Below are 56440 nucleotides of genomic sequence, written 5' to 3' on the forward strand. Positions count from 1 at the left end.
CATCAATGCCGAAGCGCATTCTGATACCGATGTGACGCGTGGCAGCCGCCTGATTGCGCCAGCGATTGCCGCGAAGCCGTCCGACCGCAAGATCATGGAGGTCTCGACCGTCGTCCACGAGGGCGACAAGGAAGTCGTCCGCCGCCAGCCCTTCGCGCGCGTAAAGATGACGCTGGCTGCCAACCACGTGGCGACCGAAGACTATCCGAGCTTCAATCCGCTGACGATCTTCTCGGCAGACGAACCCGACGCACAGCCGACCGTTCGCACCGGGCAGATCTACGGTTCGGACGTGGAGTCTGAGGTCAGTCTGAAAACGGTGGCCTACCCCGCGGCAAAATCCGATCTCCAGGTCGCACCCGGTATGACCCTCGACGAGATCGAGGAGAACGTGCGCTCCAACGGCTCAGTCCTCACCGACGGCGCGGCCCAGGTCGCAGCACTCTACTACGTGGACCCGCGCCGCTTCTCCAACGATGACAACGACGTTGACCTGACGGCCGGCCTGACGGCCCGTGTCCTCGAGCAGAACATGACGGTCTCCGCACCGGAATCGATCACGCCGCAGACGGAAGAGTTTGCCGACGACATCATCCCGGTGCGCCAGGACACGTCGATCATCAAGGCGATGACCGACTCGGGCTATCCGGAGCCTCAGGCCAAGGGCCTGTCTGCCTATCTGTCGCCTATGATCGGATCGGACGACCTCTCAAAGGGCGATGTGCTGCGGATCGGCATCCTGCAAAGAGGTGAACAAGCCAAGATCATCCGTGCCAGCGTCTATCGCGGCACCCGCCATCTTATCACCGTGGCGCTCGACGACCATGACCGGTTCGTCGCCGGACGCGAGCCGCCGCAGATCGACGCGGTCACGACCGCCTTCGACGACAACTCAACATCGGTCCCGTCCAACCAGAACCTGCCACGTGTCTATGACGGCATCTACCGTGCTGCGCTCTCTTACGGCATGACCAAGGATATGACCGCGCTGGTCATCAAGCTGCTGGCGAGCAGCGTCGACTTCCAGGCGGAACTGCGCCCGAGCGATACTCTGGAGGCTTTCTTTTCCGTCGCCGACTCCAGCGGACAGGCAACGGCCGATTCCGAGCTTCTCTATGTGAACGCGCGCTTCGGCGACACGCAGACCCGGTTCTACCGCTTCCAGGATCCGGAAGACGGTTCGATCGACTACTTCGATCAGGACGGCAAGAGCATTCGGCAATTCCTGCTGCGCAATCCCGTTCCGAACGGAATCTTCAAGTCAGGCTTCGGCATGCGCCGGCACCCGATCCTGGGCTTTGCCCGCATGCACACGGGCGTCGACTGGGCGGCTCCGCGCGGCACAGCGATCATCGCGGTCGGCAACGGCACCGTCGAGAAAGCCGGCTGGGATTCCGGCGGCTACGGCAATCAGACCATCGTCCGCCATGCCAATGGCTACGAATCCTCCTACAATCACCAGAGCGCCATCGCCAAGGGTATCGCTCCCGGCGCCAAGGTGCGCCAGGGCCAGGTGATCGGCTGGGTCGGCACGACGGGCGAATCCACCGGCCCGCATCTGCACTACGAGATGATCGTCAACGGCACCAAGGTCGATCCACTCCGAGTGCGCTTGCCAGGCGGCAAGTCGTTGAAGGGCGGGGCACTGGCAAAGTTCGAGGACGAGCGGCAGCGCATCGATGCCCTCCTCGGCAACCAGCCGCCGCCGCAGGTCGCGAGCAAATAGCATCCGACAAAAATGGCGACCGAGGCCGCCATTTCTTTCTGACTATCGAACCACTTTAAGCTGCTTCGTCGACCGCGGTATTCCGCGTGCGGAACAACAGCCGGTCAGTACCGCTGGTGATCTTCACCGTCGATCCGTCCGGCACCTGGCCGGAGAGGATCTGTTCGGCCAGCGGATCCTGCACATACTTCTGGATCACGCGCTTCAGCGGCCGCGCACCATAGACCGGATCATAGCCCCTGTTGGCGAGCCAATTCCGGGCATCGTCGTCTAGCTCAAGCGTGATCTTGCGTTCGGCAAGCAACGCCACCAGACGCTTCAACTGGATATCGACGATCGCCCCCATTTCCTCCCGCTTCAGGCGATGGAACAGAATGATCTCATCGATACGGTTCAGGAACTCCGGCCGGAAGTGACCGCGCACGACCTCCATCACCTGCTCGCGAACCGCCTCGCTGTCGTCCCCTTCCTTGAGTTGGGTCAGGTACTCGGCGCCGAGGTTCGACGTCATGATGATCATCGTGTTGCGGAAGTCGACCGTCCGACCCTGGCCATCCGTCAGGCGGCCATCGTCCAGAACCTGTAGCAGGATGTTGAAGACATCAGGGTGCGCCTTCTCGATCTCGTCGAACAGAACGACCTGGTACGGCCGGCGGCGCACCGCCTCTGTCAGCGCTCCACCTTCGTCATAGCCGACATAGCCGGGAGGGGCACCGATCAGCCGGGCCACGGAGTGCTTCTCCATGTACTCAGACATGTCCATGCGCACCATTGCCGTCTCGTCGTCGAACAGGAAGCGGGCAAGCGCCTTGGTGAGCTCCGTCTTGCCGACACCGGTCGGGCCGAGGAAGATGAACGAGCCGATCGGCCGGCTCGGATCCTGCAGGCCGGCACGCGCACGGCGGACGGCGCGCGACACCGCCTGAACCGCATCACCCTGGCCGATCACCGATTTCGCCAGCTCGTCTTCCATCCGAAGCAGCTTGTCGCGTTCGCCTTCCAGCATCTTATCGACCGGAATGCCGGTCCAGCGAGAGACGACATGCGCGATGTTGTCGGGAGTAACGACCTCCTGCACCATGGCGCTGCGATCGCTATCCTGCTGTTCGGCCTCCGTCAGCTTCTTTTCGAGTTCCGGAATGACGCCGTAGGTCAGCTCGCCGGCGCGCTGGAACTCGCCCTTGCGCTGCGCGATTGCGAGTTCGTTGCGTGCTTCGTCCAACTGCTTCTTCAGGTCCGCGGCAAGGCCAAGCTTCTGCTTTTCCGCCTGCCAGCGGGCCGTCAGGGCATCGGCCTCTTCCTCGAGACCCGTCAGCTCGGTTTCGAGCCGCACCAGTCGGTCGGCGGACGCCGTGTCGGTTTCCTTTTTCAGCGCCTCGCGCTCGATCTTCAGCTGCATGATGCGGCGATCGAGTTCGTCCAGCTCCTCCGGCTTGGAATCGACCTGCATGCGCAGCCGCGCAGCGGCTTCGTCCATCAGGTCGATCGCCTTGTCGGGCAGGAATCGGTCTGTGATGTAGCGGTTGGAAAGCGTCGCAGCCGCAACCAGAGCCGAATCCGAGATACGGACCTTGTGATGCTGCTCGTATTTTTCCTTGAGGCCACGCAGGATCGAGATCGTGTCCTCGACCGTCGGCTCCTCGACCATGACGGGCTGGAAGCGGCGGGCAAGGGCCGGATCCTTTTCGACATGCTTGCGGTACTCGTCGAGCGTCGTCGCGCCGACGCAGTGCAGCTCACCGCGCGCAAGCGCGGGCTTCAGGAGATTGGAGGCGTCCATCGCCCCATCCGCCTTGCCGGCGCCGACCAGCGTGTGCATTTCATCGATGAACAGGATGATCTCGCCGTTCTCGGCCTGCACCTCGTTGAGCACCGCCTTCAGCCGCTCTTCGAACTCGCCGCGATATTTCGCACCTGCAATCAGCGCGCCCATGTCGAGCGCCATCAGCTTCTTGTCCTTGAGCGATTCCGGCACGTCGCCGTTGACGATGCGCAGCGCCAGGCCTTCGACGATGGCGGTCTTGCCAACGCCCGGCTCGCCGATCAGCACCGGGTTGTTCTTGGTGCGGCGCGACAGGACCTGGATCGTGCGGCGGATTTCGTCGTCGCGGCCAATGACCGGATCGAGCTTGCCTTCTCGGGCTTCGCTGGTCAGATCGCGGGCGTACTTCTTCAGCGAGTCGAAGCCTTGTTCGGCATTCGAGCTGTCGGCTGTGCGGCCCTTGCGGATTTCGTTGATGACCTGATTGAGCGCAAGCGCGGTCACCCCGGCATTCTTCAGCGTCGTGGACGTCGAAGCCGAAGACTCGATCGCCAACGCCTGCAGCAGCCGCTCGACGGTGACGAAGCTGTCGCCAGCCTTCTTGGCTGCCTCTTCAGCCGTCGAAAGAACCTTGGCAAGCGGCTGAGCAAGATAGATCTGCCCGTTGCCGCCTGATACTTTCGGCAGCTTGGCAAGCGCGGCATCGTTGGCAAGACGTGCGGCCTTGGCGTCGCCGCCGGCGCGTTCGATCAGCGAAGCGGCCATGCCCTGGTCGTCGTCGAGCAGCACCTTCAGAACATGTTCGGGCGTGAACTGCTGGTGACCCTGCGCGAGCGCATAAGTCTGGGCGGATTGAATGAAACCGCGCACCCGCTCGGAGTATTTTTCAATATTCATACTATACCTCCATGAATCGCCCTGCCCTCACGAGGCACAGGCCGATGACTGAGATCGAGCTCCCTCAATGGCAAGCTCATTGTCCGCCGCGGTTTGGGATTTGCGGCTGAACTTGGGCTGGATATGGTGGACAATTTCAAAAGTTTAAAGGGGCGATCAGGCGAAAAAGACGCCGGTCCGGCACGGGGAGACCCACCGAGAAAGGCGTCACATCGCAACGCTTGTACCGTCAGGCATTTGCGGCGAAATTTCGCGATAGTTGATCAAAGGAAAATGACCCGCGCCGTTTCTAACCGGCGCGGGTCTGTGGCACGCGGTCACCGGGGGCAAGCGTTCCATTTCATTCAATCGGTTCAGGGCCGCCTGTTGCCGTAGCATGCTGTCGTTGATGCCACTGGCATTCAGCGAACTGCCTTCCCGATGAGGGAACTGATCAGAGTCTTTGAAGAAGTCCTTGATCCTTCCCTGCATCGGAACGAGGAGCCATATGTTTTTGGCGAGAAAATCGCGATCCGGTCGATATTGGGCGTGCGATAACGCATCAGCCCCATCGTGTAGACACTGATCTGCGGGATGCCGATGTCGTCCCCGAAGATGACGAGGATGTTCGGCTTGTTGCCGGATGGCGCTGCCGTCTGCGCCTGGGCTGCCGCCGACCTCACCATGCTGGCGGCCGCAACGGCCCCGGCAGCGAGCGCTGTCGATCCTGAAGCAGATTGAGGCGCGTGAGGTTGCTGGCGTCACAGGAGGGTACGCGAATGTTGTCGTCGCAGGTCTCCCGTCAAACGTCGACTATTTGCAATGTTGTCTGGTGATGAGATGTATTGGCGCGATCCACTCAGACATAGCCATGGCTTTGACGTAGGTGCGCGTTACGGCAAATTGCGCCGCCCTTTAACGCTCGGGCGGAGCCCGGTCAGGCGGCGAAAGGGGATGCAGGAACAGAAAAGGCCGCTCCGAAGAGCGACCTTTTTATCCGTTGGCTCGGATCGCTGAGACGATCCGGCTATTCCGAAGCGGCATCCGCCAGAACAGGGGCGTCGCCGGAATCTGCGCCTTCGCCCTCGGCCGGAGCCTCGCCTTCCGCAGCGCGGCGCGGACGACGTGGACGGCTGCCAGCAGTGCGCCGACGCGGCTGACGCTCGCGCGGCTGGCCTGCGGCGCTTTCCTCGTCCATCGAAACCTCTGCCGGGATACCTTCGATCTCAGGCTGCGGACCGCTGCCGTCGATGGCTTCGGGCTGCGGCGCTGCCGATGCAGCTGCAGCCGGCTGCTGTTCCTGACGCCGCGGCTGGCGGGGCTGGTCTTCGTTGCGGCGCGACTGCTCGTCGTTTCGGCGCTGCGGCTGCTCCTCCGAGCGGCGCTGCTGATGCTCATACTGCTGGCGCGGCGGCTGGACGATGACGACATCGTCGTTGTCCCCGCCTTCGACGTCGTCGCTTTCGCGCTCGGCGCCTTCACTGAACTCGTTGCGGTCGTCACGCTGGAAGCGCTCCTGCATCTGCGCCTGTGCGGCGGCAATGATGCGGTTGTAATGTTCGGCGTGCTGCAGATAGTTTTCGGCGATGACACGATCGCCGGAGCTCTGTGCGTCGCGACCGAGCTGCGCATACTTTTCAGCGATATGTTGCGCGGTACCGCGGATCTTAACGTCGGGGCCGGAGCTGTCGTAGGTGCGCGTCAGCGGATTGCCGCCTTTGCGGTTGAAGTTGTTGTTGTTTCCACCACCGCCGCCGCTGCCGCCGTTGTTATTGCCACGCCCGCGACCGCGCTTGTTCTGCTGTCCTGGCCTCATAGATCGTTCACCTGAATTCATTGTTTGTTGTGGTTTGTTTTGTGGTTTGTTGTGGAGTGGTGGCACCAACCGCCGTGGCCGGTTCACCGGCTCAGAGCCCTCGTGCCGCAAGCATACTGCGCCTTCGCGCCAACCTGCCGCTTGTTCTCAAGTCAGTTTGACTGATTCACGCATTGGGTCGTGTTCAACCTTTGAAACTCTCGTTTAAAAGAGCCGACCCCCGAGGCCGAGCTAGTATCGAACGACTCACCGTTCTGTCCTATCTCTCCAACGCGTGCGGTCAACCTATATTGCTTCCCGTGGAAATCCAAGCCTTTTCTTCGCAATGACACCAATGTCCTGTTTAGTGCTTTACGTTGCCGCGCATCACTTGAGCGCGAACACAAGCGCCCGGTCATTCTGGCCGTAATCTTTCACGGATTCCAGAAGCTTGAAGCCCTCAGCCTCGAAAACGTCTGTCACGTCGTTTCGCTGATCATAGCCAATCTCAAGTCCCACAACGCCGTCGGGCTGTATGAACCTAGCCGCATCTTTGGCGATGGTTCTGTAGGCGTCAAGCCCATCCGCGCCGCCATCCAGTGCGGCAGGTGGATCAAATTTCGTCACTTCGGGAGCGAGAGTGTGAACGACCTTAGAAGCGATATAGGGCGGATTTGAGACAATCACGTGAAACGCGCCGTGGATGTTTTCAAACCAACTAGACTGAATGGTTTCGAAGCGATCCTGCAATCCGTTTCTTTCCGCGTTTGATTGTGCCGTCCTCAACGCATCGGCTGATATGTCACTGCCGACGCCTGACGCCTCCGGACATTCGCTCAACAGCGCAAGGCATATCGCCCCGGTTCCGGTCCCTAGATCCAGGATATGGATACGGCCCTCGGCATTTGCAAGATCGCGCAGATAAGGAAGCATCGTATCCACGAGAATTTCCGTGTCAGGCCTGGGCTCGAGGGTTTCCGCAGACAACGACAGCGGCAGGCCGTAGAATTCGCGTTCGCCAAGAATGCGGTGAACCGGCTCGTGCGCCAGCCGACGTTCGATTGCTTGCTCGATCGCTGCCACCTGCTCCGTGCCGATGGTCTCGGCGCCCCGCGTGACGATGGCAGTCGTCGAAAGACCAAGTAGCCCTGCCACCAGCACGCGGGCATCCGCGGCAGCGCTCTCTATGCCGGCTTCGGTGAACCGACGGCGGGCCCCGGCCAGCATTTGGGAAACCGTAGGCTCAGCCTGTTTCCCGCTCTTGCTCATTGCTGCTCGCCGAGTTGCGCCAGCTGGCTCGCCTGATAATCGGCCATCAGCGCGTCTACCACTTCGTCGATCTCGCCGACCATCATCCGGTCGAGCTTGTAGAGCGTCAGGTTGATGCGATGGTCTGTCACGCGCCCTTGCGGGAAGTTGTAGGTGCGGATGCGTTCGGAGCGGTCGCCGGAGCCGACCTGGTTCTTGCGGTCGGCGGAACGCTCGCTGTCGGCGCGTTGACGCTCGGCGTCATAGAGCCGCGAGCGCAGAACCTGCATCGCTTTGGCGCGGTTCTGGTGCTGCGACTTCTCGGAACTGGTGACGACAATGCCTGTCGGCAGGTGCGTGATGCGCACCGCGGAGTCGGTCGTATTGACGTGCTGGCCACCGGCGCCGGAGGAGCGCATCGTATCGATGCGGATGTCTTCCGGCCGGACCTCGATGTCGATCTCTTCCGCCTCCGGCAAAACCGCGACCGTCGCGGCCGAGGTGTGGATACGCCCGCCCGCTTCCGTTTCCGGCACGCGCTGGACGCGGTGGACGCCGGATTCGAATTTCAGCTTGGCGAACACCCCCTTGCCGGTAATCGTCGCGATGATTTCCTTGAAGCCGCCCGCTTCGCCTTCACTCGACGACAGCACTTCCACCTTCCAGCCGTGGGCGGCGGCATAGCGCTCATACATCCGGAACAGGTCGCCTGCAAAGAGTGCAGCTTCCGACCCACCGGTGCCGGCACGGATTTCCAAAATGGCGCTCTTCTCGTCGGCTGCGTCCTTAGGCAACAACAGGATCTGGATTTCCTGCTCCAGCGCCTCCAGCTGCTCCTTCACGTCAGGCAGCTCCAGCTCGGCCAGATCGCGCATTTCGCGGTCCACCGACTTGTCGTTCAGCATGGTTTCGAGGTCTGCAAGCTCGGCAATCGCCTTCTCGTAGGCGCGGATCTTCGTGACGACGGGCTGCAGCTCGGAATATTCGGAGGCAAGCTTGACATAGACATCGGCCGCCGGGCCGGCCGACATGCGCGCTTCGATCTCACCAAAACGGCGTTCCAGCTCGCGCATCTTTTCAACGGGAAGCTTCGCCACCCTTCACTCCGATTCTGCTTGTCTTGAACTAAAGAGGAATATTGTGAGCATCGGCGAAGTGGGCAAGTACGTCGCGCATCGACGTCGGCGACTTGGTATCGTCAAGCGCCTCATTCATCACCTTTGCCAGCGCCTCGGCATCAAGTCCGAGCAACATCGCCTTGACCGGACCGATCGACGCCGGCGACATCGATACCGAACGGAAGCCGATGCCGAGCAGCGCCATCGCCGAGATCGGCTTGCCGGCGAGCTCGCCGCATAGCGTCACCGGCGTGTTGTTGCGTTCGCCCGCCCGTACGATGTCGCGCAGGATCCTGAGGAACGGCTTGCCAAGCGGATCGAAGCGGTCGGAAACCCGCGCATTGCCGCGATCGACCGCCATCGAAAACTGGAAGAGGTCGTTCGACCCGACCGAGACGAAATCGACGGCCGACATCAGCTCGTCGAGCTGCCAGAGCAGGGCCGGCACTTCCAGCATCGCGCCGAACTGCAGCTTGCGAGGCAGGCCGTGGCCGAAGCGGGAGAGGTGTTGCACTTCCTTCTGCAGGAGGTCGCGCACGGCGGCGATCTCGGAAACCTCGGTCACCATCGGCACCATCAGCTTCAGCTCAATGCCTGCCGCGGCCTTCAGCATGGCACGCAACTGCGTGCGCAACAGACCCGGACGATCGAGCGACAGGCGGATCGCCCGCCAGCCGAGAGCTGGATTTTCTTCCTCATGGCCGCGGAAATAGGGAACGACCTTGTCGCCGCCGATATCAAGCGTGCGGAAGGTCACGACCCGCCCGGCCGCCTGCTTCAGCACGTTGCGATAGAACAGTTCCTGCTCTTCCGCCTTCGGCATAGTGGAGGCGATCATGAACTGCAGCTCGGTGCGGAACAGGCCGATGCCTTCGGCGCCCGAGTCCGAAAGCTGCGGCAAATCGACAAGCAGCCCGGCATTCATCATCAACGACACACGCTGCCCGTCCTTGGTACGCGGCTCGACGGAGCGCAGCGCCCGGAACTGCTCCTGCCGACGGGCGCGGAACCGTACCTTTTCTTCGTAGGAACGCTGATGTTCAGGCATGGGGCGAAGATGCACATGCCCGCCATCACCATCGATGATCACGGCATCACCGTTTTCGGCAAGCGCCACGACGCCCGCGGCCTGGCCGATCACGGGAATGCCCATGGCACGCGCGACGATCACCACATGGCTCGTCACCGCACCTTCTTCCAGCACGAGGCCGCGCACATTGGCACGCGGATAGTCGAGCAATTCGGCCGCCCCCATCGCACGCGCCAGGATGATGGCGTCGCTCGGGAAGCCATCCCCCGCAGTGCGGCCGGTATAGCCGGTCAGCTGCCGGAGCAGCCGGTTCGCCAGATCTTCGAAATCGTGCATCCGCTCCCGCAGATAGGGATCGGTCATGCGAATCATGCGCGCCTTGGTGTCGCTTTGCACCTTCTCTACCGCGGCTTCCGCCGTCAGTCCGTTACGGATCGCTTCCTCAAGCTTGCGCACCCAGCCCTGGTCATAGGCGAACATGCGGTAGGTTTCCAAAACCTCGCGGTGCTCGCCCTCCATCGAAACGTCGCGCTGCGACAGAAGGTCGTCAATCGAGATACGGAGCGACCCGAGCGCCTCGCTGAGACGACGGATTTCCTTCTCGGAATCCTCGTTCAGCAGGTTGGTGACGACGATACGCGGCTCGTGCAGCACGACGTAACCCAAGCCGATACCTTCATTATAGGTGTCGCCGTCGATGGTCACCGAACGCGTCAGGTCGAGTTCGAGGCCAGGCTTGGTGATCTTCTTGAGCTCGCCGGTAGCAATCATCTCGGCAAGCACCATCGCGGTCGTCTCGAGCGCTTCGAGCTCTTCTTCGCGATAGGTGCGGCTTGCCTTGTTCTGCACGACCAAAACGCCGAGCGAACGGCCGGTGCGCAGGATCGGCACGCCGAGGAAGGAATGATAGATCTCTTCGCCGGTTTCCGGCAGGTAGCGGAAGGCCGGATGCGATTGCGCGTCGGAGAGATTGAGCGGCTGCGCCGAGGCGGCGATCGTGCCGACCAGACCCTGCCCCATCTTGAGCTGGGAGAGGTGGACCGCTTCCTTGTTCAGACCTTCGGTTGCATAGAGCTCGAGGACGCCGTCGGCACGCAACACGTAGACGGAGCAGACCTCCGCCACCATGTTGCCTGCAATCTGGCGAACGATCCGATCGAGACGTTCCTGCGGCTCCAGCGGCTCCGCCATCAACTCGCGTAGCCGCTTGAGCAGCACGCGCGGACCGCCGGAAAGGTCTCTCATTGCGTCTCAAGCTCCAAAACAAACATCAAAGTCTCACAGCCAACAGCCGCGTGACTTCTCAACTTGAACGCGCGGCAAGCCTGTTCAGAATCAGTTCTTATCCAGACCGTAGCAGGAATGCAAAGTCCTGACAGCGAGTTCCGCATACGGACCGTCGATAAGGATCGAAATTTTGATCTCCGATGTCGTGATCGCCTTGATATTGATGCCCTTGTCGGCCAGCGCCTTGAACGCGGTGGCGGCAACGCCCGCATGGCTGCGCATACCGATGCCGATAACGGACACTTTCACCAGACCCGATTCGTTCTGAACGACATCGTAGCCGATCTTTTCCTTGTTCTCGCCGAGAACCTTGATTGCCTTGTCGACATCGCCGGAAGGAACCGTGAAGGTCATGTCGGTCTTCGAGCCGTCTTCGGAGATGTTCTGGACGATCATGTCGACGTTGATGTGGCTTTCGGCCAGTGGCCCGAAGATCGCCGCGGAAACGCCCGGCCGGTCGGCAAGACGGCGAAGCGAGATCTGAGCCTCATCCTTGGCATAGGCGATGCCGGTGACTACTTCCTGTTCCACGATTTCATCCTCGTCACAAATCAGCGTTCCGGGCGGATTCAAGAAATCACCCATGCCCGGAGCATCGGGATCTTCGAAAGAGGAGCGCACGAAGGTACGGACCTTGTGCACCATAGCGAGTTCGACAGAGCGAACCTGCAGAACCTTGGCGCCGAGCGAGGCCATTTCGAGCATTTCCTCGAAGGCGATCTTCTTCAGGCGGCGCGCCTGCGGCACGATGCGCGGATCGGTCGTGTAGACGCCGTCGACATCGGTGTAGATGTCGCAGCGATCGGCTTTGACCGCAGCGGCGATCGCGACCGCGGACGTATCCGAGCCACCGCGGCCGAGCGTCGCGATGCGATTGTCGGGTCCGAGCCCCTGAAAGCCGGAAATGACGGCAACCTGACCTTCGCCCATGCGCTTGATGATGTCGGAGCCATCGATCTCGAGAATACGGGCGGCGCCATGGGCGTTGTCGGTGCGGATCGGAATCTGCCAGCCCTGCCAGGAGCGGGCGTTGATATCCATCGCCTGCAGAGTGATCGCAAGCAACCCGGATGTCACCTGCTCGCCGGATGCGACGACCGCATCATATTCGCGCGCATCGTAAAACGGCGAATTGGCGCCAACGACCTTCGGCGCGCCCTGCACCCAGCCGACCAGCTCGTTCGTCTTGCCGGACATGGCCGATACGACGACCGCCACTTCATGGCCGGCATCGACTTCACGTTTTACATGGCGGGCAACGTTCTTGATGCGGTCCAGATCAGCGACGGACGTTCCGCCGAATTTCAATACGATGCGTGCCATATGCCTCTACCACGACCTAGCGCCGAGAGAGACCAAAGCCAGACCCGGCATCACGAGCCCTGTATGGAACCGCATGGCTGAAGAGCCAGGAATTGGGAGTTCTGGAGCCCTTCTAAAGCCTTGCGCCCCAAGGGCCCAAGTTGCCGCGTCTCTTAGCGAGTTTGTGGGGGGGTGGCAAGGTGCGGAAAGGAGAATGAGAGCGTGACGGAGCGGAAGCAGATAGACGTCCTTGAAGTGAATGGGCTCGACGCTAATTGCAGCCCATCGGCCTGGACTCAAGTAAGGGGGAGCCTATGGAGCGATATGTCTTGCACGAAATGAACAACGCTGACCGCCGACGCTGTTTGGTGCACCTCCGTTCTGGGACCGTTCATGAGCATGTAGGGGCAGCAGTAGAAGCCGTTGCCGGCCTACTGCGTCCGTAATTTAGAGGGGATCAAGCTTGTCGCAGCCCGTTCTGTTCACGCCGTTTCGCGTCCGCAATCTTGAGCTTGCAAATCGGATCGTGATTGCACCGATGTGCCAGTACTCTGCCGAAAATGGTTGCATGACCGATTGGCACATGATCCATCTCGGCCAACTGGCTTTGTCGGGCGCAGCCCTTCTGACCATGGAGGCCACGGCTGTCGTTCCCGAGGGGCGGATCACGTTTGCGGATGTCGGCCTGTACGACGATGCCACCGAAGCGGCAATGGCCCGCACTCTCGAAGCCATCCGCCGCTGGTCCGATATCCCGATTGCCGTGCAGCTTGCTCATGCAGGCCGCAAGGCATCCACGGAGGTTCCGTGGCGCGGCGGCACCCAGTTTCCCCCCGATCACTTGCATGGCTGGCAGACCGAAGCACCCTCCGAGATTGCTTTCAGCTCAAACTATGTGCCGCCAACGGCGCTGGATCGGGAGGGGTTAAAACGCGTGCGGGACGGATTCGCTACCGCTGCGGTTCGCGCTGCGAGGATCGGTATAGATGCCGTTCAACTTCATGGCGCGCACGGCTACCTGCTGCATCAGTTCCTATCGCCGCTTTCCAATCAGCGTTCGGACGAATATGGTGGCTCGATCGAAAACCGAATGCGGTTTCCACTTGAGGTCTTCGATGCTGTCCGAGCGGCCTTGCCGTCCGACAGAACCGTCACGATGCGGGTCTCCGCAACAGACTGGATCGAGGGCGGTCTGGACGTCGACCAGGTCATCACCTTTGTCCAGATGCTTGAAGCGAGGGGATGTGACGCAATCCACGTATCGAGCGGCGGGCTGCATCCGGCCCAACAGATCCCGGTCGGCCCCAGCTACCAGGTGCCGCTTGCCCGCGCGATCAAGTCCGCAGTGAACATGCCCGTTGTTGCCGTTGGCCTGATCACGGAGCCGACACAAGCCGAGGCAATTGTCGCTACCGGAGATGCCGACCTGATCGCCATCGCTCGCGCGGCGCTCTACGATCCCCGTTGGCCCTGGCATGCTGCAGCCGCGCTCGGCGGCCAGGTAAAGGCCGCCAGTCAGTATCTCCGCTGCCAGCCGTCGCAGTTCAAATCGCTATTCGTAACCTAACGGCGCGTTGCAGCATTTGGCAACCTGAACAAGATGCCCCCAAAATATTGAGGCACGGCTCTATGCGGGCGAGCTCCATGCCGGAGCTCCAACGGCCCGAAAGGTGCAGTTGCATCGCGCCACAGAAACAGGCAGCCTAACTGCGCCGAGAAGACGCCGGGCATGATCCACCGACCTGCGTCCATCGTTTCCGACGCAAGGGCTCCGATTGCATATGACGCGTGCGCAGCAAATCGGCGTTATCATTGGCCTCGCCATTGTCGCGGCCTTCACGGTGCTGCGGGCAAGCGATCCGCCGCTCCTGCGGCAGATCCGCGACATCACCTTCGACGAATACCAGCGCATTGCCCCGCGCGCCTTCGAGCCGACGCCGGTCCGCATCGTCGACATCGACGAGGCCTCACTCAAGGAATTCGGCCAGTGGCCGTGGCCGCGCGACCGGCTTGCGCTTCTCGTACAGCGGTTATCGGATCTGGGAGCAGCAGCGATCGCTTTCGATGTGCTGTTTGCGGAACCCGACCGTCTCTCGCCGCGCACCGTCATGCGTGATGTCGCCGGCGTCGACGCGACGTTGCTGAGCCGGTTGCCTGACAATGACGAGCTTTTCGCCGAAGCGATCGCCGGACGACCCGTGGTGCTCGGCTTCGGCCTGACGACCGAAGGCAACTACCGACCGCCGGTCAAGGCGGGCTTTGCCTTTACCGGTGAAAACCCAGTCAACGCCCCTCCCCGCATCGACGCGGCGACACCGGTACGCCCGCAATTGCAGATCAATGCCACAGGTCTCGGCCATATCAGCCTCAATCCCGGCAATCCCTCCGCTGTCGTTCGCAAGGTCCCGCTCTTTCTGACGGATGGCGAGCAGCTCTATCCGAATCTGGCGATCGAGGCTCTGCGCGTTGCCCAAGGTGCCTCAACCTATGTGCTGGCAGCCGCCCCCGAAGCACCCGACACGCTGACATCGGTCAAGATCGGCGAGTTCGTCGTCCCGGTGACGGCAAGCGGCGAGCTGTGGCTGTATACTAGTCCTGATGTTGCAGAGCGCTATATCTCCGCCGGCAAGATCCTAGCCCCGCAAGGCGTCGATCCGCAGGTCGCTGCTGCCATCGAAGGCAGCATCGTCTTTGTCGGGACATCCTCGGCCGGTCTGCAGGATATTCGGACGACGGCTCTCGGCCAGAACGTCCCTGGTGTTTCCATGCATGCCCAGACCGTCGAACAGATCCTGACCGGTCATTATCTCTCCCGGCCCGACTGGGCCGATGGAATGGAAATCCTTGCGATTGCCGTGCTGGGCACGATCCTGGTTGTGCTGACCACCTTCGTCAGCCCGGCCGTAGCGCTCGCCTGTGGCCTCTGCATTACGGCGCTTGCTCTTGCGGCCTCATGGTTGGCCTTTTCGGCCTGGGGCCTGCTTTTGGATCCGCTGGCACCGATCATTGCCGGCTCGATCATCCATTTCGCCGCCACGTCGTTTCGCATCCTCGTCATCGACCGCGAGCGGCGCGAAGTGCGCCGGGCCTTCGGGCAGTATCTTTCACCCTCGCTGCTCTACCGGATCGAGCACACGCGCAATGCGCTGCGCCTCGGGGGCGACGATCGAGAGTTGACGGTGATGTTCGTCGACGTGCGCGGTTTCACCGAACTCAGCGAACGGCTGCAGCCAGCCGAGGTCGTCCGCTTCTTAAACACGCTGCTCGATGCGCTGAGCCGCCACGTGACTGCCAATGAAGGCACGCTCGACAAGTTTATCGGCGACTCGATCATGGCGTTCTGGAACGCCCCGGTGGATGTGATAAATCACCCTGCCAAGGCGGCCCGCGCCGCCCTTGCCATGCGTGAGACGCTCGCTTCACTCAACACATCAGATGCCTTCGGCTTTGGTCAGGACTATCAGGTCGGCATCGGCGTCGGCATTCACACAGGCCTTGCCTGTGTCGGCAATATGGGGGCGGAGACGCGCTTCAACTATTCTGCCGTTGGCGATGCCGTCAACGTCGCGGCGAGGATCGAATCCGCCTGCAAGGAGGTTGGCTTCGATATTCTCGTCTCGGAGAGCACGGCCGCCGAACTGCCGCATTTCGCGCTCCTCGACGCCGGCCTGCTCGGACTGAAGGGCAAGAGTAGTAGGGCGCGGCTCTACGCAGTCGTCGGCGGTGAACAGGTTCGCGGTTCCAGCGCCTTTGCCGAAATGCAGCGGATCCACACGGAGCTTGTCGCCGCGCTCCGCACTCATTCGGCCGAAAGCCGCAAGATGCTCAACATCGCCAAGCTCAAGGCTGCGGAACTAACGGCGATCCTGCCCCAATTCTACAGCCGCCTCGGGCGCCGAGCCGATCATTTCCGCGACAATCCCGGCAATGACGATGACGCTATGCGAACGGGTTTGCCGCGCGAAACCAAGCTTCACCTTGAGCCTTAGTTATCGCTCCGGTGACCATGACGCCCGTTGCGATCGCGGTCGTCATCGTCTCCGTCATGCCCGCGGTGATCGCGGTCATGGTGGTCTCTACCATGGTGATCCCAGTCGTGATGGTGATGATCAGGCTTGTCCGGTTTATCGGGCCTGTCGGGCGGATCCGGCGTGTCCGGCGCTTGTTGCGGCGCCTGCTGGGAAGCCTGGGGCGCTTGCTGGGGCGCCTGAGGCGCTTGCTGGGGCGCCTGAGGTGCCGGCCGCTCCTGCCGTTGTTGTGGCTGCGGTCGTTCCTGGCGGTCCTGGCGCAGTGATGCCAGCCCGCAACTGGTGCGAATGCCGCCGAGCGCGCCTGAGAGCTGCTGATCCCCGGAAAGGAACGGCAATGCTCGTGGATTGCTAAGTGTCTGCAACGTACGGCGGTCGACCTGGCTGGGATCGGTCATTCTGCCGCCACGGGTTGCGATCACGCAGTCGCACTGCTGCCGCAACTGCCTGCAGCCACCGGGCCCGCAGAAGCTCGCCGCACCGTTGAGCAACACGATGGCCGTCGTGCCATTGGGGCCGACGTAGAAATCGAAGGCCGTGCCGCGTACGCCGATTGTCCCGGCCGGGGTTACGATCGAATAGGCCGACGACGCCGAATTGCCGCTGATCCACCGGAACGTGCCTTTCGCCGCCTTGATCGAGAGCCGCTTTACGGAAGCGGAATCGTCATAGACGAACTTGTCGATCACAACCGTCGATCCGGCGCCGACAGCAAGCTTCGTTCCGTCTTTGAATATGAACTGTCCGAGACCCGACGATGACGTGCGGATACGCTCGTCTTTGTGGACGGGCGATCGCACGACCAGCGGGCCGGTCCGACCGGATACCTCCGTTCGGATCAAAGTCGCTTGTCCGACCGGCTCTGCAGAAAAGGCCTGCATCGGACTAAACAAAGCAAAGATGACGCCTGCAGCGACGGCACCACAGAAGCGAGACATGATCGACCCTCAACAATCCATCGAGTATATTAGCATATTGTTAACTTTAGCGTCTGCTATCCTCTTGGTGTAGGCAGGACCACTTTTAACGTCGTCTGGGAGTTGCTTGCGCGGTCACGTCGGCGGCCAGCTCTTGACTTCCTCACAGCTTCGTCCGACTTCACTCAGAACGGACGCGAGGAACGGAAATATGAGCGAAGCGGCAAAAAGCACGATCGACCAGCAAGAGGTGGACCGCTTCTCGGCGATGGCGGCGGAATGGTGGAGCCCCACCGGCAAGTTCAAACCGCTGCACAAATTCAATCCCGTGCGGCTCGCCTATATCCGCGACAAGGCAGCCGAAAACTTCGGCCTGGACGTGCGCAGCGCAAGGCCGCTGGAAGGTCTTCGCGTGCTTGATATCGGCTGTGGCGGCGGTCTGCTGTCAGAGCCGGTTGCACGCATGGGTGCCAGTGTCGTTGGTGCGGATCCATCGGAGAAGAATATCGGAATCGCCTCGACGCATGCGAAAGCCTCCGGCGTTCCCGTCGATTACCGTGCGATGACGGCCGAGCAGCTCGCCGAGGCCGGCGAGAGCTTCGACATCGTTCTAAACATGGAGGTCGTCGAGCACGTCGCCGACGTCGATTTTTTCCTGGGCACCTGCGCCAGGATGGTGCGTCCTGGCGGGTTGATGTTCGTCGCAACGATCAATCGGACCATGAAAGCCGCCGCACTCGCCATCTTTGCCGCGGAGAATATCCTGCGGTGGCTGCCGCGCGGCACTCATCAGTATGAGAAGCTCGTCCGCCCCGAAGAGATCGAAAAGCCCGTTACGGAAAACGGCCTCTCGATTGTCGATCGCACAGGCGTGGTCTTCAATCCGCTGTCAAACCAGTGGAATCTGTCGAAGGACATGGACGTGAACTACATGATGCTGGCAAAACGCACTGGCTAATCGCATTCGCGGGGGGTCAGGCGACCCCTCGACGCGTCTGCCGCGAGCCGCAGCACTCCTTGAAAGGCTTGCCCGAGCCGCAAGGACACAGGTCGCGACTGCGCCGTTGCAAGCGACCGATCAAAGGCACCTTCACCGCCGATGGCAGCGCCGATGCCACGAAGGCCACCAGCTTCGCCGAAAAGCCCGGCACGACCAGGCGACGGCCGGATTTGAAACCGCGCCAAGAACGCTCGGCCACATAGTCCGAGCTGAGCTTTGGCAGGATCTTGAACAGTGCAGCCCGGCCCGCACCTGACCGCTCGAGAAATTCTGTCGACACCGGCCCGGGCGCAACGCAGGTAACCGTCACGCCGGTCGATCTGACTTCCTGATGAAGGGCCTCCGAGAAGGAGCGGACGAACGCCTTGCTGGCATAGTACAGCGCCATGTTCGGACCGGGCGTGAAACCGGCGATGGAGCCGAGATTGAGAACCCCGCCCCGTCCGCGTGCCACCATTCCCGGCAGGAAATGCAACGTCATATCCGTCAGGGCGCGGATGTTGAGGTCGACCATGCCGAGCTGGTCGGCGATCGGAAGCGTTGTCGCCGGACCGCGCAAACCATAGCCGGCGCTGTTGACCAGAACGTCGCAGGCCAAGCCGTTGGCCGTAAGGAAGTCCTGCAGTCGCGTCGAGGCGTCGCTTGCAAGAAGGTCGAGCGACAGGGTGAATGCTTGACCACCGGCCGTTTTCACATCGTTTGCAGCAGCAGCCAATCCGTCCAATGATCGCGCAACGAGGACGACGGTCGCACCTTCTCGGGCCGCCACCTTGGCAATTGCCCGGCCAATGCCGCGCGACGCCCCGACCACGACGACGGCGGGGCGCCATATTTCACGCTGTTCGTCGGTCATGACGCCGTCCCCGACACCGCCTCGCCCGGGATCGCATCACTTGACGCCATGCCTTTGACTTCATCGGCGATCGCCCCGTTCAGGATGCTCTCGAAGCGAACCAGGGCGCGGGCGACATTGGCGCCATCCATCACCCGATGGTCATAGTGGATGCGGACGGTGACAGTTCCGTCTTCGGAAATCGAGCCATAATTGAAAATAGTGGTCAGCGGCGTCAGGGGGTTCAACGATTCTGCTCCCAGGCCCGAATACACCGACAGCTGGAATGTGCCGAAGCGCCGCCCGCGCTGCCGTCCGAGGTTCAGCCCGAGCCACATCAGGAGCCAGCGGATCGGACTGGGCGCGCGCGCAAATTTCAGTGCCCTGCGGAACTGCTTGATCTCGTGAATCGGCTTTGATCTGGCTGCAAGAAACAACTCCTCGATCTCCGCAATCGGCCGATGCTCCGGATCCTTGATCGTGCTCAGCAGGACGATCCGCTCGCCCTCATGCTCGCGCTCATGGGCAACGGAGGCGATACTGACCGGATACTCGTAGAGCTGCGGCCGGGGTAATTTGATATAGGCGCGCCGCAGTTCCGGCACGTCCTGGCTGAGGAGCGCATAACCCTTCAGGAACAACACGGTCCAGGACGTCTTGCTCTCTTGCGCCATCCTCGCTTGTTGCAGCGGCGCAAGATTCATCTGCCGCTGCACCGTGACGCGCGGCACGCCGATCGAGAACCTCATGAGGTCTCCGACAAGACGTCGTGATGGCGAAAGCTTGATGGCGCGTCCCCGCATCATGCGTCCTCTAGTAGATGTAGGGGATAATTCGCTTCGTCCGGTCCATGTAGGCGCGGTACTCAGAGCCGAAAATCTCCAGCATCATGCGCTCCTCCTTGTCCACCCGCAAAAAGAAGAGAATTGCGAAGCCGATCACGCCAGCCAGCCCCACCACCCAGTTTGCCAGCAGAAACGCCTGACCGAGTGCCATGAGCAGAAAGGACGTATACATGGGGTGGCGGACGAGTGCGTAGGGGCCGTGGGAAATCAGCTCGTGCTTCTCGCGAATCTGCAGGGTGATCGACCAGTTGCGGCCGAGCGCCTTGTGCGTCCTGCGGAAGACCCACATGGCCGCGCAAAACAATATTGCGCCGAGGATCACCGCCCACGAATGCGCCGTATAGTCGGCAGCCGCCGGCATCCCCGTCGCGATATAGAAGCCGGGAATAAAGGCAAGTCCCAAGATGGCGACGGAAAGACCTGCCGCTTCTACTCCCGAGCGACGGTCGCTGACCACCCTTGTTCGCCTCGCGCGACGTTCCGAAGGATAGCGAATTGCGTACCAGGCAATGATGCCAAGCACCCACACAATTTTGCCAATGAGAGCAACGCTCAATTCAGATCACCGGAACCCTTCGTCGATCATGCAGAAGCGATGGACCCGACGGGCTCGCTCCGCACTCACGTATTCATCTCTCGAAGCTTTGTAATGAACTCTTGCGGACGAAGCCAGATGCTGGGCGTCTTGTATCCCATGGAACGTGCGATCTCGCCGACGAAATTGTTGCAATTGTCGACCGTGGCCTGCCACAACTTCGATTTTGCCTGTAGCTGGCGAATGAAGGCGACAGTTTTATTGTACTCGGCCTGGGTGAGCAGGATGCGCCAGCTTGCCGAACGATAGGCTTCCTCAAGGTCTCCGTCTGTCGCCCCGGTTGTCGCAGGAACGGGAATGAAGTGCCCGAGAACGTAGGGCGCGGCGTCAGGAGAAGCGGGCGCAAGCCCGGCGACCTGCGGATTGATCATCCCGCCGGCATTGTTCAGGCGCCCGAAAACCGCATAGGTATGGCCATAGGTCAGCGCATAGCGTGAACGGAATTCGATGAAATACTGGCCTTCGCGCTGGCCAGCTTTACTGACTTGTGCGCCATTGGCGTCCGAGATGAACCTCGGTTGCGGTGGCTTGTCGTCCGATTGGCAGGAAGTGAGCGCGAGAGCGAAGAAAACGAGAAGAGATAGATGGCCTTTTGCAAGCGTCATAACTACGCGTCATCTCCAAGATCGAATGAGCACAGACACTCACGCAAAGATGCCAGCCTAGAGTTGCGCATCTGCGCGTAGGTGGCCTGGCTCCGACAACGATTTGGGGGAGGGGCCACACAAGTCCCTCCCCTTTATTCAAAGTCAGATGTTACTTGGTAATTGGGGCGGCCTCTACTGGCGGCGGGGCTTTGCCCTTGCCTTTACCGACTGCTCCGCAAGCGCTAAGGCTCGAAACGGAAAACAACGCAACAAGGCACATGATTAGGATTCTGCTCATCAAGTAGTCCTCTCCGTTAGCATGGAATAGGTTATCGAAGGCAACGATTCTACTAATAGCGGTAAAATAGCCACAAGCCAAGTGCAGAAAGGCCACACTGCGCCGCCGCGTCACGCAAGCGCCGCGCAATGCTAACAGACGGTGGCAATATCGATACAAAATGTAAGTATCATATGACCAAAACGCTGGTCCCAATGGGGGCGCGGCCATAGAGATGAATGATGTCTTCATTGGTCATGCGGATGCAACCATTCGACACCGCCTGCCCGATCAGCCACGGTTCGTTTGTTCCATGGATACGGAAATAGGTATCTTGCCCGCCGCGGTAGAGATAAAGCGCAGCCGCACCGAGAGGATTGTTTTCGCCTCCGGGAACACCGCCCGCGTACTGCGCCAGACGCGGCTTGCGCTCGATCATGCTCGCTGTTGGCGTCCACGACGGCCACTCGGCTTTCCGGCCAATAACAGCGCCTCCCTTCAGCGTGAGACCTTCCTCGCCGACAGCAACACCATAGCGTGTCGCCTGGCCATCAGCCTCGATGAAATAGAGATAGCGCTCGTAAGTGTTGACGACGAGGCTGCCTGGCGGCTCACTGCCCGAGTATGCAACCTCCCGCCGCCGGTAGCGGGAACTGACACGCGTCGACGAAAAAGGATTCCCTATCGGCCAACTCGCTGTGGTGCATCCAGAGGCCGTCAAGGCGACGAAGCCCAAGACAAGGCCACGGCGCGAAATATGGTCGTTATCCATTGTTACCTGCTAAGATTGCTGAGCCCTATTTCCTTCCTTTAGCATTCCGTTGTTTTCAGGCCAAGCCTCAACGCCACAGAGAATCCAAACCCTCCACAAACAGCATATGCGGGGCGTTGATCGGCAGGCCAACCCGTCCTTTCCGTACAGAAACCATCCTATCGTTGTATAAGTCCTTCATAACGGCATCGCTTTGGACGGCGCCTCTTGCGGGAACAAGCCCCGCAAAGCTAGGTTGGAACGGTTTCGCGCGCTGGCGCCAGCGCGCATCACAGGAATTTCGAGGAGGCTGCAGCTGCTCACGTTTGCAGTTGCCTGGTCGCAGGGAGCGATAGCAAGAAACGATGAATCTTGGTTTCGAAGGAAAAGTAGCGATTGTCACCGGCGCCGGTTCCGGCATCGGCGCGGCCATCTCCCGCCGATTGGCTGAGGAGGGTGCGCAGGTTGTCGTCGCAGATATCAATGCCGACGCAGCCGAGCGGGTTGCCGATGAAATTCGCGCGCAGGGAGGCCTATCGCACCATTTTGCCGTCGACGTTACCGATGCGGCGGCGGTGGAGAAGCTGATTGGAACGGTCGTTGAGACGTGCGGTGGTCTGCATCTCGCCGTCAACAATGCCGGCGTCGACGGCGTGCGCAAGGCAACCGGAGACTACCCGCTCGACAACTGGCACAAGCTGCTGGACGTCAACCTCAATAGCGTTTTCTACTGCATGAAATACGAGATCGGGGCGATGCTGGCTGGCGGCGGCGGTGCGATCGTCAACATGTCCTCCGTTCTCGGCGTCGTCGCCTTGCCGATTGCATGCGCCTATACGGCGGCCAAGCACGGCGTCGTGGGACTGACAAAAGCGGCCGCAATCGAATATGCGCGCTTCGGCATCCGCATCAATGCGGTTGGGCCTGGCTGGATCGAAACGCCGCTTTCGTCAGAGCATCGCGATATTGCAAGCAGCCGACGCATGGAGGCGCTGCAGCCGATGGGTAGGCGCGGCACGCCGGAGGAAGTGGCAGCACTCGCCTGCTTCCTATTGTCCGAGCAGGCGAGCTTCATCACCGGCAGCTACCATCTCGTCGATGGAGCCTATAGCGCGCATTAGCTTAATTCACATCGTCGGGCAGAACAGGTAGGGCGGCAATCTCGATGCCTTCGTCCAGAAGCGCCTGTGCCTCATCGGCCGTGGTCTGCCCGATGATCCCGCGGGCGTCGCTCTCGCCGTAGTGGATCTTGCGCGCTTCCTCGGGAAACCGCGTTCCGACATCCTGGGAATTGGCCTTGATCGCCGCGACGGCCCCTTTCAGCTTCTGGAACGCCTCCCGACGCATCGTATCCATCGCGAGCGTCTGCATCTCATCCTTCCTGCGCGCGGTTGAAACGGAAGGCGCCATCAGAAGCTTGGAGACGGACGCGGAATTGCAGACGGGACAAACTAAAAAGCCTGATGCGACCTGGCGATCGAAGTCGGCACTTTCAGAAAACCAGCCTTCGAATTCGTGGGCATTTTCACAATGCAGCGAATAACGGATCAAGCGGCCACGCCTCCTGCGACTGCCCCTGCAACCCTCTCGATTGAGAAATCACGACCGTTTTTCAGGTTCGGAATCTTGTCATGGGCGGCCTTGACGGCTGCGGGATCAATCTCGGCGAGGATGACGGCTTCGTCAGTCGGGCCGGCCGAAGCCAGCACACGGCCCCACGGATCGATGATCATCGAATGTCCGAACGTCTCACGCCCGTCCTCGTGACGGCCGGCCTGGGCAGCGGCGATCACAAAAACGCCGTTCTCGATTGCGCGCGCCCGCAGCAGGATTTCCCAATGTGCTTCGCCGGTCTGCTTCGTGAAGGCAGCCGGCACTGTCATCACTTCGGCCCCTGCCACAGCCTGGGCGCGGAAAAGTGCAGGGAAGCGAACATCATAACAGATGGCAAAGCCCACTTCAGCAAAGGGAAGCGACAATACGCGCGCCTCTGATCCTGGACGGTAAGCCGCGCTTTCACGCCAGCTCTCGCCATTGTCGAGATCGACATCGAACATGTGGATCTTGTCGTAGCGATTGAGGATCTTGCCGTCGGGACCGAAGAGATAGCCACGATTGGCGAGCTTACCGTCATTCAGCGCGATTGCGGTCGACCCCACGTGCATGAAGATGCCCAGATCCCGCGCCAGCTCCGAACCAGTACGAACGATGACATCGTTGGCCTCATCGCGCAGCAGCGCCTTGGCAGCCGCCCGATCGCGCTGCAGCATGCCGGTCATTTCGGGAGTCTGGACATAGGTCGCGCCCTTTCCCGCAGCCTCGCGAACCAGGCGTGCCATTGCGGCCGCGTTCCTCTCGGGATCGACGCCGGAACACATCTGGATGACGGCAGCTCTAAACGTCATCGCTCTTCCTTACACGGCAAGCAGAGGATCGAGCTCGCCGGCCCGATCGAGCGCATAGAGTCATCGCATCCGCCGACATGCTGCTCGCCGATGAAGATCTGGGGGAACGTCGTTCGGCCGTTCGACTTGCCGATCATCTCCTGGCGAAGCTCAGGAACAAAGGTCGCATCGTGCTCGACGAATTCGACGCCCTTTTCGGACAGCAGCGACTTGGCGCGCACGCAATAACCGCAGGCTTGGCGCGTGTAGATGGTGACGGGTGCCATGAGAACTCCAGACAAATTCAAGTTATCTTTTCGTCATATAGTTTCTGAAAGAGCCCTTGCAAAGGTCAAAACCGTGATGTCCTGCGCCCCGCTTTGCGAAGCACCCTGGCTGCCGCAGCAACCGTGGCACCGGTTGTGTAGACATCGTCGACGAGGACAAGCCGCTTGCCAAAGACGTCGTTATCCCGCTCCTTGCCGATGGCGAAAACACCGCGAACATTCTCCTCGCGCGCCTTTGCGCCGAGCTCCACCTGCGGGCGGCTGCGCTTGATGCAGCAGCGTTGCAGGCAGAAGCGCCTTTCCGGATTGCTGCGCCCCCTCGGCCTCGTCGGGAAAGATTAGCGCGTTTCGCCTCTGAGGAAAATCGCCTTGCGGCGGCGCTCCGGCGGGACTATGCAACGCACCATGGATATCATCTTCGACCAGGCTCGGATCGCGACAAACCGACATCGCGCGCTTCTCAACCACGACCCGAAGGCGACCTTCCTCCTCGATATCGCCGCAGAAGAACTCGGCGAGCGCCTCGGCGTGGTCGAACGGACCTTCGAGCACGCAGTCGAACTGCACGGTACTACGGGCGCGGCGGCCCACGCGGCGATCACGACCGGCAAGATCGGACGACTGACGCGGGTCGAGAGCGAACGAGCTTATACGAAGGCGGAGGAGGCCTTTATCGAGGCCGCGCTGGAAGAGGTTCCCCTGGAGCCGCAGTCCGCCAACCTCGTGTTGGCGCCGCTCAACCTCCACCTGACCAACGATACGCCCGGCGTTTTCATCCAGATCCGCCGCGCCCTCAAGCCAGATGGGCTCTTTCTTGCCGCGATTCCTGGGGCAGGCACGTTGCAGGAGTTGCGGGAAGTGCTGCTAGCGACAGAAATCGAGATGACCGGGGGCGCGAGTCCACGAGTCATCCCTTTCGCCGACGTGCGCGATGTCGGTGGCCTAATGCAGCGCGCTGGCTTCGCCCTGCCCGTAATCGACGCCGAAACCTATACGGTGCGCTACGACTCCATCTTTCCGCTAATGAAGGACTTGCGGGCAATGGGCATGACCAACCCGCTCGTCGCACGCAGCCGCAAGCCTCTGACACGCGCCTTCTTCCTACGGGCGGCTGAAATCTACGCCGAACGCTATGCCGATCCGGACGGCCGGATCAGAGCAACCTTCTCGATCATCTATGTCTCGGGATGGGCACCGCACGAAAGCCAGCAAAAACCTCTTCGCCCGGGATCGGCGAAGGTCAGGCTCGCGGATGCGCTGAAGGTCGAGGAACACAAGCTGAAGCAGTAGGTGTCCGCTTCTTTTAGTTTGGTACGGCCATATTGTTGCTGATGCCGAGAAGCACGTTGGCGAGGTTGCCACTCAGCGCTCCGAATCCAGCGATCATACCGACCGCGACCAGTGCCGCAATCAGGCCGTATTCAATTGCGGTTGCGCCACGGCCGTCCACCAGAAATGCCCTTACTACTCGCATGCCCACCTCGGCGCTAGAGCGGCAGTCGTCAAGCGTTGCGGCTGCCGCTGCAGCAACGCCAGTGTCAGCAGCCGACCCCGCCTCCGTAGCCCTGAACCACGCAAACGGAACCTGGCGTCTCCTGAAGGACGCTGCGGCGGATCGTATAGCGCTTGCCGCTCTCGGTCTTCGGAATCGAGCCCGTCGTAATCGTATCGAATTCGGACGGTGCGCTCGCGAAGACGCTCGACTTGGACTTGTCGGCAAGCATCGGCGTCAAGATCAAAGTCAAGGCAACAACAGCCGTGCCAAACAGCAGCGCGATGTTTAGCACTCCCGTTCTGCTCGAGGCGGTCGAGGCCCGTTCTTTCTCTCTCACAGCTTTCCAGAAATCGTCGTCCATGCGTCAAGCCTTCCACACACACGCCAGTTGCTTGATTGAGGCCGATATTTGGCAGAAGGTGTTAAACGATCGATTAATATCCACACCCAAATTGGACGCTTGCCGGATAATAATCAGACATTTCTAAAGTAGATCCTGCAATATCGGAATGAGCGGCTCGTCGGCAGGCGGCATCGGGTAGTCGCGCAGAGCCTGCGGCTTCACCCATTTCAACGCCTGCCCTTCTTTCCCGTGCGCAATTCCCTCATAGCGCCGGCAGACATAGAGCGGCATCAGAAGATGGAACTTCTCGTAGGTGTGGCTCGCGAAGCTCAGCGGCGCCAGACAGGCGACCTTCGTCGTGATCCCGAGCTCCTCATGAAGCTCTCGCACCAGCGATTCCTCCGGTGTCTCGCCCGGCTCAACCTTACCGCCGGGAAACTCCCAAAGTCCGGCAAGCGACTTTCCCTCGGGACGCTGCGCCAGCAAAATGCGCCCGTCGGAATCGATCAGGGCGCAAGCGGCAACAAGCAGAATGCTTCGGGCTGTCTCGCTCATCGCGACGGCTCCAGTCGCCAATAGGAATAGCGGTAGGCCTCATGGAAGCCGAACCGTTCGTAGAGCGCCAAAGCCGGAGCATTCGTCGCCTTCACCTGCAACCAGGCGGAACGGGCGCTGCGCATCCTGGCCCAGCGCAGGGCGGAGGTCAGGATTTCGATGCCAAGTCCTTCGCGACGACGTTCCTTGGCGACGGAAAGCGACATGATGCCGGCGAGGTCATTGTCCTGAACGCAAAGGACGGTCGCCAGCGGCCCGGTCTGCGCGTCCTCAATCATGAAGAGACCCGATGGCGGCTTGATCGCATTGATGATCTCGGCGAGTGCCGGCTTCAGTTTGGACGACACGCCGTCGGTTGCCAGGTTGGCATCCACGAAACGGCCGATATCGTGCGTCGGCAGGTGGTCAAGCGTATCCGGCAGCTCCGCATGGGCAAGATCGCAGGTCATGACGATCGTCTCGTCGAATGATGCCCACTGCTGCTTCCGGATGAGATCGATCAACACCGGCGAGGCGAGCGGCGTCTGACGCAGGACCGCCGGGCGGCCATAGGCTTCGAACTTGCGGCTTGCCTTGGCAAGGCGAATCTCGACATCGCGGTGGTCCGAGGGATCGAGCGGCACGATCGAGTTCAGCCGGTTGGACGGGTGACCCGCGGTCAGTCGTACCTGCCAACTGCCGTCATACTGCACGGACGAGGCCGGCCAGGCTCGGAAGCCGACGGCCTCCAGCCTGCGCACGAGCGGCAGATTCGCATTGTTGGGAAATGTTTCAGTCAATGAAAGGTCAGCTCCGGTAGTCACCGTTGATGGCGACATACTCCTTTGTAAGGTCGCACGTCCAGACCGTAGCGGTGCCGTTTCCGAGACCAATGTCCACCTTCACAGGAATATCCTGCTTTCTCATCACGTTGGTCGCAGCGTCCTCGGAATAGCCGGCGTCGCGTTCGCCGTTGACAGCAACACGCACATCGCCGAACCAGATCGCCAGCCGGTCGCGATCGGCCATTTCACCCGATTTTCCGACGGCCATGACGATGCGGCCCCAGTTGGCATCCTCGCCGGCGGCGGCAGTCTTAACGAGCGGCGAATTGGCGATCGAGAGCGCGATCTTCTTGGCCGCGGCGTCGCTTTCGGCACCTGTCACGGTGATCTCGAGCATCTTGGTTGCGCCTTCGCCGTCGCGCACAACCTGCAGCGCAAGATCCTTGAGAAGATCGTTAAGGGCAGCACGGAAGGAGGCAAGGCGCGCGTCGTCGGCGCTCTCAATACGGGTCTGGCCGTCTTCGGCGGCCGCGCCCGTAGCAAACAGCATCAGCGTGTCGGAAGTCGAGGTGTCGCTGTCGACCGTCATCGAATTGAAGGTCGGATCGACGCCCGCGGACAGGAGCGACTGCAGCGCAGCCGGCGCGATATCCGCGTCGGTGACGACGAACGAGAGCATCGTCGCCATATCAGGCGCAATCATGCCGGCGCCCTTGGCGATGCCGTTGACCGCCACCTTCACGCCGCCGATCTCCGCGCTGCGGGTCGCAACCTTCGGATAGGTGTCGGTCGTCATGATCGCCTTGGCTGCCTCGAACCAGAAGTCGCCGGTCGCATCCTTGTGCATCTGCTCAAGAACGCCAGAGAATTTCGTTGCGTCCAGCGGTTCGCCGATGACGCCGGTGGAAGCGAGGTAAACTTCGTTCTCGCCGCAGCCCACAGCGCTAGCAGCGGACTTTGCCGTCAGGGCCGTCGCCTGGCGGCCCTTCAGGCCGGTGAATGCATTGGCATTGCCGGAATTGACGACAACGGCGCGTGCGGCGCCATGCGGCAGGTTTGCGCGGCAGAAGTCGACGGGTGCCGACGGGCACTTCGAGCGGGTAAAGACGCCGGCGACTGCGGCCGGCTTGTCGAACACCATCATCAGCACGTCGGTGCGGTTCTTGTACTTGATGCCCGCTGAAGCGGTGGCCATGCGCACACCGCGCAGCGCCGGCATGGAGGCATAGGATTGCGGAGCGAGCGGAGAGATGGAACCGGACATGGCGATCGACCTGGTGGCTGGAAGGATTTCCGGGCGAAGTATAAGCCGGCTTGCCCTGCGGAAATACGACAACGATTATAGTGAAGGGCCCGGAAGAACCGGGCCCTGCATTCTAGATTACTGCTGCGGCTGCGCGGGGGGCTCATCGCCCGGCTGCGGCTGCTTGTTGGCATCCTCGTAGCCCTTGCGCAGCGCCTCGTCGGTGATCTCGACCTTGGACTTTTCCTTGGCGGCAGCAAGAAGCGCGAGATACTTGTCACGCATGACGAGCTGGCGAACCTGGTCCTTGACCTGGTCGAAGGCCGGCGGAGGAGCGTCGCGCTTATCCTCGACCAGGATCACGTGGTAACCGAAATCCGTCTTTATAGGGGTCTTGGTGTAGGTGCCCTTCTCAAGTGCGAAGGCAGCCTCTTCGAATTCCTTGACCATGCGGCCCTTGGTGAAATAGCCGAGATCGCCGCCATCGGCCTTGTTCGGATCGGTGGACTTTTCCTTCGCCAAGTCCGCGAAGTTCTTGCCGGCGTCGAGCTGCTTGATGACGTCCTTGGCCTCGTCCTCGGTCTTCACCAGGATATGGCGGGCGTGCACTTCTTCCTGCTTCGGCAGGGCTGCGACTTCCTTGTCGTAGCGCGCCTTGACTTCCTCATCGGTGACCGTATCGACGACATGCTTCTTGAAATAAGCATTGTGCAGTTCGCGATCAGCGAGATACTGCATGCGCTTCTTGAATTCGGCGGTCTGGTCGAGCTTTTCGGCAATCGCGTCCTGCGCTAGCAGCTTGACGTCAATGGCGGCGGACAGGGCGGCGACCTTCTTCTGCCCCTCCGGCAGCTGCGCGAGCTGCGGGTCGAGATTGGCGACGGCCAGATCGAGATCAGACTGATGAATCTCGACATCGCCGACCTTGGCAACGACGGCATCCGGCTTGTCTTCCGCATAGACCGGCGCCTGAAACGCAACGAAGGTTGCGAACGCCATCACAGCGATTTTGTTGTAGTTCAACATCAAATAACCCTTCACAGTTAAACCCACCGGCTTCAACGTCGTGAATCCAGCCTGAAACAGCCATCAACACCGGAATGTGGCCTTTCTATATCAGCCAAATCCGTTGACATCATTCGACCCCCCTCTTATCTGTCACGCAACCTCGCGTCCAGAAAAGTTTCCTGGCGTTTCGAGACGTGTGCCTGAAATTCGGCCGGGCCACGGATAAGAAAAGCCGGGGAAGAAATATTGAGAAAGGACCAGTCATATGGTCAGCTTTGGCGGTATAGCCCGCAAAATATTTGGCTCTGCCAATGATCGCCGCGTGCGGTCCTTCCAGCCGAACGTCGCCGCCATCAATGCCATCGAAGAAAAGACGAAGGCCCTGAGCGACGAGCAGCTGGCTGCGCAGACGGTCGAATTCCGCAAGATGCTTGCAGACGGCAAGACGCTGGACGACATCCTCGTTCCGGCCTTTGCGGTCGTGCGCGAGGCTTCGCGCCGCGTCCTCGGCATGCGACCTTTTGACGTACAGCTGATCGGCGGCATGATCCTCAATGACGGCGCCATCGCCGAGATGAAGACCGGTGAAGGTAAGACGCTCGTCGCCACGCTGCCTGTCTATCTCAACGCACTCGCTGGCAAAGGCGTGCATGTCGTCACCGTGAACGACTACCTCGCCCGCCGCGACGCGGCGACGATGGGCAAGATCTATGGCTTCCTCGGCCTGACCACGGGCGTCATCGTCCACGGTCTCTCGGACGAAGAGCGCGCGGCCGCCTATAATTGCGACATCACCTACGCGACCAACAACGAGCTCGGCTTCGATTATCTGCGCGATAACATGAAGTACGAGAAGAACCAGATGGTCCAGCGCGGCCACAATTTCGCGATCGTCGACGAAGTGGACTCGATCCTCGTCGACGAAGCGCGCACGCCGCTGATCATCTCGGGGCCGCTCGACGACCGCTCCGATCTCTACAACACGATCGACGCCTATATTCCGCTTCTGTCGGAAGGCGACTACGAGATCGACGAGAAGCAGCGCTCGGCCAACTTCTCCGAGGAAGGCACGGAAAAGCTGGAGAACCTGCTGCGTCAGGCCGGCCTGTTGAAGGGCCAGTCGCTCTACGATATCGAAAACGTTGCGATCGTCCATCACGTCAACAACGCGCTCAAGGCCCACAAGCTGTTCCAGCGCGACAAGGACTACATCGTCCGCAACGACGAGATCGTCATCATCGACGAATTTACCGGTCGCATGATGCCGGGCCGCCGTTATTCTGAAGGCCAGCACCAGGCGCTGGAAGCCAAGGAAAACGTGCAGATCCAGCCGGAAAACCAGACGTTGGCGCAGATCACCTTCCAGAACTATTTCCGCATGTACGCCAAGCTCGCCGGCATGACCGGCACGGCGCAGACGGAAGCTGAAGAATTCGGCAACATCTACGGCCTCGACGTCATCGAGGTGCCGACCAACCTTCCGATCCAGCGTGCCGACGAGGACGACGAGGTCTATCGGACGTTCGAGGAGAAGTACAAGGCGATCATCGCCGAGATCGCAGACGCGCAGAAGCGCGGCCAGCCCGTTCTCGTCGGTACCACCTCGATCGAAAAGTCCGAACTTCTCGCCGACATGATGCGCAAGCAGGGCTTCAAGGACTTCCAGGTCCTGAACGCCCGCTACCACGAGCAGGAAGCCTACATCGTCGCCCAGGCCGGCGTGCCGGGCGCCGTGACGATCGCCACCAACATGGCAGGCCGCGGTACCGACATCCAGCTCGGCGGCAACCTCGACATGCGTGTCGAGCGTGAACTGGCAGAGGTCGAGCCCGGTCCCGATCGCGACGCGAAGACCGAGGCAATCCGCGAAGAGATCAAGCAGCTCAAGGACAAGGCGATCGCGGCCGGCGGTCTCTACGTCATCGCCACTGAACGCCACGAAAGCCGCCGCATCGACAACCAGCTGCGCGGCCGTTCCGGCCGTCAGGGCGACCCCGGCCGCTCGAAGTTCTACCTGTCGCTTCAGGATGACCTGATGCGCATCTTCGGCTCCGACCGCATGGACGGCATGCTGCAGAAGCTCGGTCTCAAGGAAGGCGAAGCCATCGTCCATCCCTGGATCAACAAGGCTCTGGAGCGCGCACAGAAGAAGGTCGAAGCCCGCAACTTCGACATCCGCAAAAACTTGCTCAAGTACGACGACGTTCTGAACGACCAGCGCAAGGTGATCTTCGAACAGCGCCTCGAGCTGATGGAATCGCCCAATATTTCCGAGACGGTCTCCGACATGCGCCGCGAGGTGATCGAAGACTTGGTCGAGAAGCATATCCCCGAGCGCGCCTATGCTGAACAGTGGGATGCGGCTGGCCTGAAGGAACGGACGGCTGCTCTGCTCAATCTCGATCTGCCGGTCGAGGACTGGGTCAAGGAAGAAGGCATTGGCGAGGACAACATTCGCGAGCGCCTGACGGAGGCTTCAAATGCGGCCTTCACCGAGAAGGCGGAGCGCTTCGGTCCCGATATCATGAACTACGTCGAGCGCTCGATCGTGATGCAGACGCTCGACCACCTGTGGCGCGAGCATATCGTCAACCTCGACCACCTGCGCTCCGTTATTGGTTTCCGTGGCTACGCGCAGCGCGATCCGCTGCAGGAATACAAGTCGGAAGCATTCGAGCTCTTCACCTCGCTGCTTAACAACCTGCGCGAGGCTGTGACCGCACAGATGATGCGCGTCGAGCTCGTGCAGCAGGCACCGGCCGAGCCGGAGCCGCCGTTCATGCAGGCGCACCATCTCGATCCGGATACCGGCGAAGACGATTTCGCGCCCGCCTACTTGGCCTCGGAAGTGGTTGTCGCCCCGGAAAACCGCAACCCGGCGGATCCGTCGAGCTGGGGCCATGTCGGCCGCAATGAGGCCTGCCCCTGTGGCTCCGGCAAGAAGTTCAAACACTGCCACGGTGCCTTCGCACAGGCTTGAGCCCGCAGTCAATGTATTGAAAATGCCGCCTTCGGGCGGCATTTTCTTTTGTGGATGCCGCACGCCGCGTTAATTCCCGGCCGCTTGCTACAACCGTTTCTTAACGCCGTTCTGGCAAGACTTCCGCTGCGATTTGCCGGAAGAGTTTTGCGTGTTTGTGATGGCGGTCATTGAGACGGCGGAAAAGATGCTGCCTGCGGGTCTACGCCCGGCGGGGGGCCGTATGCTGCGCACGCTGGCTGCCTCCCTGACCGCACGCGGCGAGAAGGCAGCCGCCCAGCGCATGGCGCTGACCGCCTTCTTTATCCGCATTGTCAGCGCCGCCCTCGCCCTTCTGTCGCAGATTGTTCTGGCGCGCCTGATGGGCGAATACGAGTACGGGATCTTCGTATTCGTCTGGGTGCTGATCGTCCTCTTCGGCGATCTTTCCTGCCTCGGCTTCCACACCGCCATCGTCCGCTTCCTGCCGCAATACAGGGCAGCAGGCGCTCTTGAGAAGATCCGCGGGCTGACGGGCACCGCCCGCATCTTTGGATTGCTCTCCGGCACTGCCGCTCTCGCCATCGGCATGATCGCCCTGCATGTTTTCAGCGACAGGATCGAGAACTATTACGTCATTCCGATCTTCCTCGGTCTCATTGCCATGCCGATGATCGCCCTCGGCGATATTCTGGAAGGCACGTCGCGCGCCAACCACTGGCCGGTCTTGGCGCTGAGCCCCGCCTATATCGTCCGGCCGGTTCTCATCATCCTCTTCATGCTGACTGCGATCGGCCTCGGCGCGCCGCACACGGCGGTGACCGCCATGCAGGCCGCGCTTGCCGCCACCTATGTCACCGCCGTTGGGCAGTATGTCGCAACGCTCCTGCGGTTGCGCCGCCATTACCAGGAAGGTCCGCGCGAGGTCGATTTTCTCGGTTGGCTCGGTGTTGCCTTCCCGATCTTCCTCATCGAGGGCGTCAGCTTCCTCCTGACCAATTCCGACGTCGTCGTGGTCGGCATCTTCCTCGAACCGCACGACGTCGCCATCTACTTTGCCGCCGCCAAGACGATGGCGCTCGTTCACTTCATCAATTTTTCGGTGAAGGCGGCATCCGGTCCGCGCTTCTCAAGCCTCATCGCCGAGGGGACACGCCAGCAGCTCGCTGTTGCTGCGATCGACGCCGCCAGGTGGACCTTCTGGCCTGCGCTCGCCATCGGGCTTGCCGTTCTCGCCGCCGGTCACTTGCTGCTTTCCCTGTTTGGCGGCGCTTTCACGGCCGGCTATCTCGTCATGGTGATCCTGCTGGCGGGCATTCTCGCCAAGGCGCTGGTCGGACCGGCGGAAACACTGCTGATGATGGCCGGCAAGCAGAACATCTGCGTTTTGCTCTATGCCGGAGCGCTTTTCGCGAATATCAGCCTCAACGTGCTCCTCATTCCCGGACTGGGCATCAAGGGCGCCGCCATCGCCACGGCCTCGGCCATGGGCGTTGAAGCCATCCTCCTGCATGTTGCCGTCCGACGCGCACTTGGCATCGCGCTCTTCGCATTTGCCACGCCTCCCGCGGCCAAGACAGATATGGAAGTCCGATAGAATGGTGCGTAATCCAACAGCTACCGAAACGACCGATCTCACGACGAACCGCATGGTTCACGAACTTGCCGCTCTCGATTTCGAGACGCCGCAGGCAGAGGCGCGCGTCGCGGTTGGCCGTCCCGGGCGCGAGCTCTGCGTCTATTCCGGGAAGCTGGGCTACGAGCTGCAGGAAGAGCTCGACTTCCTGTCCAATCGCGCCATGGAGCCCAATGTCTTCTTCACGGCACGATTCCTGGCGCCCGCCATGCCGCGGCTAGACGACAGGCAAGTTAACTTTGTCCTGTTGCGTGACCAGAGCGGAACCCGCAGCCGGATGCGCTTCCTGTTACCGTTTTCCGTGGAAAAGCCGGGCTTCGCGGTTGGCCCCTCGATCGTGCGTGTCTGGTCGAACAGCTTCGCACCACTTGGCACGCCACTGATCGATGCCGAGGATGCAGGCGAGACGCTGGACAATCTCTTTGACGGCCTGACCCATCGCGATCTGCGCTTGCCACCGATCCTGGTGCTGCCGGATGTCAGGCTGAACGGCATCTTTGCGCGCATGGCAAGGGCAGTCGCCATCAGCCGCAACCTGCCGATCACCATAGCGAATCCCTATCAGCGGGCCATGCTGCAGAGCGACGAGGACGCTGCCACTTATCTGCGCAAAGCGATTTCTTCATCGCATATGCGCGAGATGCGCAGGCAATGGCGTCTGCTCGAGGAGCAGGGCACAGTGGTCTACAGCGTCGCCCGCCAGCCCCGTGACATCCACATGCGCTTCGAGGAATTCCTCGCGCTTGAAGCAGGCGGCTGGAAGGGCAAAAAGCGCAGCGCCCTGGTGACCGACCGCTATCACACCGCCTTTGCCCGCGAGGCCGTTTCCAATCTCGCCGCAGTCGATGCCGTGCGTATCCACACGATCGATCTCAACGGCAAGGCGATCGCGTCGATGGTGGTCTTGATGATGGGCAGCGAGGCCTATACTTGGAAGACGGCCTACGACGAAGCCTATGCGCGCTATTCGCCAGGCAAGCTGCTGATGGGCGAGTTAACGGAATGGCACCTTGACGACGCCAACATCGTGCGCTCCGATTCCTGCGCTATTCCGGATCACCCGATGATCAACCGTTTCTGGCAGGAACGGGAGGACATGGGTACCATGGTGATCGGGCTTCACCAGAACGGCGACCGCGACGTTCGCCAGGTGGCCGCCCAGCTTCACATGTACAGCAGCACCCGCAACGTTGCGAAGATGCTGCGGCAGAAGATCATGTCGCTTGCCCGGCGCGGGAAGTCCCCTCAGTAGTCACGCCAAACGGTCTCAGCCGGCGCTGGCGCGCTCGCGAAGTATGCGGCGGATCACCTTGCCTGTCGTCGTCAACGGCAGTTCCGAGACGAATTCCACCTCGCGCGGATATTCGTGCATGGAGAGCCGCATCTTTACCCATTCGCTGATATCGGAGGCCAATCGATCGCTTGGCTCGTACCCCGGCGCCAGTACGACATAGGCCTTGACGATCTCGGTACGCACAGGATCGAGCTTGCCGACGGCGGCGGCAAGCTGCACGGCGGGATGGCCGATCAGACAATCCTCGATTTCCGCCGGCCCGATGCGATAGCCTGAGGAGGTGATGACGTCGTCATCCCGCCCGAAGAAGGTGACGTAGCCCTCCGTATCCTGGCGCCCGATATCGCCCGTCAGCAGCCAGTCGCCGGCAAACTTCCGCTCTGTCGCCGCCGCGTCGTTCCAATAGCCGAGAAACATCACCGGATCCGGCCGACGGATGGCGATCTGCCCGGTTTCGCCAACCGGCAACTCTTCACCCGTTTCGCTGACAATCGCGACGCGATGTCCGGGCACCGGCCGACCGATCGCGCCGGGACGGCTGACACCGATTGCGGCGTTCGACGAGAGCACGAAATTGCACTCCGTCTGGCCATAGAACTCGTTGACGGTAATGCCGAGCGTCCGCTTGACCCATTCCTGTGTTTCCGCGCCGAGCGACTCACCGGCCGAGCCTATCGTGCGCAGCACGAGGTCGTACTTCGAGCGTGGATCAGGCACCGACTTCAGGAGCCGTAATGCCGTCGGCGGGATGAAGCCGTTGCGCACCCTCATCTCAGCCATAATGCGATAGGCCGTGTCGGCATCGAACTTCTGCGCCGGCGACGAAACGACGGGGACGCCGAGCAGCAGGCTGGGCAGGAGCGCATTCAGCAAGCCGCCGGCCCACGCCCAGTCGGATGGCGTCCAGACCTTGTCTCCCGGCTGCGGGAAGCTCTCATGGGCGAATTGCATCCCCGGTATGTGCCCGGCCAGCACCTGGTGGCCGTGCAGGGCTCCCTTCGGCGGACCTGTCGTTCCCGACGTGAAGATCATCAATGCCGGATCATGTGGCGCGGTCTTCGCGACCTCGAAGATTGGCGGATGGCCTCCCACCAGCGCCGCGAAGGATCGTGCGCCGGGCCCATCGCCGTCAACGCTGATGACCTCTGCCAAATCAGGCAGCCGTTCCCGGATCTGGCTGATGCGCTCGAGCCCGAATGCATTGGTGACAACGGTGGAAGCACCCGCCGTCCGCAGCCGGTACTCCAAGGCTTCGACGCCGAAGAGCAACGCCAGCGGCAGCGCGATCGCGCCCATCTTGTAGATCGCCACATGCGCGACGACCGTCTCGAAGGACTGCGGCAGGAGCAGCGCGACCCGATCGCCCTTCTTCAACCCCAGCGACACCAGCGCATTGGCGAGCGATGACGATCGATCCGCCAGCTCCCGGTAGGTCATGGAAAGGTGATTGCCATCAGGGCTGAAATGCTCGAGGCAGACACGCTCCGGCGCCCGCTCGGCCCAGTCGTCGCTGACCACACGGCCGATATTGAAATCCTGCGGTTCGTCCCACGCAAAATCGCGGTAAAGGTCTTCGTAGCGATCGCGCTGTGGCAGTCTCATCGGCGGAAATCCAGTCAAATGCTGCAGCAGCTAACACCGGGAACCCGGCCTACGCAAGCGCAAGACCTGCCGGACTCCTTTGGATCGGTCACAAAACTTTTGTGTGAGTGCCCGACACTTTCGCGCTTGGCGCGCTAGATCAAAGGACGCGCTGGGTAGCGGTTCGATGTTTGGAGCAATTTCATGGACTACATCAAATTTGGCGGTACCGGGCTGGAAGTGTCGAAAATCTGCCTGGGCTGCATGACCTTCGGTGAGCCTGGCCGCGGCAACCACAGCTGGACGCTCGGCGAGGAAGACAGCCGCGCGCTGATCAGGCAGGCGCTCGACCTCGGCATCAACTTTTTCGACACCGCCAACACCTACTCCGATGGTTCCTCGGAGGAAATTGTCGGGCGGGCGATAAGGGACTTTTCCAAGCGGGACGACATCGTGCTCGCGACCAAAGTCTCCAACCGCATGCGTCCCGGTCCGAACGGCGCCGGCCTCTCGCGCAAGGCGATCTTCGACGAGATCGACAACAGCTTGCGTCGCCTCGGCACCGACTATGTTGACCTCTATCAGATCCACCGTTTCGACTATACGACGCCGATCGAGGAAACGCTGGAAGCGCTGCATGACGTCGTGAAGGCAGGCAAGGCGCGCTATATCGGCGCTTCCTCCATGTATGCCTGGCAGTTCGCCAAGATGCTCTACACCTCGCGCGCCAATGGCTGGACGCCCTTCGTCAGCATGCAGGATCATCTGAACCTGCTCTATCGCGAAGAGGAGCGCGAAATGCTGCCCTTCTGCCAGGATCAGAAGATCGCGGTGATCCCCTGGAGCCCTCTCGCCCGTGGCCGGCTGACGCGCGCCTGGGATGAGAAGACCGTGCGCAGCGAAACGGATGAATTCGGCAAGACGCTCTACAAGCAGGCGGAAGACGCCGACCGCGCCATCATCGGCATCGTGGGCACGCTGGCTGAGAAGCATGGCGTCTCCCGCGCCCAGATCGCCACGGCCTGGATCCTGCAGAAAGGCGCGGTGACGGCGCCGATCATCGGCGCGTCGAAGGCCAATCAGCTGGCAGACGCGGTTGCCGCCTTGTCTGTCAAGCTGACGCCGGAGGATGTTGTGGCCATGGAGGAACCCTACGTTCCCCACCGGGTCGAAGGTTTCAAATAACGAGGTCATTTTTGAGAACACCGGTCGCCTGCGTCGAGCCGGCGACCGGCATTCCGTTCAAGGATATCGCCATGACGACCATTCCATTCGAGGCGCGTCGCTTTCAATCCACGGCCGCCTACTACGCCCGCTATCGCGTTCCCTATCCCGATCGGCTCATCGAGCGGATCGCGGAACAGACGGGCCTTTCCGCCGGCGAGCGCGTGCTCGACCTCGGTTGCGGCCCGGGACAGCTCGGCATTGCCATTGCCCGACTGACCAAGGCCGCGGTGATCGGCCTCGATCCCGAGCCGGAAATGCTGGAGGCCGCTGAGGCCGATGCCGCCGCTGCCGGTGTCGACATCGCCTTCGTCAGAGGCTCGTCCTACGATCTCGATTCGCGCTTCTCGCCGCTCAAGATGTCGGTCATGGGGCGTTCGTTTCACTGGATGGACCGCTCGGCGACGCTGAAAGCTCTCGACGAGATCACCGTCGCCGACGGCTGCGTCGCGTTGTTCGGCGATCGCCATATCTCCTCGACACCGGACTGGCGGCAGGCGGTCAACACGCTGGTCAAACCTTTGCGCCGGAGCGCAATGCCGATCGCGAACGTCGGAAGCGGCCGGATTGGATAGAGCACGAAAGCATCCTGCTTCGCTCCCCCTTCAATGATCTGGAACGAATCTCCGTTGTCCGGGAACGCAGGCTCGGCCTCGACGATATCGTCGGCCGGGCCTTCTCGACCTCGGTGACATCGCCACAGGCGCTCGGCGAAAGGGTTCCGGCCTTTGAGGCCGAACTTCGCGGCACCCTCCTCAAGCTTTCGCCTGAGGGTGTGTTCTCGGAGGTGGTGGAGATCGGCGGCCTGATCGCACGTCGCAGCTAACCGTCAGCCCTCTTCGCGGAAGAAAGCGCATCGCGCGTCGTATAGAGGAAGTTGTCGGAGAGTTCGCGGCTTTCGACGGCGCGCGCCAGGACGACGGCGCCCATCATCGCCGAAAGTGTCGCAAAACCCCGCACGCGCTGCTCTTCAGAAGTCTCGCCGGGAACGATCTCGGACAGAATGTCGACGAGCATTGAAAGCCCATCGTTGAAGGCTTCGCGCACTGCCCCGCGGCTTCGGCTGACTTCCTGGGCAAGCGAAGCAAAGACGCAACTGCCGCCCGGATCATCGACGCTACAACGCGATAAATAGTGATTGAGCAGCGCATCAAGCGGCCGCTCCGGCGCTGAGGCGATGATCGCATTCCAGCGGATTTTCACCTTCTCGATCAAGGCGCGGCTCACTTCCAGCGCGAGCTCTTCCTTAGATTCGAAATGACCGTAGAATCCGCCATGCGTCATCCCGGCCGCCTTCATGATGTCGGCGACGCCGATGCCGTCGAAACCTTTTTCGCGAAACAGCACGCCAGCAACCGTCAGGATCTTCTCGCGATTCTCGGCAAATTTTTCTCGGCTGACCCGCATTCGGTTCTCCGCAATTAGCAGCTTGACAATTTATATGACGTCCATCATCAATACGCAACAATTATGATGAGCATCATCTAAAAGCTTCCGATAGTCTCCGACAACTCAAGACGGAACGGCCCCCATGGTATCGACTGCACTTGCCTCATCGCTGGCGCGACGCAACATCCACTATGGATGGGTGGTCGTCGCAGCAACCTTCCTCACCATGCTGGTGACCGCCGGCGCGATGGGCGCGCCCGGCGTCCTCATCAAGCCGCTTCAGGACGAGTTCGGCTGGGAGACCTCGCAGATATCCTCTGCACTCGCCGTCCGGCTCATTCTGTTCGGCCTGATGGGACCGTTTTCCGCCGCCTTCATGAACTATTTCGGCGTCCGCAAGGTCATCGTCTTCGCCATGGCCCTGATCGGCAGCGGCTTCGTCGGCTCGCTCTTCATGACCCAGCTCTGGCAGCTGCTTCTGCTCTGGGGCGTCGTCGTCGGCTTCGGCACCGGGCTGACGGCAATGGTGCTCGCCGCGACCGTATCCGCCCGCTGGTTCACCAAGCATCGCGGCCTCGTGGTCGGCATGCTGTCGGCGAGCTCGGCGACCGGGCAGTTGGTCTTCTTGCCGCTGATGGCCGAATTGACGGAACGCTACGGCTGGCGCGCCACGGTCTTTCTGGTCTGCGGCATGATCATGTTCGCCGCCCTCATCGTGCTGGCCTTCATGCGCGACCGCCCTTCCGACCTCGACCTGCCGGCCTTCGGCGAAGAACACATTACCCCGCCGCCGCCGGCGCAGTCCGGCCTGCTGGCAATGCTCGCGACCCCGATCACGGTTCTCAAGGAAATCTCCCGCACCTCGACCTTCTGGATCCTGTTCGCCACCTTCTTCATCTGCGGCCTCAGCACCAACGGTCTGATCCAGACGCATTTCGTCACGCTTTGCGGTGACTTCGGCATCATGCCGGTGGCTGCCGCGAGCGTGCTTGCCGTCATGGGCATCTTCGATTTCTTCGGCACGATCGGCTCCGGCTGGCTCTCCGACCGCTTCGACAATCGCTGGCTGCTCTTCTGGTACTATGGTCTGCGTGGCCTCTCGCTGCTGTTCCTGCCCTTCAGCGACTTCAGCTTCTACGGCCTGTCGATCTTCGCCGTATTCTATGGCCTCGACTGGATCGCCACCGTGCCGCCAACCGTCAAGATCGCCGCCGACCGCTTCGGACGCGAAAAGGCCGGCATCGTCTTCGGCTGGGTCTTCGCCGGCCATCAGCTGGGAGCGGCAACCGCCGCCTATGGCGCCGGCTGGTCGCGCACGGAACTGCAGAGCTATCTGCCTGCCTTCTTCATCGCCGGCGCCTTCTGCCTGCTCGCCTCGATCCTCGCGATCACGCTGAAGAAGTCGGGCCTCCATCAGCCCGCCGCCGCTGGCGCGCACTGACGCCGTTTCCGTCCGCAGCTCGCAGGCCGGAAACTCCAACAAATCAAGCCGAGAACTTCGCCCGCCGTCTTGCGCGCGCGGGCGAACGCATGCTAGACAGCCGCCTCGTCGGTATCCGTTGCCCCATTGGCGGAATTGGTAGACGCGCTCGACTCAAAATCGAGTTTCGAAAGAAGTGCTGGTTCGACCCCGGCATGGGGCACCACCGACAACAATCCCTGATCTGATCGCGTTTCACTCCTTCGGCCGGAGCACCGCGTCACATGGCGCCCTCAGTGGAAACTCGCAGCGAAAACGACGCCCAGGAAAACGAAGATCAGCGCCCCGACGAGCACGGTAAGCTTCCCGATTGCGCCGGGGACGTGAACACCTGCCGCATCGACCTTGAACGCCAGATAGAGCGGGAAAGCCACGAAGAAGATCGAGATCCACTTCGGACGCATCAACGTGGCATCGACGGCGAGCATGATCACGAAGACCAGAATCATGCTGATGACAAGCATTCGGCCGATCACGCGTGTCCATTCGCTGGTCGCGGCGAAGATCGTGCGGATATGACCACGATAGACGACGGCAAAGACAGCGAGCGTTAATGCGGAGCATTTGACAATCGATGCCAGCAACTGCCAGGCAGCCCTCAGTTGGCTGGGAGCCTCGTTGCTCGTTGCAGCCCGCATCTTCGTCAGCGTGTCGCCAGTTGCCGTATCGAGATGGGAAACGACCCAATAGACATGCGGACCAGCAACGACGAGACCAACCGCAATGGTCACCGCCAGCCGCCAGGTGAGAACCAATCGCCGCAGTCCAGGTTCGAGCAGGAGCGCAATAACCGTCGCGACGGGAATGATCGCAAAATTGTACTTTGCAAGGAATCCCATGCCGGCAGCCGCACCGAGAAGCGCGTAGTTGCCGACCGATGGCCGTTCCGCCATCCGCGCCAGCACGTACAGGAAGAATGCAACGGCGGCGAAGGCGCCAACGCTATGGGTCAAATCCCGCTGGGAGAGCAGAAAGATCGCGGGCAGGCTGAGCAGGCCGAGGACGGAGATCCAAGCAGTGTCGCGCCCCCTCGCCACTTTGCGGGCCGCCAAACCGAGAAAGATGCAACTCACCAGCAGCGTGGCATTTTTCAGGAAGGCGAGTGTGTCGACCGACACGCCGAAGACCTTGCCAAAACAGTAGAACAGCCAGTTGTAGAGCGGCGGCTGATCGCCGTATCCCAGCTGCAACGCATGCGAGAACGCAACTTGTTGTGCCTCGTCGGACGCCAGATCACCACCACGCAAGAGCCTAAGAATGAAGCTGGCGGTGAAGTATGTTGCCACCAGAAGTATCGGCAGGAGTGTGCTTAGCCGCGTAGCACGCCGGGCAGAAACATATGAACCATCAGCAGTATCAGTCAATTCGGCCCCATATGCATTCGGCTTGGACGGATATTCAGTGACGGAAATATGCAATTCCTCTGATCGACTGTATAGCGGTTCACCTGCAATTTCGGGGACTTACCAGCGCTGTTCCGAAGAAGAGTGTTGCTCCAACGCAACGCTTGTGCATCCGATCCCTGGCAGCATTGCCGCCGCAATCTCGCCCTACCCATCAATTGGCCGGGCGCTGCAAATCAACTGTTTAATTTCTCGGGCGTTTCGGCCAAACTGCGCCCGCCAAGAGGGAAAGTGCACGCGTGCATCAGGAAGTATCGCTTATTGCCACAGTTGCCGTGAGTTTCGTCTGCGCGGCGATACTCGGCTATATCGCCGATCGAGTGCGTCTGCCGCCGCTTGTCGGATACTTGTTGGCCGGTATTGCCATGGGGCCGATGACGCCCGGCTTCGTCGCCGACGCCGGGCTTGCCAGTCAATTGGCAGAGATGGGCGTCATCCTGCTGATGTTCGGCGTTGGCTTGCATTTTTCCACCGCCGATCTGCTTGCCGTGCGCGGGATCGCCGTGCCGGGCGCGATCGCCCGGATCGTTGTCGTCACGTTGCTCGGTGTCGGGCTCGTCAGATGGTGGGGCTGGGGCCTGGGTGCGGGGATCGTCTTCGGCCTCAGCCTGTCGGTAGCAAGCACGGTTGTGCTGTTGAAGGCCTTGGAGGAGCGGAACCTGCTCAACTCGGCCAGCGGCCGTGTGGCGGTTGGCTGGCTGATCGTCGAAGACCTTGCCACGGTTCTAGCATTGGTACTTTTGCCGGCCGTTGCCGAATTGCTCGGCGGCCATGCCGCCAGCGGTATTGCACAAGGCGCCGGGCTTCCGCTTCCCGTGACGATAGCGCTGACACTTCTGAAATTTGGCGCTTTTGCGGTCATGGCGATCTTTCTCGGACCAAAGATCGTCCCTTGGCTCCTGACGCTGGTCGCTAGAACCGGTTCACGCGAACTCTTCACGTTGACGGTCCTCGCCATAGCGCTTGGCATCGCATTCGGCTCCGCGCAAATCTTCGGCGTCTCGTTCGCGCTCGGCGCCTTTTTCGCCGGCGTGGTAATGAGCGAATCCAACCTCAGCCATCGGGCCGCTGCCGATTCGCTGCCGCTTCAAAATGCCTTTTCAGTGCTATTCTTCGTCTCTGTCGGCATGCTGTTTGATCCTTCGATTCTGGTGCGCCAGCCGATGGCCGTGATCAGCGCACTGGCGTTGATTATCGTCGGCAAGACCATCATCTCCTTCCTCATCGTAGTCATGCTTCGCTATCCGATCGGAATGGCGCTGACCGTATCAGGCGGACTGGCGCAGATCGGCGAATTCTCGTTCATTCTTGCCAGTCTCGGCGTTTCCCTCGGATTGCTGCCGAATGATGGGCAGGATATCATCCTCGCGTCCGCGATCATTTCGATCACGCTCAATCCGCTCGTCTGCATGGGCGCCGAAGCGCTACACACCCAGGTGCACGGCAGATGGCCGGCCCTCAGCAATCACTTCGGCCGCCGCCGGCATGAGGCACTCGGCCGCGAACTTGAAAAGATCCGGGCGATCAACGAAGCCCGCGAGCGCAAGCATCAGCTCGAGATGCAAGAGCTTATCGAAACCTTTCCACTGTTTGCCAACGTGGACGAAGATTCGCAGGAGGAATTGCTGCTCCTCTTCCAGCCGAAATCTGCCTTGCCGGGCGAGCGTGTGATGCGCAAGGGCGACCGAGGCGATGGCATGTACTTCCTGTCGTCAGGCGCGGTGGAAGTGCAGCTGCCGGGTGAGCCGATCCGACTGGACCCTGGCGCATTCTTCGGCGAGATGGCGCTGCTCAGTGGCGGACGCCGCACAGCAGACGTCGTCGCCGTGGATTTCTGCCAATTCTTTGTGCTGGAAAGGCGCGATTTCAACATGTTCACGGCAAAGCATCCGGTTTTGCGTCAGGCCGTCAGCGAAATGGCACGCGAACGAACCGAAATGAACGTCATGCGGCAGAAGCGCGATCAGCCCTCCAGCGTCGACTCCTGAGCTCAGCGCCTCAGTTTGATCACGAAGTTTTTTGGCACGTCACCCTACGAAGGACACAGCAAGCATTTACAGCCGCACCGACGCCCCATAAAGCTCATGCGCTCGAAGCGAAAGGATTGGAATGCTCCGCAGACTCTACGACTGGACCATGTCTCTCGCAGCCCGGAAATCGGCCGAAGTCTGGCTCGCCGTTATCGCCTTCGTCGAAAGCTCTGTCTTTCTGGTTCCTGCCGACGTTCTCTATCTGCCGATGGCGCTCGCAAAACCGGAACGCGCCTATCGCTATGCGCTGATCGCGACCGTCGCCTCCGTTCTTGGCGGCATCGCCGGTTGGGCGCTCGGCTACTATGCCTATGACGCGATCGCCCGTCCGGTTCTGGAATTCTACGGAAAGCTCGATGCCTTCGAGCAGCTCCGGATTTATATCCACGACGAGTGGGAAATCCTGCTGTTGCTGCTGGTGACCTCGGGCTTGGCGCATCTGCCGCCGATCAAGGTCGTGACGATCCTCGCCGGCGTCATTCACATGAATCTCGGCTTCTTCGTCCTTTCGGCGATCGTGGCACGGGGCGCACGCTTCTTCTTCCTCGCGTGGCTGCTGCGCCGTTACGGCGAGCCGATCCGCCACTTCATCGAAAAGCGTCTTGGGCAGGTTGCGGGTGTTATTGCCGCCGTCGCCATCGCTCTCGGGATTGCTTATAAACTACTTGCCCACTGAGCCATTTGCGCGGAGTCCGTCCATGCCTGCTTCGTTTTCCCTTGTTCGCCCGGTCGTCGGCTACTCGATGGTGCTCGCACTTGGCATGGCGGTGGTGGTCGGCGCCGCGCTCGGCTTTCAATATCTTGGTGGGTACATCCCCTGTGCGCTCTGCCTGCTGCAGCGCCAGCCCTATTACTACGGGATTCCGATCGCGATCCTTGGCGCGATCGCTTCGGCAGTCGGTCTTCCCAGCTGGATCGGCCGCGCATTCTTGCTCGCCGCCGGCATCCTGATGATCGTCGGCGCTGGTATGGGTGTCTACCACGCCGGTGTCGAGTGGCAGTTCTGGCAAGGGCCGGCAACCTGCTCCACGACGGCAGGCAGCATGACGCAGAACGCCGGCGACCTATTGGGCGAGCTGAATAGCATCAAGGGTCCGTCCTGCACCGACGCCGCGCTGCGCATCCTCGGCCTGTCCTTCGCGGGCTGGAACGTGATCGCAAGCCTCATCCTAGCGGCCTTCGCCTTCATCGGCGTCCGCAAAACGGCCTGAGGCCGACGGATGGGAGACTGATCAGGGCTGCAGTTCGCTATCCCAGTAAAGATAGTCGAGCCAGCTGTCGTGCAGATAGTTCGGCGGGAAAAGCCGGCCGTTATTGTGCAGGTCCTGCACCGTGGGCTGGTACGGCTTCTGATGCGGGAACATGCCAGCCTGTTTCGGCAGCTTGCTGCCTTTTCTCAGATTGCAGGGAGAGCAGGCCGCAACGACGTTCTGCCATGTAGTCTCGCCGCCATGAGCGCGCGGAATGACATGGTCGAAGGTCAGGTCGTCGTGCTCGCCGCAATACTGGCATTCGAACTTGTCGCGCAGAAACACGTTGAAACGGGTAAAGGCCGGATTGCGGGAAGGTTGAACATAGGTCTTGAGGCAGACGACGCTCGGAAGCCGCATCGAAAAGCTCGGCGAAGACACCGAATGTTCGTATTCTGCAATGATATTCACACGGTCGAGAAACACCGCCTTGATCGCGTCCTGCCAGGACCAAAGCGACAAGGGGTAATAACTCAGGGGCCTGTAGTCAGCGTTCAGGACGAGCGCCGGCAGGGCCTGTGGGGAAACTGCAATCGTCAAGGGACTCTCCTGATCGATTCGGCATCTGCCCTCTTATATTAGGCCGGTTGTGACGGCATTGTGAAGTCTAATAAATTCCGGCATCAATGCCGCGATGCAAAGCGCCGTCGCTCAGTCGATCGGCAACATGCCGCGACCGAGCTTGATGGCATAGTAGGCCCAGAAAAGCCTTGCCGCGACCGACCGCCATGGCGACCACGCACGGGCCAACGACGCAAGCTCGCGGGCAGCCGGGCGGGCGTCGAGACCGAATGCCGCAGCCACCGCGTTCTGCAGGGCGACGTCACCGGAAGGAAAGACGTCCGCGTGGCCGCCGCAAAACATCAAGTAGACCTCGGCGGTCCAGGGACCTATTCCCTTGAGAGCCGTAAGCTTAGCCAGCCCTTCGTTGGGCGGCAAAGCAGAGAGCGCAAGGAGATCGAGGCGCCCAGAAGCAACCGCGTCGGCAATGCGCGACAGCGTTTGCGCCTTGGCGCGCGAGAGGCCGAACTCCCGCCACGCGTCGGGATGGAGGAGCACGTAGTTGTCCGCCGTCAGCACGCCTTCGACCGGTCGCATCCGTCTCCAGATCGCTTCGGCGCTGGCTCGCGACACCATTTGCGAGACGATGACGTGCGCGAGACCCTCGAAACCCGGTTCGCGCAACCGCAAAGGGAGGGGGCCGGCCTCGGCCGCAATGGCTGCAAGCCGCGGATCAAGGCGAAGCAGGTTCCCCAGCCCCTCCCTCACATCATCATCGCTGCGAATGATCAACACGCTTCCTCGCGATCCTATCGAATCCGTGGCAGAAGAAAGCATGACCGCGAATCCTCGTCAAAAGCCTGTCTTTCGTTTTGCGCCGAGCCCCAATGGCCCGCTTCATCTTGGCCACGCATTGTCGGCCCTTCTGAACCGAGACATGGCGATATCGGAAGAAGGACGCTTCCTGCTGCGTATAGAAGACATCGACCTGACACGCTGTACACCCGAATTCGAGGCAGGGATTTATGCCGACCTCGAATGGCTCGCCATAGACTGGGAACGACCGGTGCGGCGGCAATCGGAGCATTTCGAGGAATACCAGGCGGCACTTGACAGCTTGATTGCCGAAGGGCTCGCCTACCCATCGTTCATGACCCGAGGCGAGATCAAAACGCGGGTCGGCAGCGTCGAAGCAGATGGCGGGCCTTGGCCGAGGGACCCTGACGGCTCGCCGCTCTATCCACCGGATGATCGCAAGCGCTCCGATTTCGACCGGCAGCAACTGCTCACATCAGGCCTGAAACACGCCTGGCGGCTCGACATGACGAAGGCCATGCAGGCCGTGGGCGAGCACCTTTCCTGGGAGGAAACGGGAGATGGCAACCGTGGCCGGATACCTACAGATCCTGGCGCCTGGGGAGACGTCGTTCTGTCGCGATCGGATGCGCCGTCGAGCTACCATCTCTCGGTCGTCCTGGATGATGCTCTGCAAGGCGTCACCCACGTGGTTCGCGGGCTCGATCTCTTTCCTTCGACCTCGGTGCATCGATTGCTGCAGGCACTGCTTGGCCTGCCCGCGCCGGTCTATCACCACCATCGTCTGATCACCGATGAAGACGGGCGCAAGCTTTCGAAAAGCCGAAGCGACACCGGGCTTGCCGAGCTTCGCGAACGCGGCCTGTCACCGGCTGAGATCCGCCGCCTTGTCGGGCTTTGACGTCTTGTCCTGACCGCCGCCCAAAAAGTTGTTCTTGAAGATTGCACGCACGCGAAACTTCAGGAGGGCAGCATTGAGCTCCGCGCCAATGATGAAGATCACGCTGACCATATAGAGAAAGATCAGAACGATCATCACCGACGCCAGACCCGCATAAGTCGCGGTGTAGTTGGCGAAGGTCGCGAGATAGTAGGCGAAGATCAAGGCCCCCGCCAACCAGAGCAGCAACGTCACCAGCACGCCCGGCACGACGTCGAACACGCGGCGTCGCCCCGCCGGCAGCCATAGATGCACGACGAAGAGGCCGACGGTCAGCATGAACAGTGTGCCGTAGACGCGCCAGCTGAAGACGACCTCAAGGGTATCGGCAAAGAGCGGAAACCACTGACGCGCATAATCGAGGGCAAGCGGCACGGCGACAAGCAGGATGCTGACAGCCGCAAAGATAATCACGGCGATCAGGACATAGCCAAGGCTTGCAAGGCGGGTGAGATACCACGGCCGCGTTTCCTGGACACGGTAGGCACGGTTGAGCGAAATTCGCAGTGCTTCGACCCCGTTCGAGGCGAAGTAGGCCGCCGCCAGCACGGACACGGTCAGCAAGCCGCCACGCGGCACCGTCAGAACTTGGATGACCTGATCCACGAGCGGCTTGGCGATTGCCTCCGGCCAGGTATCGAAGATCAGATGGATCGCCCTGTCCGAGAACTGGTCGGCGCCCAGGAAGGTCGCGAGCGTCGTCCCGAAGATGAGAAACGGAAAGACTGCAAGAAGGGTGGACAATGCGACATGGCTCGCCATCGCGAAGCCGTCGTCTTCAATAAGGTGGCAGATAGCGTCGTAGACCACATCATAGAAGATGCGCATTATCTTCGGCATTCCGTTTCCCGGCTTTCGTCGTTGTGTCGCCCGTTCGAATATGGGAAACCACTCCCATTTTGTACAGGAATCATTCCATGTCGGATCAGCGCACTATCATCGTGACCGGATGCTCTTCCGGGATCGGCGCACACTGCGCCCGCGCGCTGAAGGCCGACGGCTGGCGGGTCTTTGCCACAGTGCGTAAATTCGATGATCTGGCACCGCTGGAAGCCGACGGCATCGAGGCCTTCCGCATGGACTATACGCGCGGCGACACGATTTCGGATCTCGTGCGCGACGTGACGGCGCTGACCGGCGGGCGTATCGACGCGTTGTTTAACAACGGCGCCTACGGGCAGCCCGGCGCCGTCGAGGACCTTCCGACCGACGCCCTGCGCGCTCAGTTCGAAACGAATGTCTTCGGCTGGCACGAATTGACGCGCCAGGTCGTGCCACTGATGCGCAAGCGTGGCCAGGGCCGGATCGTCCAGTGCTCATCGATCCTCGGCGTCGTGCCGTACCGGTTCCGCGGCGCCTATACCGCTTCCAAATTCGCTCTCGAGGGCCTCAGTATCAGCCTTCGCATGGAGCTGCAGGGCAGCGGAATTCATGTGAGCTTGATCGAACCCGGGCCGATTGCCTCCCGCTTCACGGCAAACGCGCTCGCAAAAATCAACGAACATATCGACGTGAAGAACTCGGTGCATGCGGCAGATTACCGCCGTCAGCTTGCACGCCTTGACGGCTCGGGCCGTCCCAATCGACATAAGCTCGGTCCGGATGCCGTCTATGCCGTGTTGAAGCACGCATTGAACTCGAACAATCCGAAACCACATTACCCCGTAACCACGCCGGCAAAGCAGGGTATGGTGCTGAAAAGGCTGCTGCCCGCCGACCTTTTCTACCGCCTGATGCGCTTGGTGGACTAATCAAGAAAGCCAGAGCCAGCATGTCCACGGTCACCTACATCCTCGCGATCATCGTCATGGGCATCGTCGCCCTGGTGCTGATTCGTGGCCTCTTCAACATGATGAAGGGCGGCAATCCGAACCTTTCCAACAAGCTGATGCAGCTGCGCGTACTGCTGCAGGCGATCGCCGTGCTCCTGATCATGCTGACGCTCTGGCTGACCGGTGGCGGCCGCCCTAGCTAAGGCGGAAGGAGAGAGGGGGATAGACATGGTAAGGCTCAACAAAATCTATACGAAGACAGGTGACGACGGCACGACCGCGCTTGTTTCAGGGCCGCGTCGACTGAAATACGATCTGCGCGTCGAGGCCTACGGCACCATCGACGAGGCCAACTCCGCCATCGGCGTCGCGCGGCTTCATATGCAGGGCATGCCCGTCCTGGAGAGAATGCTGACGTCGATCCAGAATGACCTCTTCGACCTTGGTGCGGACCTTGCAACGCCGGATTATGGCAAGCCACCGGCACAAGAACCGCTGCGCATAGTCGATAGCCAAGTCGCCCGCATCGAGAGCGACATCGACGAGTTGAACGCGGACCTGCAGCCTTTGAAGTCCTTTGTGCTGCCGGGCGGGCACTCGGCTGCTGCTCATCTTCATCTCGCCCGCACGATCGCACGCCGCGCGGAGCGGCTGATGGTCGAGCTTGCCCGGACAGATGGCGAGGTCGTCAGCGACGCCGCATTGAAATACGTCAACCGCGTTTCGGACTTCCTTTTCGTCGCCGCCCGCCACGCCAATGACCGTGGCCACGCGGATGTGCTTTGGGTTCCAGGAAAAAACAGGTAGGCTGCCCCGACTATGTGACGCGAACGCCGGGGGCAGGCTTCATGTTCATACCGCTGCACGATGCCAATACGCTGAAGCATATCAAGGTCCAGTGGGTGACGATGGCGCTGATCGCGCTGAATGTCGCGGTTTGGCTGTTCACCGGTGTCGTCGCCAGCCCTTCTGCGTCGCAGGCGACGATCGTTGGCTTGGGCTATATTCCGGCGGTCGCCTTTCACCATGCGACGCTGGAGCCGGCGCTGGCCTTCACGCCGGAACCGCTGACCTACATCACCTATTCGTTCGTGCATTCCGGCTTATGGCACCTCGCGTCGAACATGCTCTTCCTTTGGGTGTTCGGCGACAATGTCGAGGACGCGATGGGGCATGTTCGCTTCCTTGCCTTCTATCTGCTCTGCGCAACCGCCGGTGCGCTCTTCCACGGCCTGGTGGGGACGACATCGGAAGCGCCGCTTGTGGGCGCCTCCGGCGCGATATCAGGCGTGGTCACGGCTTACGTCGTGCTGCATCCGCGTGTGAAGGTCTGGGTCCTGGTGCTGATGCGCGTGCCCCTGCCATTGCCGGCCTTCGTTCCGCTCCTTCTCTGGATCGGCCAACAATTCGTGATGCTGCTAATCGAACCCGATGGCAGTATTTCCTGGGGAGCGCATGTCGGCGGCATCGTCGCCGGCGGCCTGCTGGTCCTTGTGATGCGCCGCCGCGGCGTCCCTCTCTTTGATCGAGAAGTCGTCACACCGAAGGCCGTCAGGGACCGGCCCATCCCCAACCCGACCATGGTCGTGGCGCCCGGCCAGCAGTTGCGCCCGCGCCTTCCCTGGGGCAAGCAATAGTTCCAATATTGACGTGAACGTAAACGTAATATATTCACGGGATCAATTTGCCTGTCTGCGTCATGGAAGCGTTGTGTTTGGAGGAAAAACGCGTATCCATGTCGCCATTCGACAATCGGAGCAGCGCCGAAACGCGCATTTTCTTGGCGAAAGAGTTGAAGGAAGGACCCCATGAAAATTCTCGTCCCCGTGAAGCGGGTGGTTGATTACAACGTGAAGATCCGCGTGAAGCCGGATGGCACAGGCGTCGAGCTTACGAACGTGAAGATGTCGATGAACCCGTTCGACGAGATCTCGGTGGAAGAGGCGCTGCGGCTGAGGGAAGCCGGCAAGGCCGAGGAAGTGATCGTCGTGTCGATCGGCCCGGCCAAGGCCGAGGAAACGCTGCGCACCGCGCTTGCCATGGGTGCTGACCGCGCCATCCTCGTCGAGACCGACGAGACGCTAGAGCCGCTTGCGGTTGCCAAGATCCTCAAGGGCGTCGTCGATGCCGAGCAGCCGGGCCTCATCATCACAGGCAAGCAGGCAATCGATGACGACTCGAACCAGACCGGCCAGATGCTGGCGGCCCTGCTCGGCACGGCGCAGGCGACGTTTGCCTCGAAGATCGAGATCGAAGTCCCTGGTCCTGGGGGCAAGGCTCAGGTGACCCGCGAAGTCGATGGCGGCCTGCAGACGATCGAGATCAAGCTGCCGGCCGTCGTCACCACGGATCTGCGTCTGAACGAGCCGCGCTACGCCTCGCTGCCGAACATCATGAAGGCGAAGAAGAAGCCGCTCGACAAGAAGGCTCCTGCAGATTTCGGCGTCTCCACCGAACCGCGCCTCAAGGTGTTGAAGACCGAGGAGCCGTCCGGCCGCAAGGCCGGCGTCAAGGTCAAGTCGGTCGCCGAGCTGGTCGAAAAGCTTAAAGTCGAAGCAGGCGTCCTCTAGGGTTCGAGAAAGGAAGATATATCCATGGCCATTCTTCTTCTGGCTGATCACGACGGCAACCACCTTTCCGACCAGACCGCCAAGACGCTGACGGCGGCATCGAAGATTGCCAAGGAACAGGCAAGCGACGTGCACGTGCTGGTCGCCGGCGCCGGCGCCAAGGCAGCAGCCGAGCAGGCAGCCAAGCTCTCCGGTGTCTCCAAGGTGCTGGTTGCCGAGGATGCAAGCCTTGCCAACAATCTGGCCGAGCCGCTGGCGGCGCTGATCGTCCAGCTTTCCGGCAGCTACGACACGATCATCGCCGCCGCCACCTCGACCGGCAAGAACGTCATGCCGCGCGTGGCCGCCCTCCTCGACGTCGCCCAGGTCTCCGAGATCATCGAGGTGGTCTCGGCCGATACCTTCAAGCGGCCGATCTATGCCGGTAATGCCATCCAGACGGTACAGGCGACCGACGCCAGACGCGTCATCACCGTGCGCACCGCCTCGTTTGCTGCAGCGGCCGAAGGCGGTTCCGCCCCGGTCGAAACCATTGCGGCCGCCGCCAACCCGGGTCTGTCGACCTTTGTCAAGGACGCGCTGTCGGCCTCCGACCGTCCGGAACTGACCTCGGCGAAGATCATCATCTCCGGTGGCCGGGCGCTCGGCTCCGCCGAAAAGTTCAGGGAGGTCATCCTGCCGGTCGCCGACAAGCTCGGTGCCGCCGTCGGCGCCTCGCGCGCTGCCGTCGATGCCGGTTATGCCCCGAACGACTGGCAGGTCGGCCAGACCGGCAAGGTCGTGGCACCTGATCTCTACATCGCCTGCGGCATCTCGGGCGCCATCCAGCACCTCGCCGGCATGAAGGATTCGAAGGTCATCGTCGCCATCAACAAGGACGAAGAGGCCCCGATCTTCCAGGTTGCCGACTACGGTCTCGTCGCCGATCTGTTCGAGGCCCTGCCGGAATTGCAGAAGGCGCTTTGAACCGAGCGGATGCCTTCATTCCGCACTTGCGAATGACTGGAAAATTATCTTTTTAAGGGCTACTACTTCTGCCGGGCGATCATTTGCCCGGCAGTTTTGTTAGAAAAATGCGGCAGCGCAGGGGCGTATGCCGAGCGGGGGTTTGGAGATGAATGCGGTGTTGAAGACGATTGGTATCATCGGCGCGGGCCAGATGGGTTGCGGCATCGCACAGGTTTCGGCAGATGCGGGCTATAAGGTCCAGCTCTACGATGTCTCCGACGAACGCGTCCAGCATGGTCTCGCCACCATCAACGGCAACCTCGCCCGCCATGTGACGAGCGGCAAGATGACGGATGACGAGCGCTCCGCCACCCTCGCCCTGATTTCCGGCTCCTCCGACATCAACGATCTCGCCGCTTCGGATCTCGTGATCGAAGCTGCGACCGAAGACGAAAGCGTCAAGCGAAAGATTTACGCCCAGGTCTGTCCAGTCCTGAAGCCGGAAGCGATCCTCGCCACCAACACGTCCTCGCTGTCGATCACCCGGCTCGCTTCCGCCACCGACCGCCCCGAGCACTTCATGGGCATCCATTTCATGAACCCGGTGCCGGTAATGAAGCTGGTCGAGCTGGTGCGCGGCATCGCCACGGAAGAGGGCACCTTCGCCACCGCCAAGGAATTCGTGGCCTCGCTGGAAAAAACCGTGACGGTCGCCGAGGATTTCCCGGCCTTCATCGTCAACCGCATCCTGCTACCGATGATCAACGAAGCGATCTACACCCTCTACGAGGGCGTCGGCACCGTCGATGCGATCGACACCGCCATGAAGCTCGGCGCCAACCATCCGATGGGGCCGCTGCAGCTGGCCGATTTCATCGGTCTCGACACCTGCCTGTCGATCATGCAGGTGTTGCACGACGGCTTGGCCGACTCCAAGTACCGCCCCTGCCCGCTGCTGGTGAAATATGTCGAGGCCGGCTGGCTCGGCCGCAAGTCCGGCCGCGGCTTCTACGACTATCGCGGCGAAACGCCGGTCCCGACCCGCTAAAGCGCGAGGCGATCCCTCCGAATCGCTTTCAGATTCGCTTGTCGCGCTTTCGTTTTTGCCTTTAGACCTGCCAGGAGGGTTTGTAGCCTTCTCCTTTTCCGAGCCGGAACCGGGGATCTGGTCGTCCGGCCGCAGCCAGCGCACCAGTCCGCGCTTTTCCTCCTCGCCCGCTGCCCGAGCGGAAAATCGAGACAGGAATTTTTCCAGTGATAGCCCCGCCTAAAAGTCCCAGTCCTCATCTTCGGTCGAGACAGCCTTGCCGATGACATAGGAGGATCCTGATCCGGAGAAGAAGTCGTGGTTCTCGTCGGCGTTTGGCGACAGCGCCGACAGGATCGCCGGATTGACCTTGCAGGCTTCCGGCGGGAAGAGCGCCTCGTAGCCGAGGTTCATCAGCGCCTTGTTGGCGTTGTAGTGCAGAAACTTCTTGACGTCCTCGGTGAGCCCGACGCCATCGTAGAGCGCCTCGGTATATTTCGCCTCGTTGTCGTAGAGTTCGAGCAGCAGTTCGAACGCAAAGTCCTTGATCTGCTGCTGACGCGCCTCGGACAGCCGCTCAAGACCGCGCTGGAACTTGTAGCCGATATAGTAGCCGTGGACCGCCTCGTCGCGGATGATGAGGCGGATCATATCAGCCGTGTTGGTGAGCTTGGCGCGGCTCGACCAGTACATCGGCAGATAGAAGCCGGAATAGAACAGGAAACTTTCGAGAAAGACGCTGGCAACCTTCCTCTTCAGTGGGTCGTTGGAGGCGTATTCCTTCATGATCAGCTCTGACTTCTTCTGCAGGAACGCGTTCTCTTCCGACCAGCGATAGGCGTCGTCGACATCAGGCGTCAGGCAAAGCGTCGAGAAGATCGACGAGTACGAGCGTGCGTGGACTGCCTCCATGAAGGAGATGTTGGAGAGTACCGCTTCCTCATGCGGCGTCGCGGCATCGGCCATCAACTTCACCGAGCCGACGCCGTTCTGGATCGTGTCGAGAAGCGTCAGGCCGGTGAAAACCCGGATGGTGAGCTGCTGCTCGTCGGGCTTCAACGTTGCCCAGGACGGAATGTCGTTCGACAACGGCACCTTTTCCGGCAGCCAGAAGTTTCCGGTGAGGCGGTTCCAGACTTCGAGGTCCTTGTCGTCCTCGACACGGTTCCAGTTGATGGCGCGCACGCGACTTGCGGGCTTGATTTGGATGTTCATTGGACGTCCTCGTAAAGTCAAAGTGTGCAGGAAACGCAGCCCTGCACCTCGGTGCCGGACAACGCCATCTGGCGCAGGCGGATGTAGTAGATGGTCTTGATGCCCTTCTTCCAGGCGTAGATTTGCGCCCGGTTGATGTCGCGGGTGGTTGCCGTGTCACGGAAGAACAGCGTCAGGGACAGGCCTTGATCGACATGCTGGGTCGCCGCCGCATAGGTGTCGATGATCTTCTCCGGCCCGATCTCGTAGGCATCCTGGTAATATTCGAGATTGTCATTGGTCATGAAGGCCGCCGGATAGTAGACGCGGCCGATCTTGCCCTCCTTGCGGATTTCGATCTTCGAAACGAT

52 protein-coding genes, 1 tRNA gene and 4 pseudogenes (2 of these 57 cut by a window edge) are annotated in these 56440 nt (G+C 61.1%); 24 read left to right on the forward strand and 33 right to left on the reverse strand.

Going from position 1 to position 56440, the window contains the following annotated elements; translation table 11 throughout:
- Positions 1 to 1726, forward strand: the 3' portion of a protein-coding gene (locus LPU83_RS56950) for a M23 family metallopeptidase (RefSeq protein ID WP_024317047.1). 215 nt of this gene lie to the left of the window's left edge; only the last 1726 of its 1941 coding nucleotides appear in the window; its start codon lies off the left edge, out of view; the stop codon is at positions 1724 to 1726.
- A gap of 55 nt (positions 1727 to 1781) precedes the next feature.
- On the opposite strand, the gene clpB is transcribed toward LPU83_RS56950, so the two are convergent.
- From clpB to LPU83_RS56985, 8 genes and pseudogenes are all read right to left on the reverse strand, one after another.
- Positions 1782 to 4385, reverse strand: coding sequence for an ATP-dependent chaperone ClpB (clpB, locus tag LPU83_RS56955; protein WP_024317046.1), 2604 nt, complete (start codon positions 4383 to 4385; stop codon positions 1782 to 1784).
- Between the two features lie 207 nt (positions 4386 to 4592).
- Positions 4593 to 4856, reverse strand: coding sequence for a hypothetical protein (locus LPU83_RS74280; protein WP_225039752.1), 264 nt, complete (start codon positions 4854 to 4856; stop codon positions 4593 to 4595).
- Positions 4857 to 4891: 35 nt separating this feature from the next.
- Positions 4892 to 5100, reverse strand: a pseudogene (locus LPU83_RS75875) (arylsulfatase); the annotation flags it as partial.
- Between the two features lie 291 nt (positions 5101 to 5391).
- Positions 5392 to 6180, reverse strand: a complete 789-nt coding sequence (locus LPU83_RS56965; protein WP_024317044.1) for a DUF4167 domain-containing protein — start codon at positions 6178 to 6180, stop codon at positions 5392 to 5394.
- Positions 6181 to 6546: 366 nt separating this feature from the next.
- Entirely contained in the window at positions 6547 to 7428 is an 882-nt protein-coding gene (gene prmC / locus LPU83_RS56970; protein ID WP_024317043.1) for a peptide chain release factor N(5)-glutamine methyltransferase, read from the reverse strand.
- Positions 7425 to 8504 carry a peptide chain release factor 1 gene (gene prfA / locus LPU83_RS56975; RefSeq protein ID WP_024317042.1) on the reverse strand — a complete coding sequence of 360 codons (1080 nt, stop codon included), beginning with the start codon at positions 8502 to 8504 and terminating at the stop codon, positions 7425 to 7427. The genes prmC and prfA overlap by 4 nt, the downstream gene beginning before the upstream one ends.
- Positions 8505 to 8532: 28 nt before the next feature.
- Positions 8533 to 10800 (reverse strand): phosphoenolpyruvate--protein phosphotransferase, encoded by a 2268-nt coding sequence (gene ptsP, locus LPU83_RS56980; protein WP_024317041.1) that lies wholly within the window; start codon positions 10798 to 10800, stop codon positions 8533 to 8535.
- 90 nt (positions 10801 to 10890) lie between these two features.
- Positions 10891 to 12165: an aspartate kinase gene (locus LPU83_RS56985; RefSeq protein ID WP_024317040.1), complete on the reverse strand. Its 1275-nt coding sequence runs from the start codon at positions 12163 to 12165 to the stop codon at positions 10891 to 10893.
- A 442-nt stretch (positions 12166 to 12607) separates the two neighbouring features.
- On the opposite strand from LPU83_RS56985, the gene LPU83_RS56990 reads away from it, so the two are divergent.
- Together LPU83_RS56990 and LPU83_RS56995 are read left to right on the forward strand one after the other, a co-directional pair.
- Positions 12608 to 13711: an NADH:flavin oxidoreductase/NADH oxidase gene (locus tag LPU83_RS56990; protein WP_024317039.1), complete on the forward strand. Its 1104-nt coding sequence runs from the start codon at positions 12608 to 12610 to the stop codon at positions 13709 to 13711.
- 214 nt (positions 13712 to 13925) lie between these two features.
- On the forward strand, positions 13926 to 16133 hold the full coding sequence (locus tag LPU83_RS56995; RefSeq protein ID WP_024317038.1) for a CHASE2 domain-containing protein: 2208 nt from the start codon (positions 13926 to 13928) through the stop codon (positions 16131 to 16133).
- Here LPU83_RS56995 and LPU83_RS57000 read toward each other — a convergent pair.
- Positions 16130 to 17110 (reverse strand): FecR family protein, encoded by a 981-nt coding sequence (locus LPU83_RS57000; RefSeq protein WP_024317037.1) that lies wholly within the window; start codon positions 17108 to 17110, stop codon positions 16130 to 16132. The genes LPU83_RS56995 and LPU83_RS57000 overlap by 4 nt on opposite strands.
- Before the next feature lie 190 nt (positions 17111 to 17300).
- On the opposite strand from LPU83_RS57000, the gene ubiG reads away from it, so the two are divergent.
- Complete coding sequence (gene ubiG, locus LPU83_RS57005; RefSeq protein ID WP_024317036.1) at positions 17301 to 18047, forward strand: bifunctional 2-polyprenyl-6-hydroxyphenol methylase/3-demethylubiquinol 3-O-methyltransferase UbiG; 747 nt, start codon at positions 17301 to 17303, stop codon at positions 18045 to 18047.
- A gap of 16 nt (positions 18048 to 18063) precedes the next feature.
- Here ubiG and LPU83_RS57010 read toward each other — a convergent pair whose 3' ends face one another.
- The 6 genes from LPU83_RS57010 to LPU83_RS57030 all read right to left on the reverse strand — a co-directional run bounded on the left by LPU83_RS57010 (position 18064) and on the right by LPU83_RS57030 (position 21997).
- A complete protein-coding gene (locus LPU83_RS57010) occupies positions 18064 to 18942 on the reverse strand; it encodes an SDR family NAD(P)-dependent oxidoreductase (protein ID WP_024317035.1) in 879 nt (292 codons plus the stop codon).
- Positions 18939 to 19724: a hypothetical protein gene (locus LPU83_RS57015; RefSeq protein WP_024317034.1), complete on the reverse strand. Its 786-nt coding sequence runs from the start codon at positions 19722 to 19724 to the stop codon at positions 18939 to 18941. The genes LPU83_RS57010 and LPU83_RS57015 overlap by 4 nt, the downstream gene beginning before the upstream one ends.
- Before the next feature lie 10 nt (positions 19725 to 19734).
- Entirely contained in the window at positions 19735 to 20322 is a 588-nt protein-coding gene (locus LPU83_RS57020; RefSeq protein WP_024317033.1) for a protein-S-isoprenylcysteine O-methyltransferase, read from the reverse strand.
- A 65-nt stretch (positions 20323 to 20387) separates the two neighbouring features.
- On the reverse strand, positions 20388 to 20966 hold the full coding sequence (locus LPU83_RS57025) for a hypothetical protein (RefSeq protein WP_024317032.1): 579 nt from the start codon (positions 20964 to 20966) through the stop codon (positions 20388 to 20390).
- Between the two features lie 151 nt (positions 20967 to 21117).
- Positions 21118 to 21246 carry an ABC transporter gene (locus LPU83_RS74285; RefSeq protein WP_081934870.1) on the reverse strand — a complete coding sequence of 43 codons (129 nt, stop codon included), beginning with the start codon at positions 21244 to 21246 and terminating at the stop codon, positions 21118 to 21120.
- Between the two features lie 169 nt (positions 21247 to 21415).
- On the reverse strand, positions 21416 to 21997 hold the full coding sequence (locus tag LPU83_RS57030; RefSeq protein ID WP_024317031.1) for a L,D-transpeptidase: 582 nt from the start codon (positions 21995 to 21997) through the stop codon (positions 21416 to 21418).
- A gap of 344 nt (positions 21998 to 22341) precedes the next feature.
- On the opposite strand from LPU83_RS57030, the gene LPU83_RS57035 reads away from it, so the two are divergent.
- Positions 22342 to 23097, forward strand: a complete 756-nt coding sequence (locus LPU83_RS57035; protein WP_024317030.1) for an SDR family NAD(P)-dependent oxidoreductase — start codon at positions 22342 to 22344, stop codon at positions 23095 to 23097.
- 1 nt (position 23098) lies between these two features.
- On the opposite strand, the gene LPU83_RS57040 is transcribed toward LPU83_RS57035, so the two are convergent.
- From LPU83_RS57040 to LPU83_RS57055, 4 genes and pseudogenes are all read right to left on the reverse strand, one after another.
- Positions 23099 to 23527, reverse strand: coding sequence for a DUF1178 family protein (locus tag LPU83_RS57040; RefSeq protein ID WP_024317029.1), 429 nt, complete (start codon positions 23525 to 23527; stop codon positions 23099 to 23101).
- The gene (locus LPU83_RS57045; RefSeq protein WP_024317028.1) at positions 23524 to 24381 is read right to left on the reverse strand and encodes a carbon-nitrogen hydrolase family protein; all 858 of its coding nucleotides are present in this window, start codon (positions 24379 to 24381) and stop codon (positions 23524 to 23526) included. The genes LPU83_RS57040 and LPU83_RS57045 overlap by 4 nt, the downstream gene beginning before the upstream one ends.
- Before the next feature lie 9 nt (positions 24382 to 24390).
- A pseudogene (grxC, locus tag LPU83_RS57050) lies at positions 24391 to 24647 on the reverse strand (glutaredoxin 3).
- 33 nt (positions 24648 to 24680) lie between these two features.
- Positions 24681 to 24962 (reverse strand): annotated as a pseudogene (locus LPU83_RS57055) (ComF family protein); the annotation flags it as partial.
- 90 nt (positions 24963 to 25052) lie between these two features.
- Here LPU83_RS57055 and LPU83_RS57060 point away from each other — a divergent pair.
- Complete coding sequence (locus LPU83_RS57060) at positions 25053 to 25937, forward strand: methyltransferase domain-containing protein (RefSeq protein WP_024317026.1); 885 nt, start codon at positions 25053 to 25055, stop codon at positions 25935 to 25937.
- Positions 25938 to 25950: 13 nt separating this feature from the next.
- On the opposite strand, the gene LPU83_RS57065 is transcribed toward LPU83_RS57060, so the two are convergent.
- The 6 genes from LPU83_RS57065 to LPU83_RS57090 all read right to left on the reverse strand — a co-directional run bounded on the left by LPU83_RS57065 (position 25951) and on the right by LPU83_RS57090 (position 30073).
- Positions 25951 to 26121 carry a Flp family type IVb pilin gene (locus tag LPU83_RS57065; protein WP_024317025.1) on the reverse strand — a complete coding sequence of 57 codons (171 nt, stop codon included), beginning with the start codon at positions 26119 to 26121 and terminating at the stop codon, positions 25951 to 25953.
- A 64-nt stretch (positions 26122 to 26185) separates the two neighbouring features.
- Entirely contained in the window at positions 26186 to 26503 is a 318-nt protein-coding gene (locus LPU83_RS57070; protein ID WP_024317024.1) for a hypothetical protein, read from the reverse strand.
- A gap of 123 nt (positions 26504 to 26626) precedes the next feature.
- Positions 26627 to 27040 carry an 8-oxo-dGTP diphosphatase MutT gene (mutT, locus tag LPU83_RS57075; protein WP_024317023.1) on the reverse strand — a complete coding sequence of 138 codons (414 nt, stop codon included), beginning with the start codon at positions 27038 to 27040 and terminating at the stop codon, positions 26627 to 26629.
- Positions 27037 to 27858 (reverse strand): GNAT family N-acetyltransferase, encoded by an 822-nt coding sequence (locus tag LPU83_RS57080; RefSeq protein ID WP_029710262.1) that lies wholly within the window; start codon positions 27856 to 27858, stop codon positions 27037 to 27039. Before LPU83_RS57080 ends, mutT begins: the two co-directional genes overlap by 4 nt.
- Complete coding sequence (argJ, locus tag LPU83_RS57085; protein ID WP_024317021.1) at positions 27827 to 29068, reverse strand: bifunctional glutamate N-acetyltransferase/amino-acid acetyltransferase ArgJ; 1242 nt, start codon at positions 29066 to 29068, stop codon at positions 27827 to 27829. Before argJ ends, LPU83_RS57080 begins: the two co-directional genes overlap by 32 nt.
- Before the next feature lie 117 nt (positions 29069 to 29185).
- Entirely contained in the window at positions 29186 to 30073 is an 888-nt protein-coding gene (locus LPU83_RS57090; RefSeq protein WP_024317020.1) for a peptidylprolyl isomerase, read from the reverse strand.
- Between the two features lie 247 nt (positions 30074 to 30320).
- On the opposite strand from LPU83_RS57090, the gene secA reads away from it, so the two are divergent.
- From secA to LPU83_RS57105, 3 genes are all read left to right on the forward strand, one after another.
- The gene (gene secA, locus LPU83_RS57095; protein WP_024317019.1) at positions 30321 to 33035 is read left to right on the forward strand and encodes a preprotein translocase subunit SecA; all 2715 of its coding nucleotides are present in this window, start codon (positions 30321 to 30323) and stop codon (positions 33033 to 33035) included.
- A 160-nt stretch (positions 33036 to 33195) separates the two neighbouring features.
- Positions 33196 to 34611 (forward strand): oligosaccharide flippase family protein, encoded by a 1416-nt coding sequence (locus LPU83_RS57100; protein WP_029710261.1) that lies wholly within the window; start codon positions 33196 to 33198, stop codon positions 34609 to 34611.
- A gap of 1 nt (position 34612) precedes the next feature.
- Entirely contained in the window at positions 34613 to 35902 is a 1290-nt protein-coding gene (locus LPU83_RS57105) for a GNAT family N-acetyltransferase (RefSeq protein WP_024317017.1), read from the forward strand.
- A 15-nt stretch (positions 35903 to 35917) separates the two neighbouring features.
- Here LPU83_RS57105 and LPU83_RS57110 read toward each other — a convergent pair whose 3' ends face one another.
- Positions 35918 to 37546: an AMP-binding protein gene (locus LPU83_RS57110; RefSeq protein ID WP_024317016.1), complete on the reverse strand. Its 1629-nt coding sequence runs from the start codon at positions 37544 to 37546 to the stop codon at positions 35918 to 35920.
- Between the two features lie 183 nt (positions 37547 to 37729).
- Between LPU83_RS57110 and LPU83_RS57115 the strand changes: the two genes are divergently transcribed.
- Positions 37730 to 38710, forward strand: a complete 981-nt coding sequence (locus LPU83_RS57115) for an aldo/keto reductase (protein WP_024317015.1) — start codon at positions 37730 to 37732, stop codon at positions 38708 to 38710.
- Positions 38711 to 38781: 71 nt separating this feature from the next.
- Positions 38782 to 39575, forward strand: a pseudogene (locus LPU83_RS57120) (class I SAM-dependent methyltransferase).
- Here the strand turns inward: LPU83_RS57120 and LPU83_RS57125 are convergent.
- On the reverse strand, positions 39572 to 40156 hold the full coding sequence (locus LPU83_RS57125) for a TetR/AcrR family transcriptional regulator (protein WP_024317014.1): 585 nt from the start codon (positions 40154 to 40156) through the stop codon (positions 39572 to 39574). The pseudogene LPU83_RS57120 and the gene LPU83_RS57125 overlap by 4 nt on opposite strands.
- 124 nt (positions 40157 to 40280) lie before the next feature.
- Here LPU83_RS57125 and LPU83_RS57130 point away from each other — a divergent pair, with 124 nt between their 5' ends.
- Entirely contained in the window at positions 40281 to 41579 is a 1299-nt protein-coding gene (locus LPU83_RS57130; RefSeq protein WP_024317013.1) for an MFS transporter, read from the forward strand.
- Positions 41580 to 41699: 120 nt separating this feature from the next.
- Positions 41700 to 41784 (forward strand) — tRNA-Leu (locus LPU83_RS57135).
- A 67-nt stretch (positions 41785 to 41851) separates the two neighbouring features.
- Here the strand turns inward: LPU83_RS57135 and LPU83_RS57140 are convergent.
- On the reverse strand, positions 41852 to 42904 hold the full coding sequence (locus LPU83_RS57140) for an ArnT family glycosyltransferase (protein WP_231052206.1): 1053 nt from the start codon (positions 42902 to 42904) through the stop codon (positions 41852 to 41854).
- A gap of 356 nt (positions 42905 to 43260) precedes the next feature.
- Between LPU83_RS57140 and LPU83_RS57145 the strand changes: the two genes are divergently transcribed.
- From LPU83_RS57145 to LPU83_RS57155, 3 genes are all read left to right on the forward strand, one after another.
- Complete coding sequence (locus LPU83_RS57145; RefSeq protein WP_024317011.1) at positions 43261 to 45009, forward strand: cation:proton antiporter domain-containing protein; 1749 nt, start codon at positions 43261 to 43263, stop codon at positions 45007 to 45009.
- A 121-nt stretch (positions 45010 to 45130) separates the two neighbouring features.
- Positions 45131 to 45727 carry a YqaA family protein gene (locus tag LPU83_RS57150; RefSeq protein ID WP_024317010.1) on the forward strand — a complete coding sequence of 199 codons (597 nt, stop codon included), beginning with the start codon at positions 45131 to 45133 and terminating at the stop codon, positions 45725 to 45727.
- Positions 45728 to 45749: 22 nt separating this feature from the next.
- Complete coding sequence (locus tag LPU83_RS57155; protein WP_024317009.1) at positions 45750 to 46262, forward strand: disulfide bond formation protein B; 513 nt, start codon at positions 45750 to 45752, stop codon at positions 46260 to 46262.
- 21 nt (positions 46263 to 46283) lie between these two features.
- Here LPU83_RS57155 and LPU83_RS57160 read toward each other — a convergent pair whose 3' ends face one another.
- Together LPU83_RS57160 and LPU83_RS57165 are read right to left on the reverse strand one after the other, a co-directional pair.
- Positions 46284 to 46841 (reverse strand): HNH endonuclease, encoded by a 558-nt coding sequence (locus tag LPU83_RS57160; RefSeq protein ID WP_024317008.1) that lies wholly within the window; start codon positions 46839 to 46841, stop codon positions 46284 to 46286.
- Between the two features lie 111 nt (positions 46842 to 46952).
- Positions 46953 to 47639 (reverse strand): DNA-3-methyladenine glycosylase family protein, encoded by a 687-nt coding sequence (locus tag LPU83_RS57165; RefSeq protein ID WP_024317007.1) that lies wholly within the window; start codon positions 47637 to 47639, stop codon positions 46953 to 46955.
- Here LPU83_RS57165 and gluQRS point away from each other — a divergent pair.
- Positions 47638 to 48519: a tRNA glutamyl-Q(34) synthetase GluQRS gene (gluQRS, locus tag LPU83_RS57170; RefSeq protein WP_024317006.1), complete on the forward strand. Its 882-nt coding sequence runs from the start codon at positions 47638 to 47640 to the stop codon at positions 48517 to 48519. The genes LPU83_RS57165 and gluQRS overlap by 2 nt on opposite strands.
- Here gluQRS and LPU83_RS57175 read toward each other — a convergent pair.
- The gene (locus LPU83_RS57175) at positions 48484 to 49398 is read right to left on the reverse strand and encodes a YihY/virulence factor BrkB family protein (protein WP_024317005.1); all 915 of its coding nucleotides are present in this window, start codon (positions 49396 to 49398) and stop codon (positions 48484 to 48486) included. The two genes, gluQRS and LPU83_RS57175, sit on opposite strands and share 36 nt — an antisense overlap.
- 77 nt (positions 49399 to 49475) lie before the next feature.
- Here LPU83_RS57175 and LPU83_RS57180 point away from each other — a divergent pair, with 77 nt between their 5' ends.
- From LPU83_RS57180 to LPU83_RS57210, 7 genes are all read left to right on the forward strand, one after another.
- Positions 49476 to 50309 carry an SDR family oxidoreductase gene (locus tag LPU83_RS57180; RefSeq protein ID WP_024317004.1) on the forward strand — a complete coding sequence of 278 codons (834 nt, stop codon included), beginning with the start codon at positions 49476 to 49478 and terminating at the stop codon, positions 50307 to 50309.
- Positions 50310 to 50329: 20 nt separating this feature from the next.
- A complete protein-coding gene (locus LPU83_RS57185) occupies positions 50330 to 50533 on the forward strand; it encodes a twin transmembrane helix small protein (RefSeq protein ID WP_007790735.1) in 204 nt (67 codons plus the stop codon).
- 25 nt (positions 50534 to 50558) lie between these two features.
- Entirely contained in the window at positions 50559 to 51137 is a 579-nt protein-coding gene (locus tag LPU83_RS57190) for a cob(I)yrinic acid a,c-diamide adenosyltransferase (protein WP_024317003.1), read from the forward strand.
- 41 nt (positions 51138 to 51178) lie between these two features.
- Positions 51179 to 51967, forward strand: a complete 789-nt coding sequence (locus LPU83_RS57195) for a rhomboid family intramembrane serine protease (protein WP_024317002.1) — start codon at positions 51179 to 51181, stop codon at positions 51965 to 51967.
- Positions 51968 to 52138: 171 nt separating this feature from the next.
- Positions 52139 to 52900, forward strand: coding sequence for an electron transfer flavoprotein subunit beta/FixA family protein (locus LPU83_RS57200; protein WP_037070090.1), 762 nt, complete (start codon positions 52139 to 52141; stop codon positions 52898 to 52900).
- Positions 52901 to 52924: 24 nt separating this feature from the next.
- Positions 52925 to 53866, forward strand: a complete 942-nt coding sequence (locus LPU83_RS57205) for an electron transfer flavoprotein subunit alpha/FixB family protein (protein WP_024316211.1) — start codon at positions 52925 to 52927, stop codon at positions 53864 to 53866.
- Between the two features lie 148 nt (positions 53867 to 54014).
- Positions 54015 to 54896, forward strand: a complete 882-nt coding sequence (locus LPU83_RS57210) for a 3-hydroxybutyryl-CoA dehydrogenase (RefSeq protein WP_024316210.1) — start codon at positions 54015 to 54017, stop codon at positions 54894 to 54896.
- A gap of 219 nt (positions 54897 to 55115) precedes the next feature.
- On the opposite strand, the gene nrdF is transcribed toward LPU83_RS57210, so the two are convergent.
- Both nrdF and nrdE read right to left on the reverse strand, forming a co-directional pair.
- Complete coding sequence (gene nrdF, locus LPU83_RS57215) at positions 55116 to 56090, reverse strand: class 1b ribonucleoside-diphosphate reductase subunit beta (RefSeq protein ID WP_024316209.1); 975 nt, start codon at positions 56088 to 56090, stop codon at positions 55116 to 55118.
- A gap of 17 nt (positions 56091 to 56107) precedes the next feature.
- Positions 56108 to 56440: the final stretch of a class 1b ribonucleoside-diphosphate reductase subunit alpha gene (gene nrdE / locus LPU83_RS57220; protein ID WP_024316208.1), read on the reverse strand. The gene runs 1821 nt beyond the window's last position; 333 of the gene's 2154 nt are visible here — the last part of the coding sequence; its start codon lies beyond the right edge, outside the window — the gene reads right to left on this strand; its stop codon occupies positions 56108 to 56110.

Source organism: Rhizobium favelukesii, assembly GCF_000577275.2.
Taxonomy (GTDB): Bacteria; Pseudomonadota; Alphaproteobacteria; order Rhizobiales; family Rhizobiaceae; genus Rhizobium; species Rhizobium favelukesii.

Excerpts from the sequence above, each read along its gene's own strand:
- clpB (WP_024317046.1), bottom strand. The coding sequence starts at position 4,385 with ATGAATATTGAAAAATACTCCGAGCGGGTGCGCGGTTTCATTCAATCC.
- LPU83_RS74280 (WP_225039752.1), bottom strand. The coding sequence starts at position 4,856 with ATGCAGGGAAGGATCAAGGACTTCTTCAAAGACTCTGATCAGTTCCCT.
- LPU83_RS56965 (WP_024317044.1), bottom strand. The coding sequence starts at position 6,180 with ATGAGGCCAGGACAGCAGAACAAGCGCGGTCGCGGGCGTGGCAATAAC.
- prmC (WP_024317043.1), bottom strand. The coding sequence starts at position 7,428 with ATGAGCAAGAGCGGGAAACAGGCTGAGCCTACGGTTTCCCAAATGCTG.
- ptsP (WP_024317041.1), bottom strand. The coding sequence starts at position 10,800 with ATGAGAGACCTTTCCGGCGGTCCGCGCGTGCTGCTCAAGCGGCTACGC.
- LPU83_RS56985 (WP_024317040.1), bottom strand. The coding sequence starts at position 12,165 with ATGGCACGCATCGTATTGAAATTCGGCGGAACGTCCGTCGCTGATCTG.
- LPU83_RS56995 (WP_024317038.1), top strand. The coding sequence starts at position 13,926 with ATGACGCGTGCGCAGCAAATCGGCGTTATCATTGGCCTCGCCATTGTC.
- LPU83_RS57000 (WP_024317037.1), bottom strand. The coding sequence starts at position 17,110 with ATGTCTCGCTTCTGTGGTGCCGTCGCTGCAGGCGTCATCTTTGCTTTG.
- ubiG (WP_024317036.1), top strand. The coding sequence starts at position 17,301 with ATGAGCGAAGCGGCAAAAAGCACGATCGACCAGCAAGAGGTGGACCGC.
- LPU83_RS57010 (WP_024317035.1), bottom strand. The coding sequence starts at position 18,942 with ATGACCGACGAACAGCGTGAAATATGGCGCCCCGCCGTCGTCGTGGTC.
- LPU83_RS57015 (WP_024317034.1), bottom strand. The coding sequence starts at position 19,724 with ATGCGGGGACGCGCCATCAAGCTTTCGCCATCACGACGTCTTGTCGGA.
- LPU83_RS57025 (WP_024317032.1), bottom strand. The coding sequence starts at position 20,966 with ATGACGCTTGCAAAAGGCCATCTATCTCTTCTCGTTTTCTTCGCTCTC.
- LPU83_RS74285 (WP_081934870.1), bottom strand. The coding sequence starts at position 21,246 with ATGAGCAGAATCCTAATCATGTGCCTTGTTGCGTTGTTTTCCGTTTCG.
- LPU83_RS57030 (WP_024317031.1), bottom strand. The coding sequence starts at position 21,997 with ATGGATAACGACCATATTTCGCGCCGTGGCCTTGTCTTGGGCTTCGTC.
- LPU83_RS57035 (WP_024317030.1), top strand. The coding sequence starts at position 22,342 with ATGAATCTTGGTTTCGAAGGAAAAGTAGCGATTGTCACCGGCGCCGGT.
- LPU83_RS57045 (WP_024317028.1), bottom strand. The coding sequence starts at position 24,381 with ATGACGTTTAGAGCTGCCGTCATCCAGATGTGTTCCGGCGTCGATCCC.
- LPU83_RS57060 (WP_024317026.1), top strand. The coding sequence starts at position 25,053 with ATGGATATCATCTTCGACCAGGCTCGGATCGCGACAAACCGACATCGC.
- LPU83_RS57065 (WP_024317025.1), bottom strand. The coding sequence starts at position 26,121 with ATGCGAGTAGTAAGGGCATTTCTGGTGGACGGCCGTGGCGCAACCGCA.
- LPU83_RS57070 (WP_024317024.1), bottom strand. The coding sequence starts at position 26,503 with ATGGACGACGATTTCTGGAAAGCTGTGAGAGAGAAAGAACGGGCCTCG.
- mutT (WP_024317023.1), bottom strand. The coding sequence starts at position 27,040 with ATGAGCGAGACAGCCCGAAGCATTCTGCTTGTTGCCGCTTGCGCCCTG.
- LPU83_RS57080 (WP_029710262.1), bottom strand. The coding sequence starts at position 27,858 with ATGTCGCCATCAACGGTGACTACCGGAGCTGACCTTTCATTGACTGAA.
- argJ (WP_024317021.1), bottom strand. The coding sequence starts at position 29,068 with ATGTCCGGTTCCATCTCTCCGCTCGCTCCGCAATCCTATGCCTCCATG.
- LPU83_RS57090 (WP_024317020.1), bottom strand. The coding sequence starts at position 30,073 with ATGTTGAACTACAACAAAATCGCTGTGATGGCGTTCGCAACCTTCGTT.
- secA (WP_024317019.1), top strand. The coding sequence starts at position 30,321 with ATGGTCAGCTTTGGCGGTATAGCCCGCAAAATATTTGGCTCTGCCAAT.
- LPU83_RS57100 (WP_029710261.1), top strand. The coding sequence starts at position 33,196 with ATGGCGGTCATTGAGACGGCGGAAAAGATGCTGCCTGCGGGTCTACGC.
- LPU83_RS57105 (WP_024317017.1), top strand. The coding sequence starts at position 34,613 with ATGGTGCGTAATCCAACAGCTACCGAAACGACCGATCTCACGACGAAC.
- LPU83_RS57110 (WP_024317016.1), bottom strand. The coding sequence starts at position 37,546 with ATGAGACTGCCACAGCGCGATCGCTACGAAGACCTTTACCGCGATTTT.
- LPU83_RS57115 (WP_024317015.1), top strand. The coding sequence starts at position 37,730 with ATGGACTACATCAAATTTGGCGGTACCGGGCTGGAAGTGTCGAAAATC.
- LPU83_RS57125 (WP_024317014.1), bottom strand. The coding sequence starts at position 40,156 with ATGCGGGTCAGCCGAGAAAAATTTGCCGAGAATCGCGAGAAGATCCTG.
- LPU83_RS57130 (WP_024317013.1), top strand. The coding sequence starts at position 40,281 with ATGGTATCGACTGCACTTGCCTCATCGCTGGCGCGACGCAACATCCAC.
- LPU83_RS57150 (WP_024317010.1), top strand. The coding sequence starts at position 45,131 with ATGCTCCGCAGACTCTACGACTGGACCATGTCTCTCGCAGCCCGGAAA.
- LPU83_RS57155 (WP_024317009.1), top strand. The coding sequence starts at position 45,750 with ATGCCTGCTTCGTTTTCCCTTGTTCGCCCGGTCGTCGGCTACTCGATG.
- gluQRS (WP_024317006.1), top strand. The coding sequence starts at position 47,638 with ATGACCGCGAATCCTCGTCAAAAGCCTGTCTTTCGTTTTGCGCCGAGC.
- LPU83_RS57165 (WP_024317007.1), bottom strand. The coding sequence starts at position 47,639 with ATGCTTTCTTCTGCCACGGATTCGATAGGATCGCGAGGAAGCGTGTTG.
- LPU83_RS57175 (WP_024317005.1), bottom strand. The coding sequence starts at position 49,398 with ATGCCGAAGATAATGCGCATCTTCTATGATGTGGTCTACGACGCTATC.
- LPU83_RS57180 (WP_024317004.1), top strand. The coding sequence starts at position 49,476 with ATGTCGGATCAGCGCACTATCATCGTGACCGGATGCTCTTCCGGGATC.
- LPU83_RS57185 (WP_007790735.1), top strand. The coding sequence starts at position 50,330 with ATGTCCACGGTCACCTACATCCTCGCGATCATCGTCATGGGCATCGTC.
- LPU83_RS57190 (WP_024317003.1), top strand. The coding sequence starts at position 50,559 with ATGGTAAGGCTCAACAAAATCTATACGAAGACAGGTGACGACGGCACG.
- LPU83_RS57195 (WP_024317002.1), top strand. The coding sequence starts at position 51,179 with ATGTTCATACCGCTGCACGATGCCAATACGCTGAAGCATATCAAGGTC.
- LPU83_RS57200 (WP_037070090.1), top strand. The coding sequence starts at position 52,139 with ATGAAAATTCTCGTCCCCGTGAAGCGGGTGGTTGATTACAACGTGAAG.
- LPU83_RS57205 (WP_024316211.1), top strand. The coding sequence starts at position 52,925 with ATGGCCATTCTTCTTCTGGCTGATCACGACGGCAACCACCTTTCCGAC.
- LPU83_RS57210 (WP_024316210.1), top strand. The coding sequence starts at position 54,015 with ATGAATGCGGTGTTGAAGACGATTGGTATCATCGGCGCGGGCCAGATG.
- nrdF (WP_024316209.1), bottom strand. The coding sequence starts at position 56,090 with ATGAACATCCAAATCAAGCCCGCAAGTCGCGTGCGCGCCATCAACTGG.